Source organism: Streptomyces sp. A0592 (assembly GCF_004795115.1).
In the GTDB taxonomy this organism is placed as follows: Bacteria; Actinomycetota; Actinomycetes; order Streptomycetales; family Streptomycetaceae; genus Streptomyces; species Streptomyces erythrochromogenes.
Window position 1 is genome coordinate 56,106 of the sequence record NZ_SSBM01000020.1, and the last position, 54,480, is coordinate 110,585.

61 protein-coding genes and 5 pseudogenes (2 of these 66 running past the window's edge) are annotated in these 54,480 nt (G+C 70.7%); 23 read left to right on the forward strand and 43 right to left on the reverse strand.

The features are described from left to right. Positions 1-1,123, forward strand: the 3' portion of a protein-coding gene (locus tag E6U81_RS25525; RefSeq protein WP_136232430.1) for a hypothetical protein. 26 nt of this gene lie to the left of the window's left edge; only the last 1,123 of its 1,149 coding nucleotides appear in the window; its start codon lies beyond the left edge, outside the window; the stop codon is at positions 1,121-1,123. 64 nt (positions 1,124-1,187) lie between these two features. On the opposite strand, the gene E6U81_RS25530 is transcribed toward E6U81_RS25525, so the two are convergent. After that, entirely contained in the window at positions 1,188-2,657 is a 1,470-nt protein-coding gene (locus E6U81_RS25530) for an SAVED domain-containing protein (protein ID WP_136232431.1), read from the reverse strand. A gap of 319 nt (positions 2,658-2,976) precedes the next feature. Here E6U81_RS25530 and E6U81_RS25535 point away from each other — a divergent pair, with 319 nt between their 5' ends. Continuing rightward, on the forward strand, positions 2,977-4,143 hold the full coding sequence (locus E6U81_RS25535) for a hypothetical protein (protein ID WP_136232432.1): 1,167 nt from the start codon (positions 2,977-2,979) through the stop codon (positions 4,141-4,143). 861 nt (positions 4,144-5,004) lie between these two features. Here E6U81_RS25535 and E6U81_RS25540 read toward each other — a convergent pair. Together E6U81_RS25540 and E6U81_RS25545 are read right to left on the reverse strand one after the other, a co-directional pair. Continuing rightward, on the reverse strand, positions 5,005-6,174 hold the full coding sequence (locus E6U81_RS25540; RefSeq protein WP_136232433.1) for a ThiF family adenylyltransferase: 1,170 nt from the start codon (positions 6,172-6,174) through the stop codon (positions 5,005-5,007). Between the two features lie 107 nt (positions 6,175-6,281). Then, positions 6,282-6,566, reverse strand: coding sequence for a DUF3892 domain-containing protein (locus tag E6U81_RS25545; protein WP_136232434.1), 285 nt, complete (start codon positions 6,564-6,566; stop codon positions 6,282-6,284). A gap of 196 nt (positions 6,567-6,762) precedes the next feature. On the opposite strand from E6U81_RS25545, the gene E6U81_RS25550 reads away from it, so the two are divergent. Next, a complete protein-coding gene (locus tag E6U81_RS25550; RefSeq protein ID WP_136232435.1) occupies positions 6,763-7,140 on the forward strand; it encodes a helix-turn-helix transcriptional regulator in 378 nt (125 codons plus the stop codon). After that, a complete protein-coding gene (locus E6U81_RS25555; protein ID WP_136232436.1) occupies positions 7,141-7,722 on the forward strand; it encodes an ImmA/IrrE family metallo-endopeptidase in 582 nt (193 codons plus the stop codon). It begins immediately after the preceding gene. Positions 7,723-7,809: 87 nt separating this feature from the next. Here E6U81_RS25555 and E6U81_RS41770 read toward each other — a convergent pair whose 3' ends face one another. The 8 genes and pseudogenes from E6U81_RS41770 to E6U81_RS25590 form a co-directional block, all read right to left on the reverse strand. Beyond that, positions 7,810-7,941: a hypothetical protein gene (locus E6U81_RS41770; protein WP_276615826.1), complete on the reverse strand. Its 132-nt coding sequence runs from the start codon at positions 7,939-7,941 to the stop codon at positions 7,810-7,812. Between the two features lie 360 nt (positions 7,942-8,301). Beyond that, positions 8,302-8,737: pseudogene (gene nrdR / locus E6U81_RS25560) on the reverse strand (transcriptional regulator NrdR); the annotation flags it as partial. A gap of 81 nt (positions 8,738-8,818) precedes the next feature. After that, positions 8,819-9,373, reverse strand: a complete 555-nt coding sequence (locus tag E6U81_RS25565) for an XRE family transcriptional regulator (RefSeq protein ID WP_136232437.1) — start codon at positions 9,371-9,373, stop codon at positions 8,819-8,821. A gap of 96 nt (positions 9,374-9,469) precedes the next feature. Further along, positions 9,470-11,632 carry a helix-turn-helix transcriptional regulator gene (locus E6U81_RS25570; protein ID WP_136232438.1) on the reverse strand — a complete coding sequence of 721 codons (2,163 nt, stop codon included), beginning with the start codon at positions 11,630-11,632 and terminating at the stop codon, positions 9,470-9,472. Positions 11,633-11,658: 26 nt separating this feature from the next. Then, on the reverse strand, positions 11,659-12,063 hold the full coding sequence (locus E6U81_RS25575) for a hypothetical protein (RefSeq protein ID WP_240804021.1): 405 nt from the start codon (positions 12,061-12,063) through the stop codon (positions 11,659-11,661). A gap of 178 nt (positions 12,064-12,241) precedes the next feature. Continuing rightward, complete coding sequence (locus tag E6U81_RS25580; protein ID WP_136232439.1) at positions 12,242-12,721, reverse strand: hypothetical protein; 480 nt, start codon at positions 12,719-12,721, stop codon at positions 12,242-12,244. Between the two features lie 585 nt (positions 12,722-13,306). Next, entirely contained in the window at positions 13,307-14,230 is a 924-nt protein-coding gene (locus E6U81_RS25585; protein WP_136232440.1) for an ATP-binding protein, read from the reverse strand. A gap of 209 nt (positions 14,231-14,439) precedes the next feature. After that, positions 14,440-14,820: a hypothetical protein gene (locus E6U81_RS25590; protein ID WP_168714738.1), complete on the reverse strand. Its 381-nt coding sequence runs from the start codon at positions 14,818-14,820 to the stop codon at positions 14,440-14,442. 639 nt (positions 14,821-15,459) lie between these two features. Between E6U81_RS25590 and E6U81_RS25595 the strand changes: the two genes are divergently transcribed. The 3 genes from E6U81_RS25595 to E6U81_RS25605 all read left to right on the forward strand — a co-directional run bounded on the left by E6U81_RS25595 (position 15,460) and on the right by E6U81_RS25605 (position 17,905). Beyond that, positions 15,460-15,729, forward strand: a complete 270-nt coding sequence (locus tag E6U81_RS25595) for a hypothetical protein (RefSeq protein WP_136232442.1) — start codon at positions 15,460-15,462, stop codon at positions 15,727-15,729. Next, positions 15,726-16,673, forward strand: coding sequence for a helix-turn-helix domain-containing protein (locus tag E6U81_RS25600; RefSeq protein ID WP_136232443.1), 948 nt, complete (start codon positions 15,726-15,728; stop codon positions 16,671-16,673). The genes E6U81_RS25595 and E6U81_RS25600 overlap by 4 nt, the downstream gene beginning before the upstream one ends. Positions 16,674-17,326: 653 nt before the next feature. Next, positions 17,327-17,905, forward strand: coding sequence for a hypothetical protein (locus E6U81_RS25605; protein ID WP_136232444.1), 579 nt, complete (start codon positions 17,327-17,329; stop codon positions 17,903-17,905). 608 nt (positions 17,906-18,513) lie between these two features. Here E6U81_RS25605 and E6U81_RS25620 read toward each other — a convergent pair. The 3 genes from E6U81_RS25620 to E6U81_RS40010 all read right to left on the reverse strand — a co-directional run bounded on the left by E6U81_RS25620 (position 18,514) and on the right by E6U81_RS40010 (position 21,578). Then, positions 18,514-18,825, reverse strand: a complete 312-nt coding sequence (locus E6U81_RS25620; RefSeq protein ID WP_136232446.1) for a DUF6247 family protein — start codon at positions 18,823-18,825, stop codon at positions 18,514-18,516. A gap of 688 nt (positions 18,826-19,513) precedes the next feature. Next, complete coding sequence (locus E6U81_RS25625; RefSeq protein WP_136232447.1) at positions 19,514-20,308, reverse strand: hypothetical protein; 795 nt, start codon at positions 20,306-20,308, stop codon at positions 19,514-19,516. A 745-nt stretch (positions 20,309-21,053) separates the two neighbouring features. Further along, on the reverse strand, positions 21,054-21,578 hold the full coding sequence (locus E6U81_RS40010; RefSeq protein ID WP_168714732.1) for a hypothetical protein: 525 nt from the start codon (positions 21,576-21,578) through the stop codon (positions 21,054-21,056). Here E6U81_RS40010 and E6U81_RS25630 point away from each other — a divergent pair. Beyond that, positions 21,496-22,056, forward strand: a complete 561-nt coding sequence (locus E6U81_RS25630) for a hemerythrin domain-containing protein (protein WP_136232448.1) — start codon at positions 21,496-21,498, stop codon at positions 22,054-22,056. The genes E6U81_RS40010 and E6U81_RS25630 overlap by 83 nt on opposite strands. A gap of 196 nt (positions 22,057-22,252) precedes the next feature. After that, positions 22,253-22,756: a hypothetical protein gene (locus E6U81_RS25635; RefSeq protein WP_136232449.1), complete on the forward strand. Its 504-nt coding sequence runs from the start codon at positions 22,253-22,255 to the stop codon at positions 22,754-22,756. A gap of 79 nt (positions 22,757-22,835) precedes the next feature. Here E6U81_RS25635 and E6U81_RS41205 read toward each other — a convergent pair whose 3' ends face one another. Together E6U81_RS41205 and E6U81_RS41975 are read right to left on the reverse strand one after the other, a co-directional pair. Beyond that, positions 22,836-23,108: a hypothetical protein gene (locus E6U81_RS41205; RefSeq protein ID WP_240804026.1), complete on the reverse strand. Its 273-nt coding sequence runs from the start codon at positions 23,106-23,108 to the stop codon at positions 22,836-22,838. 381 nt (positions 23,109-23,489) lie between these two features. Continuing rightward, positions 23,490-23,750 (reverse strand): annotated as a pseudogene (locus tag E6U81_RS41975) (DUF4145 domain-containing protein); the annotation flags it as partial. Between E6U81_RS41975 and E6U81_RS25645 the strand changes: the two are divergent. Continuing rightward, positions 23,682-24,002: pseudogene (locus E6U81_RS25645) on the forward strand (integrase core domain-containing protein); the annotation flags it as partial. The pseudogenes E6U81_RS41975 and E6U81_RS25645 overlap by 69 nt on opposite strands. A 47-nt stretch (positions 24,003-24,049) precedes the next feature. Here the strand turns inward: E6U81_RS25645 and E6U81_RS25650 are convergent. The 8 genes from E6U81_RS25650 to E6U81_RS25680 all read right to left on the reverse strand — a co-directional run bounded on the left by E6U81_RS25650 (position 24,050) and on the right by E6U81_RS25680 (position 29,562). Next, on the reverse strand, positions 24,050-24,697 hold the full coding sequence (locus tag E6U81_RS25650; RefSeq protein ID WP_136232450.1) for a DUF1963 domain-containing protein: 648 nt from the start codon (positions 24,695-24,697) through the stop codon (positions 24,050-24,052). 9 nt (positions 24,698-24,706) lie between these two features. Further along, positions 24,707-24,913, reverse strand: coding sequence for a hypothetical protein (locus E6U81_RS25655; RefSeq protein ID WP_136232451.1), 207 nt, complete (start codon positions 24,911-24,913; stop codon positions 24,707-24,709). Positions 24,914-24,944: 31 nt separating this feature from the next. After that, positions 24,945-25,781, reverse strand: a complete 837-nt coding sequence (locus E6U81_RS25660) for a hypothetical protein (protein WP_136232452.1) — start codon at positions 25,779-25,781, stop codon at positions 24,945-24,947. Between the two features lie 90 nt (positions 25,782-25,871). Further along, positions 25,872-26,444, reverse strand: coding sequence for a hypothetical protein (locus tag E6U81_RS25665; protein WP_136232453.1), 573 nt, complete (start codon positions 26,442-26,444; stop codon positions 25,872-25,874). 468 nt (positions 26,445-26,912) lie between these two features. Further along, positions 26,913-27,353 (reverse strand): hypothetical protein, encoded by a 441-nt coding sequence (locus E6U81_RS25670; protein ID WP_136232454.1) that lies wholly within the window; start codon positions 27,351-27,353, stop codon positions 26,913-26,915. Between the two features lie 345 nt (positions 27,354-27,698). After that, the gene (locus E6U81_RS40015) at positions 27,699-27,839 is read right to left on the reverse strand and encodes a hypothetical protein (RefSeq protein ID WP_168714739.1); all 141 of its coding nucleotides are present in this window, start codon (positions 27,837-27,839) and stop codon (positions 27,699-27,701) included. Between the two features lie 47 nt (positions 27,840-27,886). Then, complete coding sequence (locus tag E6U81_RS25675; protein WP_136232455.1) at positions 27,887-28,939, reverse strand: CU044_5270 family protein; 1,053 nt, start codon at positions 28,937-28,939, stop codon at positions 27,887-27,889. Further along, positions 28,936-29,562: an RNA polymerase sigma factor gene (locus E6U81_RS25680; protein ID WP_136232456.1), complete on the reverse strand. Its 627-nt coding sequence runs from the start codon at positions 29,560-29,562 to the stop codon at positions 28,936-28,938. Before E6U81_RS25680 ends, E6U81_RS25675 begins: the two co-directional genes overlap by 4 nt. Before the next feature lie 56 nt (positions 29,563-29,618). Here E6U81_RS25680 and E6U81_RS25685 point away from each other — a divergent pair, with 56 nt between their 5' ends. The 3 genes from E6U81_RS25685 to E6U81_RS25695 all read left to right on the forward strand — a co-directional run bounded on the left by E6U81_RS25685 (position 29,619) and on the right by E6U81_RS25695 (position 32,838). Next, on the forward strand, positions 29,619-30,137 hold the full coding sequence (locus E6U81_RS25685) for a hypothetical protein (RefSeq protein ID WP_136232457.1): 519 nt from the start codon (positions 29,619-29,621) through the stop codon (positions 30,135-30,137). Positions 30,138-30,744: 607 nt separating this feature from the next. Then, positions 30,745-31,065 carry an STAS domain-containing protein gene (locus tag E6U81_RS25690; RefSeq protein ID WP_168714740.1) on the forward strand — a complete coding sequence of 107 codons (321 nt, stop codon included), beginning with the start codon at positions 30,745-30,747 and terminating at the stop codon, positions 31,063-31,065. A 1,452-nt stretch (positions 31,066-32,517) separates the two neighbouring features. Next, positions 32,518-32,838: an STAS domain-containing protein gene (locus E6U81_RS25695; protein ID WP_136232459.1), complete on the forward strand. Its 321-nt coding sequence runs from the start codon at positions 32,518-32,520 to the stop codon at positions 32,836-32,838. A gap of 3 nt (positions 32,839-32,841) precedes the next feature. Here the strand turns inward: E6U81_RS25695 and E6U81_RS25700 are convergent, their stop codons facing one another. The 3 genes from E6U81_RS25700 to E6U81_RS25715 form a co-directional block, all read right to left on the reverse strand. Beyond that, positions 32,842-33,261: an ATP-binding protein gene (locus tag E6U81_RS25700; RefSeq protein WP_136232460.1), complete on the reverse strand. Its 420-nt coding sequence runs from the start codon at positions 33,259-33,261 to the stop codon at positions 32,842-32,844. A gap of 631 nt (positions 33,262-33,892) precedes the next feature. Next, on the reverse strand, positions 33,893-34,219 hold the full coding sequence (locus tag E6U81_RS25705; RefSeq protein ID WP_136232461.1) for a hypothetical protein: 327 nt from the start codon (positions 34,217-34,219) through the stop codon (positions 33,893-33,895). Positions 34,220-34,999: 780 nt separating this feature from the next. Next, positions 35,000-35,323 carry a hypothetical protein gene (locus E6U81_RS25715; RefSeq protein ID WP_136232463.1) on the reverse strand — a complete coding sequence of 108 codons (324 nt, stop codon included), beginning with the start codon at positions 35,321-35,323 and terminating at the stop codon, positions 35,000-35,002. A 439-nt stretch (positions 35,324-35,762) separates the two neighbouring features. Here E6U81_RS25715 and E6U81_RS25720 point away from each other — a divergent pair, with 439 nt between their 5' ends. After that, positions 35,763-36,170, forward strand: coding sequence for an STAS domain-containing protein (locus E6U81_RS25720; protein ID WP_136232464.1), 408 nt, complete (start codon positions 35,763-35,765; stop codon positions 36,168-36,170). Between the two features lie 187 nt (positions 36,171-36,357). Here E6U81_RS25720 and E6U81_RS25725 read toward each other — a convergent pair whose 3' ends face one another. The 3 genes from E6U81_RS25725 to E6U81_RS25740 form a co-directional block, all read right to left on the reverse strand. After that, positions 36,358-36,759: a hypothetical protein gene (locus E6U81_RS25725; RefSeq protein WP_136232465.1), complete on the reverse strand. Its 402-nt coding sequence runs from the start codon at positions 36,757-36,759 to the stop codon at positions 36,358-36,360. A 178-nt stretch (positions 36,760-36,937) separates the two neighbouring features. Further along, positions 36,938-37,339, reverse strand: coding sequence for a hypothetical protein (locus E6U81_RS25730; RefSeq protein WP_136232466.1), 402 nt, complete (start codon positions 37,337-37,339; stop codon positions 36,938-36,940). An 804-nt stretch (positions 37,340-38,143) separates the two neighbouring features. Next, complete coding sequence (locus tag E6U81_RS25740; RefSeq protein WP_136232467.1) at positions 38,144-38,305, reverse strand: hydrophobic protein; 162 nt, start codon at positions 38,303-38,305, stop codon at positions 38,144-38,146. Positions 38,306-38,584: 279 nt separating this feature from the next. Here E6U81_RS25740 and E6U81_RS25745 point away from each other — a divergent pair, with 279 nt between their 5' ends. Then, positions 38,585-38,761 (forward strand): CsbD family protein, encoded by a 177-nt coding sequence (locus tag E6U81_RS25745; RefSeq protein ID WP_136232468.1) that lies wholly within the window; start codon positions 38,585-38,587, stop codon positions 38,759-38,761. A 424-nt stretch (positions 38,762-39,185) separates the two neighbouring features. Here the strand turns inward: E6U81_RS25745 and E6U81_RS25750 are convergent, their stop codons facing one another. After that, positions 39,186-39,389, reverse strand: a complete 204-nt coding sequence (locus tag E6U81_RS25750; RefSeq protein WP_136232469.1) for a hypothetical protein — start codon at positions 39,387-39,389, stop codon at positions 39,186-39,188. 380 nt (positions 39,390-39,769) lie between these two features. On the opposite strand from E6U81_RS25750, the gene E6U81_RS25755 reads away from it, so the two are divergent. Beyond that, positions 39,770-39,997 carry a hypothetical protein gene (locus tag E6U81_RS25755; protein WP_136232470.1) on the forward strand — a complete coding sequence of 76 codons (228 nt, stop codon included), beginning with the start codon at positions 39,770-39,772 and terminating at the stop codon, positions 39,995-39,997. A gap of 203 nt (positions 39,998-40,200) precedes the next feature. Here the strand turns inward: E6U81_RS25755 and E6U81_RS25760 are convergent, their stop codons facing one another. Then, positions 40,201-41,556 carry a DUF4157 domain-containing protein gene (locus E6U81_RS25760; RefSeq protein WP_346766172.1) on the reverse strand — a complete coding sequence of 452 codons (1,356 nt, stop codon included), beginning with the start codon at positions 41,554-41,556 and terminating at the stop codon, positions 40,201-40,203. Positions 41,557-41,702: 146 nt separating this feature from the next. Next, positions 41,703-41,939: a hypothetical protein gene (locus tag E6U81_RS25765; RefSeq protein ID WP_136232472.1), complete on the reverse strand. Its 237-nt coding sequence runs from the start codon at positions 41,937-41,939 to the stop codon at positions 41,703-41,705. A gap of 54 nt (positions 41,940-41,993) precedes the next feature. On the opposite strand from E6U81_RS25765, the gene E6U81_RS25770 reads away from it, so the two are divergent. Beyond that, positions 41,994-42,419: a hypothetical protein gene (locus E6U81_RS25770; RefSeq protein ID WP_136232473.1), complete on the forward strand. Its 426-nt coding sequence runs from the start codon at positions 41,994-41,996 to the stop codon at positions 42,417-42,419. Positions 42,420-42,873: 454 nt separating this feature from the next. Here the strand turns inward: E6U81_RS25770 and E6U81_RS25775 are convergent, their stop codons facing one another. From E6U81_RS25775 to E6U81_RS25800, 6 genes and pseudogenes are all read right to left on the reverse strand, one after another. Further along, positions 42,874-43,380 carry a hypothetical protein gene (locus E6U81_RS25775; RefSeq protein WP_136232474.1) on the reverse strand — a complete coding sequence of 169 codons (507 nt, stop codon included), beginning with the start codon at positions 43,378-43,380 and terminating at the stop codon, positions 42,874-42,876. Between the two features lie 127 nt (positions 43,381-43,507). After that, positions 43,508-44,287 (reverse strand): hypothetical protein, encoded by a 780-nt coding sequence (locus E6U81_RS25780; RefSeq protein ID WP_136232475.1) that lies wholly within the window; start codon positions 44,285-44,287, stop codon positions 43,508-43,510. A gap of 328 nt (positions 44,288-44,615) precedes the next feature. Further along, positions 44,616-44,915: pseudogene (locus E6U81_RS41215) on the reverse strand (cation transporter); the annotation flags it as partial. A 648-nt stretch (positions 44,916-45,563) separates the two neighbouring features. Continuing rightward, a complete protein-coding gene (locus E6U81_RS25790; protein ID WP_136232476.1) occupies positions 45,564-46,007 on the reverse strand; it encodes a DUF2267 domain-containing protein in 444 nt (147 codons plus the stop codon). A gap of 35 nt (positions 46,008-46,042) precedes the next feature. Further along, positions 46,043-46,438, reverse strand: a complete 396-nt coding sequence (locus E6U81_RS25795) for a DUF2267 domain-containing protein (protein ID WP_136232477.1) — start codon at positions 46,436-46,438, stop codon at positions 46,043-46,045. Between the two features lie 104 nt (positions 46,439-46,542). Next, positions 46,543-46,977 carry an Hsp20/alpha crystallin family protein gene (locus E6U81_RS25800; protein WP_136232478.1) on the reverse strand — a complete coding sequence of 145 codons (435 nt, stop codon included), beginning with the start codon at positions 46,975-46,977 and terminating at the stop codon, positions 46,543-46,545. 155 nt (positions 46,978-47,132) lie between these two features. On the opposite strand from E6U81_RS25800, the gene E6U81_RS25805 reads away from it, so the two are divergent. Together E6U81_RS25805 and E6U81_RS25810 are read left to right on the forward strand one after the other, a co-directional pair. After that, the gene (locus tag E6U81_RS25805; RefSeq protein ID WP_136232479.1) at positions 47,133-47,798 is read left to right on the forward strand and encodes an HSP18 transcriptional regulator; all 666 of its coding nucleotides are present in this window, start codon (positions 47,133-47,135) and stop codon (positions 47,796-47,798) included. A 56-nt stretch (positions 47,799-47,854) separates the two neighbouring features. Further along, positions 47,855-48,238: an STAS domain-containing protein gene (locus E6U81_RS25810; RefSeq protein ID WP_168714741.1), complete on the forward strand. Its 384-nt coding sequence runs from the start codon at positions 47,855-47,857 to the stop codon at positions 48,236-48,238. A 254-nt stretch (positions 48,239-48,492) separates the two neighbouring features. On the opposite strand, the gene E6U81_RS25815 is transcribed toward E6U81_RS25810, so the two are convergent. Further along, the gene (locus tag E6U81_RS25815) at positions 48,493-49,422 is read right to left on the reverse strand and encodes an AraC family transcriptional regulator (protein WP_136232481.1); all 930 of its coding nucleotides are present in this window, start codon (positions 49,420-49,422) and stop codon (positions 48,493-48,495) included. Between the two features lie 110 nt (positions 49,423-49,532). Here E6U81_RS25815 and E6U81_RS25820 point away from each other — a divergent pair, with 110 nt between their 5' ends. Continuing rightward, positions 49,533-50,225 (forward strand): NAD(P)H oxidoreductase, encoded by a 693-nt coding sequence (locus tag E6U81_RS25820; protein ID WP_240804022.1) that lies wholly within the window; start codon positions 49,533-49,535, stop codon positions 50,223-50,225. Positions 50,226-50,492: 267 nt separating this feature from the next. Here the strand turns inward: E6U81_RS25820 and E6U81_RS25825 are convergent, their stop codons facing one another. From E6U81_RS25825 to E6U81_RS25835, 3 genes are all read right to left on the reverse strand, one after another. Then, a complete protein-coding gene (locus E6U81_RS25825; protein WP_136232482.1) occupies positions 50,493-51,128 on the reverse strand; it encodes a VOC family protein in 636 nt (211 codons plus the stop codon). A 125-nt stretch (positions 51,129-51,253) separates the two neighbouring features. After that, positions 51,254-51,904, reverse strand: coding sequence for an NAD(P)-binding domain-containing protein (locus E6U81_RS25830; RefSeq protein ID WP_136232483.1), 651 nt, complete (start codon positions 51,902-51,904; stop codon positions 51,254-51,256). A 73-nt stretch (positions 51,905-51,977) separates the two neighbouring features. Beyond that, positions 51,978-52,790 carry an inositol monophosphatase family protein gene (locus E6U81_RS25835; protein ID WP_136232484.1) on the reverse strand — a complete coding sequence of 271 codons (813 nt, stop codon included), beginning with the start codon at positions 52,788-52,790 and terminating at the stop codon, positions 51,978-51,980. A gap of 116 nt (positions 52,791-52,906) precedes the next feature. Here E6U81_RS25835 and E6U81_RS25840 point away from each other — a divergent pair, with 116 nt between their 5' ends. From E6U81_RS25840 to E6U81_RS25850, 3 genes and pseudogenes are all read left to right on the forward strand, one after another. Beyond that, positions 52,907-53,836, forward strand: a complete 930-nt coding sequence (locus E6U81_RS25840; protein WP_136232485.1) for a LysR family transcriptional regulator — start codon at positions 52,907-52,909, stop codon at positions 53,834-53,836. A gap of 124 nt (positions 53,837-53,960) precedes the next feature. Then, complete coding sequence (locus E6U81_RS25845) at positions 53,961-54,350, forward strand: hypothetical protein (RefSeq protein ID WP_136232486.1); 390 nt, start codon at positions 53,961-53,963, stop codon at positions 54,348-54,350. Continuing rightward, positions 54,269-54,480 (forward strand): annotated as a pseudogene (locus E6U81_RS25850) (restriction endonuclease) (its annotated part continues 181 nt past the right edge of the window); the annotation flags it as partial. The gene E6U81_RS25845 and the pseudogene E6U81_RS25850, both read left to right, overlap by 82 nt.

The window sequence follows — 54,480 nt, forward strand, 5'->3', positions numbered from 1 at the left end:
GTTGAGACGGCTGGTGTTCTCGCGGGAGGGCGGCGGCACGCTGCTGATGGCGGCCTGTACGGCCGTCGCGCTCGGGGTCGTGCCGGACATCCTCGAGCAGTGGACGCGCCAACCATGGGTGTTCCTCGTGGTCTTCGTCGCGGCCCTGCTCCTGGTTCTGACGGGGTGGGTGCTGCAGCGCCCACGCGGGCTTGGCGTAGTGGTCAGTTTGTATCCGGCAGACCGGACGCAGGCGTCCCGCGTCCTGGCGCTGAAGAACGCGTCGCGCCGGACACACGGCGCGACACTGGTCGTCGACAGCGCGCTCCTGTGGCCCGGGGAAGTCTCGGTGCAGGGCCGCTCGGACGTTGTCGACTTCGTCGCCCGGCTCGTCGACGCGCAGATCGAGGAACTGCGGGCGTCAGGGAACACGGAGCCGGAGATCGCGCTCTACGTCCTCGCGCACCTCCAGGACGCCTTTCTTCTCGGGCGGCGCCTGGCCGACGACGTCCAGACGTCGCTGGTCGTGATGCATCTGTCCCAGGCGGCCGGGCGGTCGGTGGTTCCCGGGGTCGTGCTGGGCAGCGGACTGCGCGACCCGCTCGGCGCGCAGCAGCGCGCCCGGGTTGGCCGGCTGCTTCCGGTCTACCGCGCGGAGGAACCCGCGCTCGTGGCGATCCCCGAGGCGCCCGGGCAGCAGCGTCACCGGATCGCGGTGATCGTGCGGCTGGCGTCGGCTGCCTCCATGGTCGACGACGCCCGCCACGTGGCGGCGACCGGACAGGTCTCCTATGGGCCGGAACACCACACCGGTTACCGTCTGCCCGATACGGGTCCCGCTGGCGGGCAGGGCCCGTGCGGCGCCTACCTCGTCATCGACGCCGGCGACGCCTACCTGCCCGACGACCCGAGCCTCAACGCTGCGGTGACCACCTACATCTGGGAGCGCTGGCAGGCCGCACGGCGGCAGTGGGCGCAGCACCTGGGCGGCACGACCGCGGTGGAGGGATTGCTGTTCTTCCACGGCCCGCTGCCGGTCGTCCTCGCACTGGGCTGGCTGGCGGCCCGCGATCGCCTCACTCTGGTCCACCATGACCTGCGCCTCGTCCAGGGCGCACCGCCCTCTGCAACGGCAGGGCCCTGACGAGGTCTGCGGAAGAGCCGGACCACACGCTCCCGCTTCATCCCACGTCAGCGCCCGATCCTGCTCACGCGTTGACGACGAAGGCCTTCTCGTACACCTGCTCCGCGTTGACGTCCTCGTACACGATGGTGGGGCGCAGTCGGTTCCATCGATGGCCCAGCAGCAGGGCCAGCCCCTTCGGGCCGGCCTGGAACAGATGGATCTGGGGATGCGGGCGGCAGGCGCGGCGGACGCAGTCCCTGATGCCGACCGCCAGTGCGTTGGCCGCTGCCCCGTCCGGGACCGCGTTGTCCTTTGGCCCGCCGGGGGGACGCAGCACCAGCAGCCGGGATACGGGCAGTTGCTGCTCGCGCAGGAATTCCAGCACATCCCGTGTCGGATCGGTGGCGACCGCGACGGCCACCGCGAGGTCGGGGCCGAAATCGAGGTGATGCTCGTCGACGGCTGGCACCAAAGGGCTGCTGTACTCCTCGCCGGACGACCACAGTTGGGCCCGCTGGGCCACGGCAATGTCGACACCGGTCACCATCCGAAAGGCTGCGCCGACCATGAACGTAGGGGCCAGGCGGAGACTGCCGGTGAGAGCCACGGCGGTGGAGCCCGGCCCCATCCGGGACGGTGCCGCTTCGAGGTCCACCTGCAGCTGCTCCCAGGTCGCCGGGGCGAGCGGACGACGCTTGGTGTACTGCGAGGCGCTCTCGAAGCGGTCCACCCAGTCCACCGCGTAGTCGGCGTCCTGCGCCATCGGGTCGGGCTTCAAGGTAGCCACGGACAGCACCGCCCGTGATGACCCCGCAGCGAGCTGCATCGCCCTAATCGCCTCGCGGATGTCTGCCAGGGACAACCGACGCTGCCCGTCGGCGACCTGACGGGCGACCCAGTCCGCTCCGGCGTGCATGGACTCCTCGTCGAACCGCAACCCCGCGGCGAACATCATCATCTGCAGGTGCTCATGCAGATGCTGCACGTCACGTGCCAGGTCGAAACGCAGCACCTTCAGCAGCTCCAGCAGCCTGTCCTGGCTCAGACCGGCCCCCTCAGCCCAACGCATGCGCGCCTGACCCGTCTTGGAGCGTGGGCCCTGCCGGGCCGCCTTCGGCAGGAGAAGCTGGGTGCGGGAATCGCGAAGGGAGATCAAGGGATCTACCGCGTCAGGCGACCGGTTGCTGAGCAGCGCGAAGTCGACCGGGGTCCCGTCCTGGGTCAGCTGTTCCCAAGACCACGCCAGTTTCCGCAGGATCGACGGCCCGCCCTGGTCGCTGGACTTGAGCAGATACTCCTCGTTGACCGGCGTGCTGCTGTCCGCCGCGTACTTGACCTGTGTATAGGTGTGCGGAGGCTGTTTGCGGTACAAGACGACATCGTCGAGGTTGCCCACACCGTCGACCTCAACGCCGACCGCCACGACCGGATCGGCCGAGTGAAGGGCCGCGTCTCGTATTGCTGTTACGCAGCCCTGCCAGGCGATCAACCATTGGTAACGGTCACCCGCGATACGGACACCCGTCGAGCTCGGAGCAGGCAGGTCAGGCAACGGACTTGATCTCCTTCGGGATCGGCCACCGCGCAGCGGTCCACTACTCCCCCCAGTAGACCACCACACACGTCCGTCGCCGCTCCAGAGCCATCACGCCCCCAACCTCCCTGTGGGCAGGCGGTTGATCACGACGGAGCCCGAACCATGAGGCAGCAAACCGTCGACAGATTTGTCGCTCACCCGCCCTTCTTCACCTTCAGGAACGGAAGCCTCGACTCCGTCGGAAGCAGCGCGTTCGGTGTCAGTGGGGCTCTCTACGATGCCCTCCTGCCCACCCGGTGTGGGACGTAGTTTCGTTCGGCTCAAGAGAGGCAACGTGGCGAAGATCGACCCCATCGCACGCGCGGCGGCAATGTCTGCACGCGGGCTGATCCTCAAGGCCCCCTACCCCGGCGCGGACAAGCCCTGGCCAGCCATCTGCAAGACGTGCATGCAGCCCACAAAGTCCAGCTACACCAGCGTCATCACCAAGGGGCAAGGCCCCTGCTTCACCTGTGGGCAACGCAAGAGCTCCGCTGCAGCGGCCCGCAAGCGTGCTGTGCCGGCCGAAGTTGCGGAGGACAAGATCCGCGAGGCGAATGTCAAACCGCTGGAGACGTTCCCCGGCACTCAGGGGGCTTGGCGCGGCCTGTGTCTTACCTGCTTACGCGAGATCGACGTCTGGTACTGCAGCGTCGTCTACTCCGGCAACGGAGCCTGCTACTACTGCTCCGGAACCCGGCAGATACCTGACGCCGACGCGCGCGCGGAACTCCTCACTCTCGGGCTCGAGGCCCTCGTGCCCTATCCGGGCTCGAACGAGAAGTGGCGGAGCCGCTGCACTACGTGCAAGAAGATCGTCGACCCGACTCTGTGCAACGCCCGCAAGACGAAGTCCCCCTGCCGGTTCTGTGCTCAGCGCGCCACGGACCCCGAGGTGGCCGTTGAGACCATGAAGGAGGCGGGGTTAAGACCGCTCACCGCCTTCCCCGGAAACGTTAAAGCTGTCTGGAGGGCAGAGCACATCGACTGCGGGAAGCAGGTGGATGCCGTGCTCGACAAGGTCATCCAGCGCCGCAGGGCTTCTTGCATCCACTGCGTTCAGTACGGCTTCAAGCAGGCATTGCCTGCCTTTCTGTACCTGCTGGTGCACACCGCGCTGGGGGCCGCAAAGATCGGCATCTGCAATGACGGCAGCGGACGGATCCGAACTCACGAGCTCAACGGCTGGCGCCAGGTGCTCGTTACACCGTTGTCCGGCTACCAAGCCGTCCGGGCGGAGCAGCATGTCTTGAACCACTGGCTCGCGCTCGACCTCCCCCAGGGCGTTTCCCGCCTCGACATGCCACAGGGCGGCTGGACAGAAACTGTCGCGCTGCGCGACCGCTCCCTGCCCGAGCTCCGCGAGGCCTTCGACGCAGCGGTCGCCTCGGCCGTGAGGCCCCGCTGCTCTGGATCAGCCACGGATCCCAGCCCCAGCGAGGAGGACGGGTACCTGTTCTGACCGGCGCTCGGATGCACCGGCACGCCCGCCTCAGCCTTCACTCGTTGCCGAGGCGGGCCGCACACGCCAAACGGTTCGTGCGAAGCGCACGATGCAACAGGGCCGACCATAGACCGCTCGACGGCGTGCACGAGCGGCCCCGCCGGTGAGGGCGCAGTCGTGCACCGTGGCCTGCGCGGCGTACGTCGTCAGGCGTCGCCATGCCCTTTAGCGCTCTCCTCCGCAGCCGGCCACCAGGCCGCCCAGCGTCCGCACCTCGTCGTGGCCAGCCGTCAGCTCCCACTGCAGCTTCAGACACCTTCCCGCAGATCACGCCCCATTGCTAGTGCGCACAGCGGATGTTGATCGCGGCCGCCCCTCACGACTCCGCGATTAACACGTCCACATGTACTTGAGTCAGAGTCCGGAACTACTTGCTGCGTACCAGGTCAACCGGATGTCGAGCGGAGAAAATGCAGGTCATCTGCCTCTGAGAATCGTCCAGCTCTATTTGCAGCATCACAGGTCAAAGGCATGCGATCCGTGAGGATCACATCATCCCCTGCTGGACGTGACACCTGTTCTGACCGATCTCCTCGGCCGAGTACCGACGGCTCCAGTGGACGCGACCGTTCCGGATCCAGTAGTGCGCTCGACACGGGAGTGCCCAGTTTCCGATCGAGGGGGAAAGGGACACGCTTTCGCCGTCGTAGGTGAAGGCCCACTGAGCTGGGGACAGTGGTGTGACAACCTCATGACCGCATCCGCAGCAGCAGAGGTGGCCGCAGGTCCGGTAGAGGATCGAGACGTACAGGACCCCGGGGTCCATTCGCGGGGGAAAGGTGTCGGTGAAGACCGGGCGCAAGGTGTCTTGCGGCGGCGTCACAGGAGGTCCTCGTTGGCGATTTCGTTGGTGATCAGTGAGTACGTGGTGTGGCTTTCGTCGGTGGCGTCGGCGTAGATGCCGAGGGAGCGTTTCCAGCGGATGACGGCCAGGGTGGCGTTGAGCGCGTTGAGGTCTGCGGTCTGGATGTTGCTGGCGTATGCGTCGCGTTCGGGCGCCGCCTGGGGGATGCGGTGGCGGGCTGTGTCACGGCGGCCCGGAAGGCTGGTGGTGACGCGCAGGAGTCCGCTGAGGCGGCCGTCGATCTCTTCGATGCCCATACCGACGTCGATGAACGGCACGTCGTGGGCTTCGAGCCATCCCATGATCGCTGGCTTGCTCGCCGCGTCATCGGAGGCGAGGAATGCGAACGTCGCTCCTTCAAGGAGGCCGAGGTTGTCTTCGTCGAGATACTCCGTGCTGGCGGTCACGTGTCGGTGCATGTTCGTGTAGACCGAGGCGAGGTAGGCAGCCTTGGGCGGTCGTTGACGCAGGGTGTCGAGGGTGGGGGCGCCCGGTGCGCGGAAGGCGTTGTGGTTGTCGAAGGTGTCGCCGTCGATCAGGAGGATCGAGTCGACTTCGGTCTTGGCGACCTGGTCGAGGATGTAGCTTCCGCTGCCTCCGAGGCCGACGATCACAATGCGGTGGCCGCGGAACCGAGAGTTGATGGCCGTGATGCCGGCGCGGGATGTGGCGGTGTCCCGGTAGGCGAAGGGGCTCTCATCCTCGACCTCTTGCCATGCCGCGCCTGGGGTGGGGGTAACCGAAGGATCGAGTGCGCGTGCCTGGTCGACGAGGATTCGCACGTAGGCCGTGATCTTCATGTACTGGTCGGGGTAGCCGTCCGGGCCGGGCTTGCTGGAGAGCATGAAGTTCGCCTGCAGGTCCTCGGCGATCACCCGGTGCTCGGGGTTGGCGAGGGTAAGGGGGCTGCCGTGCTCGGTGCACGGGGTGGAGCCGCCGAACCAGATGCGGTGGTCGGTGTCGGAGACGATGCGGTCTCCGGTGACGGTGACGGGGTAGGTGAGGAATCCGTACTCGACGGCGCGGTTCTCGGTGACGTACGGAATGCGTTGGACGACGATATGGCCGGCGCGGACGACGACGTCGTAGCCGTCGTCGAGGAGGCGGGACAGGTCCGGGTCACGAGCGAGAGGTCCGGTAGACATGGGGTCCTCCTGGAGTGGGGAGTGCGTGTTCGGACCGGTGGTCGCCGGGGTGTCTGGCGCGCCGCCGTGTGGGCGGCGCGTTCGACGGCCGGTTGGACGGTGGCGGGTCAGCGCCGGGGAAGGGCGAGGAGGTTGTTGGTCCACACGCCGTCGGCGCGGGTGCGCAGGTACTTCTCGCCCCGGGCGGGCGTGACGACGACGACCTCCGTGCGGTGTCCTGCCGCGTCGCTGGTGTATGCCTTGCCGGACTTGTTCTCGATCCAGTCGACGATCTGCGCCCGAGTGCTGTTGCCGGTGTCGCCGGAGGTCTGGTTGGTCCACCACAGGTGGGTGATGTGCTCGTGCGTGGTGCCGCCGGCCGTCAGGCGCACCGCGGTGATCTGGATAGCCATGTTGCTGTTCCTTCTGTTCCTGCCGGCGGCGTTCCGACGGGTTCCCGCAGCCGGCGCTGGCGCTTGGCGTCTTCTCGGGCAGTGCCTCGCCCGCTCCCGAGAATGTCTCGAATGTGAGACACTTGTGGCGAGAGTAGATCACCAGTGTTGTGATAGTCAATCACTTGCATCGAAAGTGAAACGCACTGGAGGAGCCATGGCGAAGGAACAGATCGACGTCGAGGTCCTGTACGGGGCCCTCGACGCGCAGCGGGCCGCGCGGAATCTCTCATGGCGGCAGCTGGCCAAGGAGATCGAGGTGAGCCCGTCCTTGCTATCCCGCCTGGCGAACGGCCTGCGCCCCGATGTCGACGCTTTTCTCACCCTCGTCCGCTGGCTCGGAGTCCCGGCCGAACGGTTCATCGCGGCTGGCATCGAGCGGGACGAACCCGAGCAGCCTGAGCTGATGACCCAGATCGGCCCTCTGCTGCGAGCACGAAAAGACCTCGCCCCGGAGGATGTGGCGTACCTGGAAGCAGTGATCCAGGCGACGGTCCGTCGCGTAAAGGCACTGCCTCAAGACCGGGAGGCCTGAATGCGACGAGGCTTCAAAGCGGACGCCAAACGTCTCGCACTCGAGGTCCGCGGCGAACTCGGCCTCACCGCCTACCAAGCACTGGACCCCTACGCATTGGCTGACCTCTACGGCATCCGGGTCCTGTCCCTGCAAGAACTCGCCGAGGACTCTCCCACGCTCGCCGACGCACTCCACCACTTCACTACGGTCCGGCCCGACGTCTTCTCAGCCGCCGTCCTGCCTCACGGCAACGGGCGAATCATCGTGGAGAACTCGGGCCATGAAGCACCGCGGCGTACTTCCACGCTGGCCCACGAGATGTCCCACGTCCTCCTCGACCACGCCTTCACAACGCTGCTGCGCAGCAGCGTGGGAGAGCCGTGCAGGGAGAGCGACCGCGATCAGGAAGACGAAGCGGCAGAACTGTCAGGAGAGCTGCTGATCCCCTCGGAGACAGCAGTACGCCTCGCCTACCGCCACACGCCTGACGAAGTCGTGGCAAGCAAGTTCGGCACCAGTGTCGAATTCGCCAGATGGCGCATGAACGCCACCGGGGCACGCCGCCGAGCACAGCGAGCAGCCCACCCCACTGGGAGTTAGAACTGTTCGACTCATGGGGAGTCGAAGGGCCAGGGAGTGCCTCTGGCGGGACCAGGTCGAGCGTGGCTCGGACCTGAGCAGGGCACGTCAGCACCGGCGGCTGGTGAAAACCACGGTGAACACCGCCACCAGGATGGCTGCCACCGCGCCCACGGCACCGATCGGCGCGATCAGCAGAGGGTGGACAAGGCACAGGTAGCCGGTACCGGCCAGGATCACGAGGACTAGGAGAACCAGGAGCAGCAGTACAAGCGGATCGGTACGCGGCGCCGGCGGCTGATGCTGGGGTGACTGGCAATAGGAGACATGTCTGGGTTCCTTTCGCTGGATACTTCCTTCTGGGAGGTACGTCTGGCGGGAGGGCGCGATCAAGCTGGTCTCCCTATGTCTGGCGGGGTGAGCTGGTTGGAGTCGGCAGCGGCGGGAATCTGGAATCCCGGTTGCGTCCCAATTTCATGTTCGAAAGCCACTACCGTTATGCGGCCACGGAGAACACTTCGAGAGGGGCCGACGAGACCACCCCCGCAGACGCCGTGCCTTCACAGGCCCGGTGCCAGTTGCCCGGACGCACAGCTGAGGCCGCAGTTCCGCGATGGCGGTCTCGAAGTCTTCGAGGGTGTCGAACGCTTTGTAGACGGACGCGAACCGCAGGTACGCGACCAGGTCGAGCTCCTGCAACGGGCCGAGTATGGCCAGACCCACGTCGTGGGTGGTCAGCTCGGCGCTTCCGGTGGCGCGCACCGCCTCCTCGACCCGCTGGCCGAGCTTGGCGAGGGCGTCCTCGGTGACCGGCCGCCCCTGGCACGCCTTGCGCACGCCCGAGATGACCTTGGTACGACTGAAGGGTTCGGTCACCCCGCTGCGCTTGATCACCATCAGCGAGGCCGTCTCCACCGTCCTGAAACGACGGGAGCAGTCGGGGCACTGACGGCGCCGGCGGATCGACGCACCGTCGTCCGTGGTGCGACTGCCGACGACAGGGGGCTGTCGGGTGCCTGCAGAAGGGGCTGCTCAGCCGCAGGACAGGCGGAAGAGGGTGTTCAGCCCATCGGCTCTCTGCCCGTCGCCGGGCGTACGTCTTACCTGTGCTTCCGGTTCAGAAGGAGACGTCGAAGTAGTCGATGTCGGTGAACTCGACCCGGAGCTGGTCGGCCCGGGTTCCGCCGTCCTTGAAGTAGATCTCCTGCAGTCCCTCGGCGACGATCGCGCGCAGGTCGCGGTCGTCGGCGCCCTGGGTGCGGGCGTCGAACAGGCGTTGGGCGTAGGCGGGCGGGAGGTGGATGGTGAGGCGGCGGACGCGGCCGTCGTCGGTGGTGCCGACGGGGGCGGTGTAGCCGAAGCGGGCGCGGGTCTCGACGGTGATGCCGGTATTGGTGGCGGCCTCCTTGCGGCGGCGGCCGCGGACGACGGGCTGCCAGCGGGCGCGTACGGCCGCCTCGATGCGGTCGGCGACGGGCTTGGGCGGGGTCTTGCGGTCGCCCTTGCGGTAGCGCTCGACCGAGCGCTGGCTGACGCCGAGCTCGGCGGCGACCGCGCTGGTCGTCTTGAGCTTCTTCAGCAGGAAGTTGATCCGGCCCTTCAGAGTCTTGGGCGGGGCCTTGGTGAACGCCTCCTGGTCGGCGCGGACGATGGCGTCCTCGATCTCTCCCACAGCGGTTCAGCTCCTCAGGCAACGGGTCCGGGTAGTGCGGGGTGAGCGGCTGGTCCGGCGTGGCTCCGGCGCGTCGTCGCCGGAGGCCACGGTCGTCTACTCGCCGTCGTCGAGGACGGCGTCGCCGCCCTTGATGTGGCGGGCGGGGTTGAGGCCCTTCTCCATCAGGTCCACCGCCCAGGGCATGTCCTGCACGCCTTCGAGTTTGGCGAGGCCGGGGGTGGGGCCGAGGCGGAAGCCGCCCATCAGCGGCTTGCCCGACGCCGCGTACGGGAGGAAGTCCAGCGGGGAGGCTCCCGGGCTGGGATAGACGACGCAGTCGGAGAGGACCGCGAGGGGGAACAGGCCGGTCAGCTTCACCATGTTGGCGAGCTTGCGGTGCATGTTGACCCGCGCCTTGGAGATGACGGCGGCGCGGATGTCGGGGCGCCAGGTCGGGCGCTGCATCGCGGGCCACGGGTCGCCGTCGCGGTAGGTGCGGCCCTGGGGGCGTTCACGGAGCTTGCCGATCCCGCCCTTGACCGTGGCCTTGATCGCGGCGAGGACGGCGGCCATCGCGGGGTCGGCCTGCTTGTGGTGCTCCATCGCCGCCAGGAACTCGGCGTCAGTGAGATCGGCGGTGACGCCGAGGTCAGCGAGGGTGTCGACGTACGCGGTCTTGAGCCGGTCGTGCCACGGGTCGAGGTAGGCGCCGGTCTCCCGGCGCAGGTAGGCCTCGATCGGGTGAACGTCGTGGCCGAGTTCCTGGGCGTAGGCGAGGGTGTGGGTCTGGTACCACGCAGGGCCGGTCGGTCGGGTGCCGTCGGGGGTGAAGGGGGAGGGCAGGCGCGGGTCGAGGTCGATGTGGGAGAGGTCGGCGAGCCAGGAGCCGGGGATCTTCTTGTTGAACACCGGCCGGTGGAAGTGGTCCGGGGCCGACAGGCCCACCGTCAGCCGGGCGGCGGCCGCGAGGAACGCAGTGTTCAGGTCCAGGCCGACCGCGTACGGCAGCAGGCACTCCTCGTCGGAGAGGAGAGCGGGGTCGCGGACCCACTGGTAGGCCTCCTCGTTCAGGAAGCCGCCCGTCCAGCCGGAGTTCACGACAACGGGGTGTTCGGCGATCGCCTCCGGCGGCGCCGGGTCCAGCGGCTCGGTCCCGAGGCTGCCGGGGTTGTGGCCCGAGACCCAGGTGCCGTTCTCCTGCACGGCCCGGGTGGGCGGGCGCAGCGCGGTCATCAGCTCCAGGCCGGAGACGGCGGTGGAGCCGCGCGGGGTGATGACCCGCCGGGCGTAGACGCCGAGGACGCGGGCGATGTCGGCGGGGTGCATGTCGGCGACACCGGGCCAGGAGCGGGTGTCGAGGGCGTCCCAGGACAGGACCGCGAGCTGCACGCACTGCCGCGCACTCCCCTGCGCTTTGCGGTAGACGCGTGCCCACGGGCCAAAACCGCGCTGGGTGAGCTGCCACTTGGCCTTGGCGACCTGCTTCACGACCGGGTGGTCCTCCGCCAGGCGCAGTGAGCGCCGCTCCTCGCGGCCCTCCAGGCGTTCCGGGAGGCCCAGCTTCACGGCGGCGGAGGCGGTGAGCACGATGAGGGGGTCGGAGTCCTTGCCGCTGCGGTTCAGGCGTGCGGCCCCCAGACCGGAATCCTTCAGCGCCCACTCCACCAGCTCGACCACCGAGGTGGCCGGGCAGTCCAGCACGATGCCGTCCACCGCGTAGGCGTTGCCGTCGCCGTCGAGGACGGCGAGCGGGCCGTGCGGGAACCGGGGATCAGCCGCAGTGGTGGCGGGCTTGGCGGGCTTCTTCGCGGCGGGGCGCCGCAATGTCGCCGCCGGACGGACCGCGGGCTCGGCAACGGTCGGGCTGTTGGGCGGGACTGACGGAGCAGCCGGTGCGGGAGACGGGGTGGCGGGCTCTGGGGTATTCGGGATGTGCTTCTCGGGTGCCGGGAGGGGGCCTGTGGCCGCGACCGGGGGGCGGGGGGTGCCTGCCGGCGCCGTGGAGTGCTGGGCGGGGGCGGGGTAGCGCTGGGCCAGGCCCTCGAGGAGGCGACGGTAGGCCTGGAGGCGTTCGGGTTTCGGCTCGGCGCGTCCTTCTTCCCAGGCCTGGATGCTGGGGATGCGTACGCCGAGGGCCTGGGCCACGGCGGCCTGGGTGAGGCCGGCCGCTTCCCGCAGACGGATCCGTTCCGCAGGGGCGGGGAGGAGGTGGCCGGCCTCGACGGCGGCGAGGAGCGCGTCGACCGCGGCGAGGGGGTCGGAAGGCTGGCTGCTCATGGGAAAGGGGTGTCTCCTGCCTGGTCTTACCGGATGCCCTGGCGGATCTCTTCGAGGCGGGTCACCAGGCGCTGGTAGCGCTGGGATGCGGCCTGGGACGACTTCATCCCCTGATGGCCGGCGACCTCCCGCCACTCCATCCCCCGACGCCGGGCTTCGATGACGACCTGCACCTCCAGCCGGTCGAGCGCGGCACGCATGTCCTCGAACAAGCTCAGAGCGGCGGCAACATCCTCGTCCGAGGCCTTGGGGTGGCCGGTTTCGCCACTCCCGGTTGTGCTGGCCAGCAGTCGGTTCAGGAAGGCGACATCCTGCTGCAGGCCCTCCGTCAGCGCACAAGCGGTGGGCGGAAGCGACGCGGAAGCGTCCTCGGCCGATGGCTGGCCGGCGAGGGGCCGGCGGCGGGCGGTGGTCTCGGTGTCATCCGGCATGACACCACCCTACCCCCATGCGCAATGAAACAACGTCCTGTTGTTTCATTGCGCATGGCCGGTGAGTGGTTCGGTTGGCGGGCGGAGCGGGCTGTCTTCCCGTTGACGGTGCGGGCCGACGCCCCCAAGTGCCCCGTGGGCCGGGACCCCTTTCGGCGCACGAGGCAGTCGGGGGCCCTCAGCGGTCGGCGTCGGGCAGGCCGGGCTCCGGTGGGGCGGGCCTGGGCGGGTGCAGGCGAAGCATCTCGGTGTACCCGGTGATGGTGCGGTGGTCGCAGTGGCGCAGCAGGTGGGCCAGGCTTTCGCCGGGTTCGCCGTGGTGCACGAGGATCAGCTCGGCGTCGGTCGTGAGGTGCAGGTGGATCAGGTCCGCCCACAGGCCCTCACCGAGCCGGTGGGCGCGCAGCACGGTGATGCGGCATCGGGGTCGACGGGTCAGGGCGGTGTGGACGGTGCGGTGCTGTTTGTCCATGGGCTGCGAGCCGGCGCTGCGGGCGCGGGTCTCCCGGCCGAGGGTGTGGAGGATGTCCTGCCACAGGAAGCGGCTGCGCGGGGCGACGGTGGGGTGGACGACGAAGCGCCCGTTCGGCGGGTGGTGGGCGGCCAGGGCGGCGTGGGTGAAGCGCTTGTCGTCGTGCCGGTCCACGACCACGCTCACCGGTGGCCGGCCTCCTGTTGCCAGGCTGCCGCGGGGCGGGCAACGCCGCGAAACGGTCGGCCCGCACGCCAGCACGTCCACACCGACCTCGCCCAAGGCGTTGATCGGATCCATCAACCCCACCGCAGTACACCCCTCACATCGAGGCCTCGCCCGGGACGCCCGCCCTCGTGCCAGACTCAGCGGAAGCATGACGCGTGGCAAGCGACCCGTGAGAGTTCAGACGGTCGTGCCCCAGCGGCTGGAGGCCCACCGGAGTACGTCGCGGTTCACTCGCGGCGGCCTGTCCCGCCTCGGGTGGGTGCCGGGCTCCGACGGAGCCGCCGGAGGGTCGGTTACAGGCGGGCGGGCGGTGCTTGTCGTGGGTGGGGCGGGCCGGTACATGGAGCGCAGTTCGGTGGGTGCCCGTGGCAGTCTCGATGGCTCCAGACGCCACCCTTTGACGGCCGCTCTTCTTCTCACCGGCCCCTTGCCTGAACACGCTGGCCTGACAGCTGGTCTCTGACACCCAGCGGGGCCAGGCCCAAAACGGGGTACCGGCAGGTCCCCACGGGTGCAGAGCGACCCGGTGTTGCAACGGGTCACTCAGATACCTCCGAGCCGGCGGCATGCCGTCTCGACCAACGCGCTGCCGGAGTGCGCGAGGGGGTCGGTCAGGACTGCATCGATGACGTGGGCGGTGATCTGCGCGAAGGTCCGGAAGTTGCCTCGAGCGCAGCGTTCGTCGGCCCGGGCGATGTTCTGTGGCGGCACCTTGCGCCAGAGCGGGTGGAAGACGGGGAGAACGGCCTGGGCCTGGGCGGGGGTGAGCGGCGGGATGTGCCGACGGGTCAGGATGCGGGAGGCGAGCTCCGGTATCCGCTGGAGGGCTCGGGTGCTTCCCGTTCCGGCCAGGACGAGGGTGGTGGATGCGCCAGGGTCGGCTGCGAGGCGGCACAGGTATTCCAGGGCGGGCGGCGACAGGCGCTGAACGTCGTCGCACACCAGCACGTGCGGGCTGCGCAACGCGATCGCCAGAGCCTGATCGGTGGCGTTGAACCGATTGGCGGAGCGCACCTCGAGGGCGAGCGCTTCGGCGATCGCGTGGCGCAGCTGGGAGATTGTGGCGCCCACGGGTATCGGGACCCGGCACACGTTCGGGCCGGGCGGCAGGAGGGAGAGGGCGTACTGCAGGGCGACGGTCTTGCCGGCCCCCGGGGCTCCGTCGATGTTCATCACGCCGCCGGCGGCCACGACGTGCCGCAGGGCGGAGGCGGTCTGTTTCAGGGCTTCGGTGACCACCACGTCTGCTTCGGGGATCAGCGTGTCCGCGCCCGCTGCGGCACAGTCGGGGCCGGCTCGGAAGGGGTGGTCGCCCTCGCAGGGGCAACGGCGGGCCCGGTACAGGGGTGTGGACAGGTCGGCGGCAGGGCGGGGACCTGGCTTCCGGCCGCGGGTCAGATCGTGTTCGGCTGCCAGCAGGGCGTCCATACGGGCCCACGTCGTCTCGTCCCAGGCGGGGGCCTTCAACAACCATCCCGCGCGGGCGGGAGCGGTCCGGGGCGGGGGTTCATCCCGGGCCTGCCACAGCCAACGCGTCACCGTGCTCACCGGTACACGGGCAAGGCTGGCCGCGGCCTGGCGGTGCGGGCCCAGCCGAGAGATCGCACTCGGAGATGACGATCACAGAGGATCGCCGGCGGTCCCCGTGCCCCAGAACGTGCGCCGCGCCTCGGGCTCTAACTGCGCTTCCGGAGGAAACGTGTCCAGCGTGATGAATTTTCTTCGGGTGGGGTGGGCGAGTCCAGTTCGCGCTGGACTACCGGGTGTGGGGACCAGGTGATGTCGCGGACGCAGCCGCCAGGGATGCCCAGGGCCTCGACGAGCGCCGCGAGGGAGGCCTCGTCGTCGGTGTGCCGGCGGTCGAGCCACACGGTGACACCCGTGTCCTCCACGTCGGTGAACTGGCTCAGAACGAAAAAGCGCCCGCCCAGCCGGAACATGGCGACATCCACTTCCCCCAGGTCTTCCCAGCTCTGCTCCACGTTCAGCACCAGCCTGTCGGCGTACGCCTGCATGGGCGGTGGAAGTACACCGATCGGCCGGTGGGAGAGGGCCATCGAGTCCCATATCCCGTACTGCAACGCGGGATTCGGGTTTCCCCCTTGGTACTCGGGCGCAGGCCGCCAGTCAGGTTCCGGGGCGGGCACCGCAACCGGCTCCCATCTCTTCGGCTGCCGCGATCCGGCCGACTCGCCTCCTGCGGCTTCGCGCCCGCTCATCTCTGCCCTCCCCCTTGACGCACTCCTGGACCGACATCCTCCCAGGTGGTGGCAACCGCCCCTGTCCACGGAACCCGTTAGAGGCGGGCCTGTGACAGTGCGCTCGTGCGGATCAGCGCACTCACGCCGGTGCCACTCCAACACCAGCCCCACGGCGGCGCCGTGCTCCTCGCACCAGGAGATGGGGACCAGGCCACTGCAGTCGTGGCGAACACCGCACGCAGGCCCCCGCGGTGACCCGATCGCGAGCCCCGGACGGTGGCGGAGTGGCCACGGACCGCTCCCCGGGGCGGGACGGAACCTTCTCGTTTGTGCCATCTGGCCTGCATAAACGTGAACAACTAAGAATCCACGTCGGTCGCAGCGGGAACGGTTAGCGGCTCGCGTCCGCGGCCCTCGAACTGCCACGATCAGCGCATGCGCCGGGCCCGCCCCGGCGCCGTCCGAGCAACCCAACTCCCGCACGGAGGGACCCGTATGTCCACTTCCCCGCCTGTCCGTCCGCCCGCCCCCGCGCCGGGCGCGCCCGCCAGCGCCCTGGAGCCGATCGCCTCCGCGCGCCTCGGCGCGGCCGAGGCCGCCATCGTCATCGCCGCGATCACCGCGGTGACCGTCCTCACCGCCCTCGAACGCCCCGTCCCTACCGTCCTGGCCTTCCTCGCCGCGGCCACCATGCTCCTTCTCCTGCCTGGCCGCGCCCCACGCCTGCTCTCCGCGCTCGCCGAACTCTTCGGCGGCCGCCAGTGAACCGCACGCCTGACCGCGCCCCCCGTGCCCGTCTGGTCGCCGAGCCGGTCGAACTCGCCACCCTGCGCGGATGGCTGCGCGGGAAGAAGGCGGCCGCGGCGGTGGCGGCGAGAGCCGAGGGGAAGCGCGCCACATTCCAGTACCTCGCTGACCGGGCCTCCGCGGGCGGCAACCAGTACGCGGTCTCGGCCTGCACCCTGCGCCAGGCCCTCGACGGCCGCCTCCCCACCCTGCGCACCGCCCTGGCCTTCACCTACGGCGCCGGCGGCGACGAGAAGGACCTGAAGAATGCCGAGCGGCTGTGGGACGCGGCCCGTCGCGCCGTCAACGGGCCGGCCGTCCGCTGCGCGCCGCCCGTCCTCGGCCGGTTCACCACCCAAGCCGGACTCGTCCGCGCCATGAACCGCCTACGCGCAGCCGCCCCATATCCCAGTCTGCGCGCCCTCACCGAACAGGCGGGGCCCGGCCTCTCCCGCAGCACCATCCACCGCATCCTCACCGGCCGGCAGATGCCCACCACGGCGCAACTGACTGCGTTCGCCACCGCCTGCCACGCCAGTGAGGAGGCCACAGACACACTCCTGGCCGGACACCGGCGGATACTCGCCGGTCCGCAGCCGTACATCTTCTACCCGTGCGCGTACGCCGAGCTCGCCGAGGAACGGCGCCAGCGCGACGAGGCTGCCCGGCCCTGGCTCGCCGAGCCGGAACTCGACTGGTACCAGCAGCAGCTACGCGACGAGGAGGAAGCCGACTTCCAGCGCCAGATCGACGAAGCCGAAGCCCACCTCGACGAGCTCCAGACCGACACGTGGCGCGGCCTGGACGGTGGAGCCGTACGCGACGACCCGGACGCCGACCTCGCCAAACGTGCTCAGCCGGTCTACGACACATGGATCGGCCGAGGCACGACATCACGCCAGCCCGGCACAGGTCAGCCATGAACGCTGTTCAGGCCCAGAACCGCAAACCACGGGTCTCGGCAAGGGGTGGGGCTTGGGGCAGCCCGAGGACCGGTCCGCGCCCGAAGCATGCAGAACCAGGCCGCCCGCGAGCGGCGGATCTGGATCCCCGCCCCGCTCCACACCAGGCCAACCACGACAAGCAGCAGGCAGGTGCCGCGTGACCACCCACACCCCAAGGACCCCGCCCAACCCCCCGGCTCCGGGAGCACCGAACAGCACCCCGTCCGAGGGACCCCCCACCGGCACGAAGGTCATGGCGCTTCTGTTCTGCTTCGTCTGCGCTGCCCTCGCTGCAGTGATCGCCTTGTCCATCGCCCGTCACTACGGAGCAGACTCCCTCATCGCGATCGGCTGGGGCGCGGGCACGTTCGTCGGTGCCTTCTACCTGGTGCAGAACATCTTGGAGAAGTTCGGCCAGCTGTGAGGGCCCTTAGCGCCGTCCTTTCGGGCGGCCGCCCCGAGCCGGACACCCGGACAGGGTGTCGGGCTGGCCGGCCCCAAGGACGAACTCGTCGTCTGCCGCGCTGGCACCCTGACCGCCACGTAGGTCACGGAACGGCCAATACCGGCCCGTCGCCAGCACCGACCGTCGCATGATGCCCCCTCAGCCACACCGTGACCTTGGGGGGTCCATGCGCGTCCGCACCACCGCCGTCCTCGCCACCAGCCTCGCTGTGCTGCCGCTCACCGCCTGCAGCAGCCCCGACGGCAAGCCCGAGGCCAGCCCGGCCGTCGCCGCCCCATCCTCGGCGCCGCCCAGCGCCTCCCCCAGCCCCAGCCGGACTGCCCCGCTGACGTTCGGCCAGTCCCTGACCACCAACGCCGCGGAAGACGGCTCCGTCGCCACCGCCACGGTCATCGGCTACCAGCAGGGCGTCAAAGCGCAGCAGAGCGCCGACACGGAGAATGGCACCGACGGCTACGTCTGGGCCGCCTTGGAGCTGAAGGTGTGCAGCACCAAGGGCACCATCCACACCAGCCGGTTCCCCTGGATCCTCTCCTACCCCGACGGCGTCCGCATCGAGCCCAGCGGCACTACGTTCGGCGACTTCCCCAAACCCGAGTACCCCATCGAGGCCACGGTGAAGGAAGGCGACTGCGTCCGAGGGAAGACCGTCTACGCGGTCCCCTCCGCCCAGCACCCCACCAAGATCCTTTACACGACCAAGCTCCTCGCCGAGCCCGCCGAATGGGCCGTACCCACAGCCTGACGGAAAGGCCCGCCCGTGCCCGCCAGTCCACGAAGGGCCACGGAACCGACCGGGGCCAGCCAGCCGAGCCGCACCATCTGATCGAAGTCGCAACGGCGGACGCCCAGGCGCACCACGGCCTGGTCTGGGCCGAGGGGCACGTGCCGGTCCTGGAGGGTGGCCAGGTCGTCACGGCTCGGGCGGCACCGGAAATCGCGGCGCCGATGAGGGCAATAACGACCTTGGAAAAGCACTTCGCCATCAGGCCAGTGCGGCATCCCTCCGCAAGATCCGCCCGAAACGGGAGCCGAGATCGGTGCAGCGGATCCCACCGCCCGGGCGCCACATCGGCCGCACCCCGTCAGCGCTCAGCCGAGCCAGACGATGCCCAGGACGGACAGCCGCCGAGTCAGCCGGTTCACCACATAGACGACCGAGAGCTGGCCCACGGACGCGGCGCGGACGTCCTCGCCCTCCGGATCGCCGGCGTTCCACTGGGGCCAACCCCCACGGGGAGCCCACCGCGATGTCCAGGACGTCGCGGACCGTCTCCCGGGCCGGCTCGGGGAGCTCGGCAAAGGTCTTCGCGGCCTGCGGGGACAGGCGCACCGCCCACGGCTGTTCTCCGGTCACGGGCGGCCGCCCAGGATGTCGTCCAGGTCCACGAAGTCGGAGTCGTCCCGGCCGGAGTCCATGAAGGCATCAACGTCCGGGGCCGCAGCCACGCGCAGCTGCCAGGTGCGCACTACCTCGTGCAGCGGGGTGAGGCTGAAGGCATGGCGGGCGTCTTCCAGGGCCTTGGCCCAGTCCCGCTCGAACGCCGGCACCCACTGCTCGGCACGGCGGTCCGCCCGGAGCTGGGCCAGGAGTTCGGCCGGCGCACCGGGCGCGGGCGCGTACGGGGCCGCGGGGGCGGGGGTGTGGTCGGGCTGGGCGCTCATCGGCTCCTCCTCGGCGGGGTGCTCCCCGCCACGGTAGAACGCCGTGGCCCAGGCCGGGGAGGTTCAGACGGATACCGCAGCCCGGGCCCGCCTGCCGCCACGCGACGGGCGCGGCAGCAAGCGGAAGGGAACAGCACCTTCACGCCGGGGGCTTCGCGGCCTCCGTGCGCGTCCGCCCGATCACCGGGCCGTCGTGAGGTTCAGTGGCCGGGACAGGCCGGTGCAGCGGATCCCGCCGCCGGGGTGCCACTCCAACACCGGTCCCACCGCGGCGCCGTGCTCGGCACACCGGGAGACAGGAACCACCCCGCCGCAGTCGTGTCGCGCGCACACGCAGCCGTCCCCCGGGGCCGCGTACGGCACCCCGTGGCGGACCACCCGCCCGCCGGCCCCGGCCCGGCGGTGCCGCGCACGCGGGCCGGCCAGGCCAGCGTCAGGCGCAGGCCTCCGCCGCCCGACCTAAACCGCTCGATCACCCGGACCTCCCCCAGCACCGCCAACGGCGGCGTACCCGGAACAGTCAGCCGGCTCACCGAGGCGCCGCTGGTCCTGGCCGACGACGCCGGAGGGGAGGACGAGTTGTCCGGCTGGTCCACCGATGCAGACGCCGACGAGCTCGCCGCCCTGACGGCGGGGACGGGGTGCGGGTCATCGAGCCGGAACCGGAACGTACGGCGCCCTTCACCCGTCACGACCAGCGAGGCCGCCGGCATCGCCACCGGCACCCCGATCTTGTCGTGGGCCAGCAGCCACACGACCACCGCCGCCCGGTCGAACTGCGGGTGCACATCCGTACCGCCGGCCGGGTCGCCGGCACGACCGGGGTGAGGGCGGCGAGCGGGGAGCGGCGCCCCGCGGAGACCGCGCGCACCGCTCGCCAGTCGACCGCGGGGCGGGTGACGGGGAGCAGGGCGATGTCCTCGGCGGAGTAGAGCGGGACGGTGGTGATGCCGCCGTGGTGTTTGTAGTCGATGTCGACGGAGCCGACCGGGGTGACCCAGCCGAGGCGGACGACCTGGTCGAAGTCGACGCGGCGGACGCCGAGGCGGACCGCGGCCTGGTCCGGGCCCAGGGGAACGTGCCGGTCGAGAAGGACCGGCAGGTCCCGGCGGCGGGCGAGCGTGTTCACCTGGTCGGGGTGGACGTCGGGGAACGCGACCTCGCCACCGAGGTAGACCAGCAGACCGGCACGGACCAGATGTCCGACCGCGGAGGCGGTCACCCGCGGCCGGCACCGCAACGGCTCCCCCAAGGCCTCCGTCAGCCGGTCCGCCGCCCACCCCGCACCGGCCGGCCCGCGCAGTGCCGCGCGCACGGCCTCCGGGTCGGCGGCCTCCACCACCGCACGCGACCACCGACCCGGCCCGGCATCCGCCGGCGGGACCAGACCCGAACCCGTCGCCCACCGCCACGCCGCCACCGGCACCCGCAACCGGCCCGCCGCCTCGGACTCGCCGAACACCTCACGCACCTCACGCACCACGGAACACACCCCGATCCACACCACAACGACCCGACCACCGGACCGCGCCCGAAACATGCCGAAAGATTCTGTTTCCTGTCAATAGACATAATTTCAGGGCAAGTTGGAGGCACACCGCACAAGCCGCCTACGCGTACGCGAGGGCCGAATTCACCCCTGCGAGGGACTCCAGCGAGGCCGCGGACGCTCTGCCGGAGAGCCGGTACCGGGCATGCGAAAGGGCCGTCACCCAAGGGGTGGCGGCCCGGAAAGCCGATGTCGGACTACGGGTAGCCGAAAGCTGAGAGACCGAAGATCGCGTACGCGCCCACCTTGACCAGCCGACCCGGTGACCTGCGCGTTCCCGGACACCTCCCCGGTCTTCCCCGCGGCTCCCCGCCCGCTCCCTGTGCTTCGGGAACGCGGAGGACACGGGTCCACTGTCAGTGCCTCCGGCTAGCGTTCCCGACGTTGGGCCGGCCTGGCACCGCATCACGGTACGACGCGGCCATGGGGGGTGGCTCAGAAGAGTGCGCCGAGTCAAGCTCCGCGACCTCGTGCAGCTCCAACCCCACCCCCCTTCCCAACCGTCAGCCTTCCGATCCGTAGCTCTAGCCAGACTGGTCAGCAACCCGCCAACGCCCTGGGCAGCGGTAGCGCGCGCTATAGCACCGCTGCCGCATCGCAGGATGCCTGCCGAGCATGGAACGACACGAGTCGATGCGGCTGATGGCCGGCGACGACGCGACATCCAAGCCTGGTGCTGTTACCTGCTCTGTGCGGTCAGGAGCAGCATCAAGGCCTTGGAGCGGGTGGTCCCGAGCCCGACGGCCACCGTCTCGGCGGACACCCCGTCGTCCGCCAGAGCGCCCGCCGCCTCCCGCCCGACACGGGCGGCGATCCGCCCCAGCATCCCGACGGCGCGCAGCGCGGCCAGTGGTGTGTCCGCGGTCGTGGTGGTCAGCTGCTCGGTGAGCTGGACCAGGAGGGCGGCCAGGGGCTCGGGCAGTGGGGCCGCGGTGTCGCGGATGAGGGACAGGTGGGCTTTCCAGTCCGCGACCGTGCTGTCGCGGCTGCGCTGTGGCTTGGCGGGCCGGATCCCTCCGTGCGGGTGAGAGGTGTTGTACGGCCGGGCGGCCGGAGGCGTGGCGGGGAACCGATCGGATCGGGCCGGATCGGCCCACCCCGAACACGCAATGGAGGCAGATGTGGGACACGGCGGGAATGTGATCGACGAGCTGATGGCCGACCACCGGGAGGTGGAGGAGATGTTCAGCCGTGTGCAGGCCATGACCGGCGCCGGGCAGGAGCTCCGGGGTCTCATCGACGAGATCACCATCGAGCTGGTGCGGCACTCGGTCGCCGAGGAGCAGTACCTCTACCCGGCGGTGCGCGAGTTCGTCCCGGGCGGTGACCGGATGGCGGACAAGGAGATCGAGGATCACGGCCGCGTCGAGAAGATCCTCAAGCAGCTGGAGAAGATGGACACCGACGACGCGCAGATCAGCCCGCTCCTGCAGCAGCTCATGGACGAGGTCGCCTCACACGTCCAGGACGAGGAAAGCAACCTCTTCCCGATGCTGCAGCGAGCCTGCACCCCGCAGCAGCTGGATGATCTCGGTGACAAGATCCGCCGCGCTAAGACCATGGCGCCCACCCGCCCCCACCCCGCGGCGCCGAGCACCCCCACGGCCAGCAAGCTCCTCGCGCCGGGCGCCGGCCTGGTGGACCGGGCGCGCGACTTCGTAACGGGCCGCGGCAAGTCCTGACATCCGCACGGGGTGACGGGCGCGCACGCAGGTACGTGTGCGGGCCCGCCGCCCCGGGCGGACGGTGACGTGCGTCATGCCGCACCGTCGTTGCTTCCGGTTAGCCTGGTCGCCCACGAGCGGAGCGGCGCAGCTTCGCGCCGCAGCTCGCGGGCCCGGTACAGGCCAAGGCGAGCACCCCTTTGAGGAAGCCGCCGTGTCCGCCGATCTCGCACCCTTCATAGCCGCCGGCACCCGCTGGCTGCTGACCGCCTTCCCACCGGCCCCGGGTGCATTCAGCGGGGTGCTGGCCGAGGCCCAGGCCCGCCAGGCCGTCACCCTGGCCGCAACCCTGCGGTACCCGACACCGCTCGACGCACAGCTGCTGCACCTGCTCGGTCCCGGCGGAAGCACCCGCCTGGACTGGCTGACAGGCGCCGATCACGGCACGGACGCCGACGCCGAGTGGCGGACCTGGGTGGACGAAACCGTCGTCAGCTGGGCCGCCTGCCTCCTCGCCACCCCCAGCCTCGCCGTCGACGCCCACCGCCTCGTCGATCGCGCCCAGGCCGGCGAGCTCACCCGCCTCACACACCCCGGGGACCACGAGCACGAGGCCGCACCCCTGCTGCGCCATCCCGACCTGCTTGAGCCGGTCGCGGCCCTCCACCGGGCGCAGCTGATGGAGATGCTGGACAACGACAGCGCCGCTCTGGGTTAGGGCGGTGGCGGTGTGCGCGGCTGCCCGCGCGGTGCACGACACATAGCGCGACGCCCCCGCTGTCTGCTGCCGAGCGGTATCAGCCTCCGACGCGTCCGGCCTGTACCTGGCGGCCTTCGTCGGTAACGACCACGACGGGCACACCGTCGGGGATCTGTCCCTGGAGGTCGGCAAGGAGCGCCTCGACCGGGGGCAGGTCACCCGGCGTGCGGACCTGGTTGTAGAGGGTCAGTGACCGCGCACTGACGCTGACGACGGACGCGCCGGGCGAGGCGGCCAGCCACTCGTCGGCGCTGTTCGTGGCGCGCGTGGTCCACGGCTGTACGAGAACGGTGGCCGCCGTGTTCGCCACCAGCAGCACCGCCCACCGCACCGAACAGCAGGGCGAGCGCCAGGTAAGTCCTGCGCGCGGCGCCCGTTTCCTGCCGGCGGTCGGCAGTCGCGTAGCCCAGCCCGCCGAAGACCACCATGCCGGCGAACACCATGGCCAGGAGATTGGACACGAACAGGACGAAGGATCCCAGGGCCAGCCACCATGCGGTCTGCCCGAGGCAGACGCAGGTCCTCGTCTAGGGGACGGCTGCTTAGCGGCGGCGCGCCGAGCTGCTCGCTGCTGCGCCATGGCGGCTCGCTGTGCCGGCTGCACGTAGAGCACCAGAACGGCTTCGTCGATGAGGTCCGCGATGTCTGCGAGCTCCTCAGCCGAGTAGGCGAGCGCATCGTGCGCCGAGTCGTTCCCCACGAACCGGGCTTCGTGGAAGGCATACACGATCTCCTGAGGGACACCCATCCCGGACAAAGCCAAGATCTTCTGGGCAAGGTTGCTGCCCGTGGCTCCCTTCTCCTTCACGATCTGCTCGACGGTGGCGCGGTAGCCGATCCCAGCCAGATGGCCGTGGCAGCCCGTGACGGCTGGGTCCGCAGCGTCGTCTTTCACACCGACAGGGGCGCCCAGTACAGTGCGGCCGCCATCGCCGAGGTCTGCCGCCGCCACGGCATCCGTCGCAGCATGGGACAGGTCGGCTCGAGTTACGACAACGCTCTCGCCGAGTCGTTCTTCCAGGGCCTCAAGCGCGAGTTGCTCCACGGACGCCGCTGGACCTTGATGGCACAGACCCGGCTCGAGTCTTTCCTCTGGCTGTCGTACTACAACCGGCGCCGCCGCCACTCCGCACTCGGCCACCTCACACCGGCCGAGTTCGAACAGCAACTGATCACGTCACGTACTCTGTCACTCGCCGTATGAAACCCGGACTCCCGGGGATCAGCCTCAATCTCCGGCTGACCCCGTCCTCAGTCCGTGAGGAAGGCTCCCTCACGACAAGGGCGGCAGACGAAGACGTAGCCCAGCTGACCGCCGAGGTTCATCGCGGTCTCCCGGGATATCCCCTCCTCCAGGTGTGCCGCGAACTCCATGGTGCCGGTGCAGGAGGGACACACGGGCAGGCGGTCGTCCTCAAGGTAGGAGGGGCTGCCTCCGAGTGACCCAAGCACTTCGCGCTGCTCCCCGAATCGTTCTTCGGGTTCCCGCTTCCATCCCGAGCGGGCAAGGTCGTAGGCGTCGGGCTCGATCCCTTCCTCGTCGCAGGCATCTTCGGGGTCGATCGTCACGACGTGGGTGCGGATGGCCGAGGCGGCCGGCAGCAGCGTCAGTCCAGCCTCGGGTACGGCCACCGGCCGCAGTTCCTCCCGGGGAAACAGATAGACCCTGTTCGCGCTGGAGCTCGCGTCCCAGAACTCACACGCCCCGGGGTCGTTCTGGCACAGGAACACCGACAGGACACCGTCCTCGACGGGGAGATGGGCGAAGAACTGAAGCGGCCCCCCGCAACCGCACAGGGGCCAGGCGAAGCCAGCAGGAGCCAGCGGCACGCCCCCGGTTCGCAGGACGTCGGAATCGGCCGGTGCGGAGCCGTCGTAGATCATCAGCGCTGTCTGCATGGCGAGAGGCTACTGGCCGCCTGTGACAGGCCCGAGGGGACAAGGCCGCCGCAGGCCCTGGGCGGGCCCGCTGGCGGCGATGTTGAACAGGTAACGGCCGAGGAAGTTGATACGCGCGGTCTTCAGCGGGGACAGGCGGGCCGTGTCCTCCCCCAGGCGGCCGGAGCCGGCCTCGGGGTCGGGGACGCGACGGTGCCGGCCGTCACCGCTGCTCACTGGGGCTGGAGTGGAGAGGGAACGGCTACGGCTACAGCCCTGATCCGCCGGACAGGACCTGGGCGCCGCCGACGCGCGGGGTCCTCGACACCTTGATGAGCGCCGGCTGGGTGACGCCTGTCGCGCGGAGAGCGTCGATGAGGATCTCAGTGACCCAGGTGGCGCAGTCCATCGACCACTCTCGGGCGGTGCAGCGGAAGGACTGCCCGTACCGGAGGTGGCCCGTTTCCGTCTCCCCGGCCAGGGGCAGCGCCAGCCCGGACTCCGGGGTGGCGTCGTCGGACGGCTCAGGCTCGATGGTGAGTTGCCCGTACGAGCTCTCACGGGCGGCCGCGAGGATCTCGGGCATCCGACCTGGGAGGTCGGCGGTCTTCGTGCCGGCGACCGAGACGGTGAACCCGGCTGAGCCGACGGGATCGGCGAGGGCGAACCACTCGGCGGCCACGGCCAGGTCGGCGCGGGCGTCCTGTGCCTCGTACAAGGGGGCTACGGTGTGCAGGCCGGTGAGGCGGAAGCCGCCGACGCGGTGGAGGGCGTCGCCGAGGACTGTGGCCATCGGGAGCACGGGCAGGCGCTGCCCCGGCGGTGCGTCGGCGACATCGACCTGGAGCCAGGCGAGTTGGCGCACCCTCTCCTCCGCGCCCGTCCGACGGTCGCGCCCCTCCTGTCCCCAGTCGCCACCAGCGTCGTTGTGGCCCCAGCGCACGCCGTGCGGCCCTGCGGCGTGGAAGGAGCTCCAGCCGTAGGCGACCGTGCGCCTGACCGCGAGTGCGAAGACGTCCTGGGTCTCGGCGTCCACCCACGGGTGCAGGGCGAGTACGCCGTGGACCCCCATGACCATGGGCGCGGGAATGGAGGCTTCCGGCACGGCGCTCTCCTCGGGCTCGATGGGGCGGTGTCCTGCCCCCGATCGCAGGGGCAGAACACCGAGGTTGCGTCAGAACGACATGTCAGGGCGTCAGAACGCGCCGCACCACAGCTTCTGGGTCTTGGTGACGGCCTTCTCCGGCGAGTCGTTGACGCCGATGATGTCCACGTCGATCCGGCTGCGCCACTGCACCTGCATGACGCGGTTCGTGCAGACCTTGCGGGCGGCGGCGCGGTTGGCGCTGCCGGTACCGGAGTACACCGTCTTGCTGCCGGTGGCGACGGTCTTCCACTTGTTGTCGCGGTAGTCCAGTGCCTGGAGCTCGATGGTGACCTTGGCCTTGGTGCCGGGACCGCTGATCTTGACCCACCAACCGTGCCCGGACGCGGCGGCCGGGGCCGTGCTGGATATGTGGACGTTGTCGCCGTTGGTGTAGAAGACGCCGGCGCTCGGAGCGCCCTGCGGCTGCGAGACCGCGGCGGAGTCAGGGCCCTCTTCGCCGAAGGTGGCCCCCTCCTCGGAAAGGTCGGCGGGCGTGAGGGGCTCGGAGACGAAGCCCGCGTCCGCCAGCCCGTCGAGTTCGGCGGCGTGGACGGGCGCGGCGGTGGACAGGCCGAGAATGATCGCGGACGAGACCGCGGCAGCGGCTGCGAACGTGCGCATGGTGGTGGATCCCCCTGTGGGCAGAGCCGCCCGAGGCGAGCTCTCATGTACTGGTCGCCCGCCACCCTACAGACCGAAGGGACGGCGTACGCAGGTGATTTCCGCCCCGTGGATCACGGCGGGCCGGGGTCGGCGCTCATGGCGATGGCGCATCCTGAAGGAGTGCCGAGAGCAGTCCAACAGGGTGGCTGTTCGCATGTAGTTGCTTCTGGGGGCTGGGGCGGCCTGGGCGTCCGGCGAGCCAGGGCGGTCGTCCACGCGGCGGCCGCCTCCCGCAGCGGCGGGCGGCTGTGTGGCAAGCCGCCAGGGAGGCGGGGCGGTTTGCACAGAACCTGAAGCAGGTCGGGCGAGGGCGGTATCGCTGGTCGCACGGGGCCGGGGGAAGGGTGATGCGGCTGGCCTGTGCGGCCAGGGCAGTGTGGGCAGGCCTCTGGGGCTGCGGGGAGATGCGAGGCGGCGGCGGGCGGTTCACGGGGCGGAGCGTAAGTCGTCCTGGTCCTTGAGGACGGTGACCTGGTCGCCGTCGGCTGTGTACGAGACCACGCCGCTCCACCGACCGTCCCCGCCGCGCCGCCACTCGGTGAGCAGACCGGGCAGCCACCGGCCGTTCTCACGGACCAGGCAGGGCTTGGCGGTGCGGGACGGCCTGTAAGCGGGGAAGCAGGGGATGCAGGCGCCGCGGCCCTGTGCCATGGCATCGGCGAGTGCGGAACGGGTGGGCTGATGGACGTCCCGACCGAAGCGTGCGGCGCGGGTTTGGCCGTCGGCGAGAGCTTCGCAGGCCACCGTCCGGTGAAAGACGGAGCCGCCGCGGGTGGTCCAGACGTAGGCGGTAAGCCCGTGCGGCACCGGCTTGCAGTGCCCGCACTGGCCGACTATCAGTCCATGGTCGCAGCGCTGGTCGCTCATTCCTGCATCGTGCCCCGGCAGCTGCCGGAGATCAATGACTGCTCGTCAGCCCATCGTCCCTTGGCGAACGGGTGGGGCGGCCGCATGCGGAGGTCCGGATGCTTCTTGGGGGGCCGGCGACACCGCCCGGGCAGCCAACCGCAACCTCACCCGTGCCCTGAACCAACGTGGATGACGGTGCCCGGAGCCGGACTCTGACCCGGCACTTCCGCATTTACAGGGCCAGAGTCCGGAGGTCCAGGCCCCCACGTACCCGGTCGGACGCAGCTACAGCTGAGGCTTTGGATGCCGTTGGCCGCTGCTCCTCATGGCCGAAGGGGTATCGACCGTTTGTGAGGACCGGGGTCAGTGCGTCCGTACGCCGTCGATGGCGATCGACAGCAGAAGGCGTGCCTCGGCCTTGTCGTCGGTCGTCTGCGGGTGCATCCGGACGCCGACGTCCTGACGGTCTCCGGGCGCTGGATCGAAAGTCGGGGAGTCGGACACCTGCAGGATCGGGACAGCGGGACTGCCCCGCCCGGCCCCTATGGGGTTCAGTTCTCCGGTTCGTCGCCAGCGTGGTCGACGATGCCGGCCTTCAGGACGGCCGTGGCGAAGTCGTAGCCCTTTCCGTTCCCAGCGCCCGGGGATGGGTCGCCCGTGGGCGGGAGGCCGTCGGCGCCGATGGGCGGGAGCTCCGCCAGCAGCACCTGCCGCACGCCGAGGAACACGCCGGTCGTCCTGTCGAAGATCAGTGACACCCGCAGGTTGCCGTTCCTGCCGACCACCGCGACGCCGTGCCGCCCCGCCGCGTCGACCTCGTCGGCGACCACCCTCGTGCCGGGGATCCTCGCGGCCGTCTCCATGAGCGATCCCGCGACGGCCGGCGGCGCGGTCACGTTCATGAAGATCATCTGGATGTCCCCGAAGGCGAGCTGATGGCGCCGCTCGTCCGTGATCGGCATCCCCACCACCTGCTTGGACCGGTCGGCGGCGAGGAGCTGCTGCAGAAGCCGGTCGGGGTCGGTGGGCAGCGCGGCGACGAACTCGTAGGTCGGGGCGAGGAAGCCGGCCTGCGTGGGGGCGCCGCGGCCTGCCCCCAGCGTGGCAGGCCAGGTGACCCGGCCCTTCTCGTCGCCCGGTCCGGACATCGACGGATCCGCGATCAGGCCCTTGGACCTGCCGTCCACCGCCATCCACATCGTCCGTTCGTGCCTCGACTCGCGAGCCCCGTCCTGGACCATCCGCTGGTAGGTGAACTGGGTGTTCTTCGCGCCCGGGTCCGGGCGGCTCGCGGCGGCCTTGGCGGCCCGGCTCAGCAGACCGGCGGCATCCGTCGGCTCCGACACCGGCGTGGCCGACCCGGTCGGCGCGGCGGACGTCGACGCGGCGGGGGCAGCGGCCGGGGCGGCGCTGCCGTCGTTTCGGCCCGGGCCGACCAGCGTGACGGCAGCCACCGCGACCACGGCCAGTGGCGGCGCGACCCACCACACCAGCTTGCGTCGCGAACCCGTCACCTTCGTCGTCTGTCCGGCGGTCTCGCTCATCAAATGCTCCCTCAGCAGCCGGTGGCGGTCGGCAGTGAGCAGCTCGGGTGTGTCGTTCATCGGTTCTCCCCCTGCATCGACCGGGCGGCAACGAGGCCGCCATCCCGTACCTGTCCGGGACCGGTCGGGTCCCGACGATTCGTCAGTTCCTTTTCAGCGAGCGCACGCAGCCGGGTGCGGGCCCGGGAGAGGCGGGATCGGACGGTGCCGACCGGAACGCCGAGAGCCTCGGCTGCCGAGGCGTAGTCGAGCCCCACCCAGACGCAGAGCCGGAACACCTCCCGTTCGGAGCGGCGCAGGCTGGGCAGCGCGCGCCGTACCGCCGCCAGCTCGGCGCCCGCGTCGATCCGGGTCACCAACCCCTCTGCGAAGTCCTCCACCGGCTCACGCTCGGCAAGCCGCGCCATCGCGGCCTTGTGCCGTCGGGTGGCCCGTGCGGTGTTGTGCAGCACGTTGGTGGCGATCCCGAACAGCCAGGGCCGCAGGCTCTCGTCCCCCTCGTGGAGTTTCCCGCGCAGCCGCCAGGCCTCCAGATAGGTCAGCGACACCGCGTCCTCGGCCGCCGCCCAGTCGCCCAGGGTGCGCAGCGCGTAGGCGTAGACGGCCTGTGCGTGCGCGTCGAACAGCTCCCCCAGCGCACTGCGGTCCCCCGCGCACAGACGCGCCCGTTGTGTCAGTTCCATGCCCTTTCCTGTCCGCACCGCCCACCGGGTTCCTATGAGGCACGTCACATCTCCTGATGGGTGCCGCAGCACCGGCCTGCGGAGAAACCGGGCTGAGCTTTGAACTCACCACGACCGCACCCGTCATCGCACTGCGCGACCTCCACTTGCGGTGGGAGGTCTCCACCCAGGTCGGCAGCAACAGCGCGTACGTCACCGACGCGCCGATCAACGCGTTCCGGCGGGCGGATTCGGCGAAGTGGAAGCCCGGCACCGTCTGCGACTCCTCGGACAGCACCTGGATTCGGCGGCTACTCCGAAGACGGAAGCCGCAGCGTCTCCGGCCGGGGCTGCGTCACCAGCGCCAAGGCGGACGGCAACAAGGTCAGGATCACCTTGAAGGTCACCGGCACCTCCTACGCCAAGGCCCGGGGCTGGTTCAAGGAGACCAACTACAACTACCAGATCCGCTGCCAGCTCAGGAAGCGCACAGGCGGCGGCTGGGACCGTGCCTCAACGGCAACGGCCGCGTCACCGGCTGCTCCCTGAACCACACCGTCCCCGCCAAGGGCGTCAGCCTCTACGAGGCGGGGTGACCACGCACGGCGCCGCCGAGAGGGACTTCACGTGCACGAAGGACGACATCAGTTGGGGGCGCTGCGAGGAGCACCAGTTGGGTGACGTGCGCCAGAAGGGCACCCACCTCGGAAGGCCACCCGGTCCTCGCGCCGCGCCCTGACGAGACGACCTTGACGTCGGTCTCGTGGCCGTTGAGGGTCACCGGCAGGAAGTAGTGCCTGCCGAGCAGGCGTGCGTACGGTGGGGCACCCCGGGTTGAGTCTCTGCTGTTGCCGGACATGGGCCCCCGCCCTCCCCCAGGTGCCGGAAGCCTTGGCGTGGCCCTACGCCGTCGGCACCACACCAGTCTCGTCCGGTGCCAGCCGGATACCAGGGGCGACCACCACCCCTGGCGTCGTGTGGTGCGGGGGCTCCCGTGGATTCCACCTTGAACAGGGCGTTCATGCGTCACCCGATCACCTCTAGGCAGGCGCTCACGCCCCCGGTACGCAGCTGTACCCCGGGCCGTGCGGGCCAGGGGCGCAGCTACGGAACGGTAAAAGGGTCAGGCTCCGGGCCGTGTACCGGTGGGGCGGAGCGTCCCGTACGGTCGGGAGGGTCAGATCTTGCGTTCCGGGAGGCAGCGTGAAGACGCCCAAGGTGACCGTCAATGCCGAGGCGGACGGTGTGCGGGTGGTCGTCTGCTCCGGCGACTTCGACCTGGACACCACCGGACTGCTGCTGGAGGCCTGCGACATCGCACCGCTGCCGGCCGGTCTCCTCGTCATCGACGTCCGGCAGGTGACGTTCGGCGACTCCAGCTTCCTCAACGCCCTCATCCGCCTCCGCAACACCCGCCCCCTCGCCCTGCGAGGGCCGCTCCCGTCACAGCTGCGACGGATGATGGAGATGACCGGCGCGCTGCCCCTGTTCGACATCCACGACGCCTCCGAACAGGCTGGCTGAAGCACGTACCGGGGCGGGGCGGGCGGCATCTGTTGCGGCGGCCGGGGCAGATGCCCGGTATGGGGCCCTCACGGAGCACACCGCGCTTCCCGGCGCGGATGAGCTGCGGTCAGGCCCGGGAGCTGGCCCGGCGTGTGCTCGCCGACTGCGAGGCGCCCCCGGCCCTGGTGACCGACGTGCTGACGGTAGTGAGCGAACTCGTCTCCAACGCGATCCGGCACGCAGGCGGCGTCACCGGCTTCCACATCCACCGCCGGGCCGGCCTGATCGCCATCGAGGTATCCGACCAATCCCTCCGCATGCCACACCTACGGCCGCGATCACCCAACGGTCACGGTCACTTCGGCTGGCGCCTGGTCAGAACCCCGTCTTCATCCGCTTCCACCGCGGCGGCAAAACCATCACCGCACCCGTTCCCACGCCAGCCCCCTGACGGCCGGCGCAGAGATCGGCGGCCGGAGATTGGGGCGGCCCCGGGGGACTGCTGCCCCCAGAGCGCTCTGGGCCCCAGGCCTCACCCACGCACGCGATATCGGCGCGGGCTGAGCAGGACCCTAACCCGGGCAGCCGTCTATACCCGGATCCACGGAGCGGCCCTGACCACCCACGCGGATGTGGAGCACGCAGAGGCGGTCGGAATCGGGGCCCGCCCCAAGCGGACCCGTAGGGGAACGGATGGTTTCCCCGGAGCGGTGTGCGTCCCAGCGGTACAACGACCCCACCCGCCCCAGGTTCCGCTCCCCCATCTCCTCCCCAACGGGAGCCCTCAGGAGCCCACTGAGCTCCTTTCAGACCCTCGGGAAACGGGTCGTCCAGCTGCTGGAACGCCCGCAGGGTCTCCCGACCGCGGGGCCAGGGCGCAGCAGAGCCCGGCCGGGATGTCGTCCGGGCCCGGGGCGGGCTCTGCCTGCGTGGGGCACCCGTCATCGGCCCCACCAGCACCCTCCCACCCCGCCCCCAGGCCCGCACCGCAGGCACGACGGATGAGTTACATCCCGCCACCCGCCAGCGGTACAGCCGGGGCGTCAACCAGCGGCAGGGCCGAACGTGACCAACCCCGGGCCGGGGCCGTTGGCCCCACTGCCGCGCGGCCCCGTCCATCCGCAGCTGCGTGGCTCCCTCCCGACGGTGGACGCCCTGCCCGGAGCAACACCGTCGGGAGAACTCAGGTGCGCCCGCGTATACACCTACCGGCCCATCCTGAGAAAACGCAGAGTCGAGGAACTCCAACTCGGCGACAACCGCTGGCCCGCCCCGCCGCTCCCGGGGCGGGCTGAATGACGGCCGGGGGCTGCAGCCCGAATTTCACGCAGATGAGGGCGAGCGGCGCTCACTCGGGGTGGGCCGTCCGTTCGGGGGCGCAGGTGAGGGTGGGGTGTCACTTCGAGGCGGGAGCCCGTACGGTCGCCGTTGGAGATCAGTGGAGCCAGCTGCGGGGATGGAGGGACGCGTATGCAGATGCCGAAGGTAACGGTCCGCTCGGGCGCGGGCGCGGTAAGGGAGGTCGTCTGCTCCGGAGAGTTCGACGCGGACTCCGTGGGCCGCCTGGACGAGGTCTGCGCGCGTGAGGCCGGGGATGCTCGGGTCCTGGTCCTCGACGTCTCCCAGGTCGCGTTCGCCGACTCCTCCTTCCTCAACGTCCTGATCCGGGCGAACAACAGCGGCCCCCTGGTGCTCGCCGACCCACTGCCGCGCCAGCTGCGCCGCATGCTGGAGATGACCGGCGCCCTGCCCCTCTTCGACCTACGCGACGACGACGCTCCGACCGGCTGATGGTCAGGACGCAGAGGGCCGCCGGGGTTCGCTCACCCCGGTGAAGAACGTGGCGCTGACAGTCTTCGCGCCCTCATGGAAATAGACGTGCGCGCGGTCGGCGAGCTGCTTGACCAGCCGCCACCCGAAGCCTCCCGGCTGACCCGGCGCCCAGGGGCGGGTCAGCGGACCGCGGGGAGACCGGTCGGACACCTCCACCACGAGCGCCCCGAGATGAACGCGGATGTCGAAATGCGTGACGCCCCCGGCGTGGCGCCGGGCATTGGAAATCAGCTCGCTCACCACGGTCAGCACGTCCTCCCGCCGCTCCGGAAGAAGCGCAGGCTCCAGCTCGTCGAGAAACAGCCGAGCCGTCTCCCGCGCCTGCGCGCACGAGACATCACCGGTCACTGGGGCCGGAAACAGGCGGGATCGATCGTCCATGTCCTGCGCCTCCCCCACTCCCCCGCCGGCATACCCGGCCCACCGGGTGCACCCCCGCACGGTGCGACGCCACACGGCGGTACGCGGTTCGCGTCCGACCCCCCGGACACTCTCCCGGCGGCACCTTACTGGACGGCGGCGTTCGACGGCAGACCTGTGAAATGTCCAGTTCAGCGGACTGCAGAGGGTACGCGGCGGGCCGCGCGGCGAACGCACCTTGGGCCAGATCACGCACCCCCGCCGCCTGGACGAAGCCGGCCCGCTTTTTAGGCCGGTGAGCGGCCCCCGGCTGCACTCCGAAGGCCGGGCAAGGACGGGCCTAGCAGCCCGGGCTTGCACCCGGGCCACTAGGCGGCGGTCGGACGGTTCGGGGCCGCCCAGCACGCTGACGCCACGGGTTCCCGACTCGTTCCCGCGCATCGATACGTGAGTGAAGGAAGACATAGCGATCACGGGCCCGACCCTCCGCCACGGCGAGCGAGGCCGTCGCAGGATCCGCAGGCGGAACATCGAGACGCCGACCAGACCAGGGCAACGCCCGCACCCGCCAGGCCCAAAGATCAGTAAGGGGTGGCATGCCGGAGTCGGTGGCAAGGTAGCGAAGACGGTCTCCTGCCCCTACGAGCTGCCCTCAGGTGAGGTCGCAGGTGACGTTCCCAGAGCCGTCCCAATCCGGCGCCTCCGTGAGCGTGAAGGTTCCCTCCCCTGCCTCGACGACTCGCACCATGATCCCTCCGCGGTCCTCACCGGGAAACGCAATGGAGAAGTGGGGATCCATGTCCATGAGGAAGTCCCAGCCCTCGCGCTGGATTGTGTCAAGGGCGTTGGCATGCTGCCCGGTTGCCCGCCACTGGCCGACCGCGTCGACAGCGACGGTGATGTCGATGTCGTACATCTCAAGGCAAGTCGACTGGTTAGCCCACCATTCGAGGCGGCCCTGACCCACGAATCGATCCATGAGCACACTATGCAACTGTGCAGGCCGACCAGGCGAGCCTGCACGGCTGCTGGCCGTCGTGGGGCAGGCCCCGAAACGGAACCAAATGAGGCAGACCAGACAGGTCCTCGCCTCATCCGACAACGCCCCATATGCCTTCGCCGCCTCGCGACCTCATTCTGAAACGATCAGTAAGTGGGGTTGGATGCTGCCGGCCGGGGCGGTGACCCGGCGACGTGTGACGGCAGCCGGGAACCTGCCCGCGGCCGGCAGCGCCACGGCGCCGGGAGCGGCACCGGTTCGAAGGCGGCTCCCGCAGCGGCCATTGCACCCCCGCCCCTCGGCCGCGCCCTCCTCTGACGCGCTGATCGGGGCGTTAACCCCACCCGGACAGAGTGATCGGCGCTCCTGCGGAGGCGTCAACACCTGCGGGCTGGAATACGCCGGCTGCCGCCTACCGGCGTTCGGGGCAGCGCCGGGTACGCGTGCGACAGCTCTGCGGCTCGGGCTCCTGCGCCGGGCAAGCGCCTGCTGCCGGGAGCAGGCCGAGTATGTCCAGCAGCCGTGCCAGGTCCTCAGGACCGGTAGCACGTGCGGCCACCGCTCGGCGGGCCGCCGCCCCGTCTGCCGGGACGCCCAGCGTCAGCAGGGACGGATCATCACAGCCGAAGGGATCCCTCACCCGCCCGATCCCAGCACGGACACCGCCACAGCGCACCCGCACTACTCCAGATCACCGGGGCGACGACACGATCCCTGCTGCCGCCATCCGGCACGGCCTGGGCCGAAGCACGAGGGGCACTACGGCGCGGAGGTCTGCTCCGGATCGAGGACAAGGAGCCCCTGATCGTCGCGCGGGTCGACCACAAAGCCGGCCGACTGCAGGGCAGAGGTCGCCGCGAGCATGAAGGCGTGCCGCAGCACATCATGATCTGCAGGGTCGGCGATGTCGCGGGGTGCGACCTGCTCGGGCCGGGTGACCTGTACGGGCAGCCAGCCGATCAACACCCCGCGGGCGTGCCGGATCAGGTGCACACCTTCCTCACCGGGCGCGGACTCCTCGAAACCGGCCTCGGCCAGCACCGCCCGCACACGCAGCACAAGCTCGTCCTCGTGATCTTCCACGCGCTGGAGCCTAGAGGACCACCCACACGGGCAGGGCGCTCCGACATCGGGTACAGCTGTAGGAGCAGGGAAGACCCGAAGCCGGCGGCGCCTGCCGGCGCAGGGTGGGGTGCGCTGCTGCGGAGGTAGGCCGGCCGGACCACTACTGACCCCCAAGGCCGCCCCCGCGCCCCCGGCCCGGGGCCAGGGCCGCGGGTCCGGCGCCGCTCGACAAGACGCCCGGTCATCAGCCCGCCAGGCAGCACGGCAGGAACGGACCGAGCTGGTCAAGCACCACTGCGCCGTGGCCGGCCGGGCGCCGGCGAGACGGACGTCGGCGCACTCGCGGCGTCGCAACGACTCAAGGCCCTGCGAGCCGCCCAAGCGCCGGGGAGCTGCCGCGCCAGGATGGAAGGTCCCACAGGTACAGGCGTGTGGGGCTGGGAGCAAGGAGACCGCATTGATCACTGTCGACGTCCAGCACCGCGGCGGCACCGTCCTGCTCAGCGCCACCGGCGAACTCGACCAGCACGCGGGGGAACCCCTCCACGCGGCGGTGGACGGTATTCCGGTGGGGGTGCGGGACCTGCTGATGGATTTGCACCGCGTCCCGGTCATGGACCGCGACGGCCTGCTGCACCTCCTCGACACCCACCGGCGGGCGGAACGGCGGGGCCTGCGCGTCCTCGTCATCGGTTGGCAGCCACAACCCCAGCAGTGCATGGCCGACATCGCCGGTATCCCCGGAGCCCGCACTGCCACCGGGGAACGCTACGCCGTAACAGGATTCCGACGACTCATCGAGCAACGCGCCCACAACGCCCGGAACAGCGCAGACTTCACCGCTGGCTGGCTACCCCGAGCCTGAGCCGGCCGCGTCCCCGCGCTCGCGCAGCCAGGGCGGTGATCATCTTCATCGTGAATCGCAGGGTCCGTCGCCGTGAACCGAGGGACCCTGTCCCTCGGCTTCCCCCGGCGAACGACGTCCTTCACGAGGCCATCGACAGGGTCCCCCGGGGGGTGGTGCTGCTCGGAGACCCTGCCGCCTGTGGCTTTCAGAGCAGGGTGGGGCTGTTTTCGATGTCGAGGCGGCGGCTGTTGTCGATGCGCTGGCTGGTGTCGATACGGGTGCTGGTGTCGAGGTCGGAGCTCGAGCCGCAGCGGTTGCGGTCAGCCGTCTGAGCGGCGTTGCCGCCTGCGGCGTCTCCTCCTTCACCGGTGATGACGCCGGAGGCGTTGTTGCCTCCGTTGGTTCCGGCGAGGACCCCGACCAGCTGCCTGACCAGAGAGTTCCCGCCGGAGGCATCGACGGCGGAGACGCTCGTGGGGTTGTTGCACCGGATGACGACGGGGGCGCCATCGGAGGGGGACGCGGCGACTGCGGCGCCGGTGCCGAATGCGGCGGCGCTGCCGAGAGTAAGCACGAGAACCGAGAGGGTACGGACGATCGCCTTCACGGATGTTCCTTTCTTCTGGTGGACGCTGCGTTCGACGCCAGGGAACCAACCATCCGACGTGGGTTTCGGGCCGGAAGTCCGGTTCACCCGGCTACCTCAGTCGGATGCGCGACCGCTGCCCGGTTCCGGCCCTGGGACAGGGCTGGGGGTGGTGGGCAGCGGCCGCGTCCGGAGCGGTTCAGAGCAGGCTGGGGCTGTTCTTGAACGAGAGGCGGCGACTGTTGTCGACGCGCTGGCTGTTGTCGACACGCGTGCTCGCATCGACGTCCGTGCTCTCCCCGCAGCGGTTGTGGCTCGCCGACTGCGCGGCGTCGCCGCCGAGGGCAGTACCGCCAGGGCCCGTGTCGACCGCGGAGGCATTGTTGCCGTCGTTGGTACCGCCGAGGACTTCGACCAGCTGGCTGACGAGTGAGTCTCCGCCCGACGCGTCGACGAGGGAGACGTTCGTCGGGTTGTTGCACTGGATGACGATGGGCGCGCCGTCCGAGGGGGACGCGGCGACTGCGGCGCCGGTGCCGAATGCGGCGGCGCTGCCGAGGGTGAGCACGAGAACCGAGAGGGTACGGACGATCGCCTTCACGGGCTTCCTTCCTTTCCGGTGGACGCCGCGTTCGACGCCAAAGAACCAACCCCCGACTTTTGTCTCGGTTCCGGGTCGTACATCCGGTTCACCCGGCTGCGTCATACCGAAAGCCGAGCGGAGCAACGCCCTGCACCAGCGCGCCGGCACCCGCGAACGCAATCGACCGCCACCACGGAACATGGCCCGACGTCATCCTGGTCGAACGCCGCAGCCCCCCATCACCTGACGGCACACCTCAAGCCCCGGGGCCCGCCAGCACCCAGACCGCACGACACCCGCAGCCCATCCGTCAGGACCGCTCGACCTCCGCCATCAGCAGGCGCAGGGTCGGCGAGTGCTTCTCCGGCGGCAAGGCGTCCAGCGCGGGGGTGGCTGGTCTCCGCGCACGGCTGGCGTGTGGGCCTTGCCGAAGATTGCGTTGAGGAGGCCGAGGGAGGGCCGGTTGTCGCTGAGGGGCCATGGCCTGGACGGCGAACACGTCCGCGACCGCGAGGGCCGCGCCCTGGTAGCCGAGGGCGACCGCGGCAGCTACAGACCCAGACCCGGGTGGCGACGTCGCCGGGGCTGCGTCCGGAATCGGCGAGCTGGGGCGGCCGGCGTGATGGGAGGCGAGCTGGTCCCCTGCTGCAGCACAGCGGCCGCCCCGGCACAGGCGGGATACCCCGAACCGCTCACCTCACCCGGTTTCCGCCCCGCCGCGCCCGTCGGCGGTGTGCAGCCGCCGTTCGGGCGCGGACGTGCCGGTGGGCCCACCCCCGTGACGGGGTGGGCCCACCGGCCGTGCACTGCTGGGGCTGCCTGCTACCAGCGGTACCAGCGGCCGCTGCTGTTCTTCGGGCGGGCCACGAAGCCGATCAGCCACAGCACCAGGACCGCGAGCGCGATCCACCAGAGGATCTTCACAGCGAAACCGGCACCGAAAAGGATCAGGACGAGCAGGAGAACAAGAAGCAGGGGAACCATAGTTATCAACCTCCGAAGCACCGAGTGCCCGACCGACCGACACTCATGCACATGATCCTTATGTGTTTCTTATCCGCGCAGGCGGGCAGACGCGTGCGCCCGGCTCCTCCCTCACGGCCCTGCCACGTCGACCCCGCGAACCTCAGGGGCGCCGGCGGGCGGCCTGCCGGTGCCCTGCGGGTGGGATCCGACATCGGCGGACCGATGCGGGGTTTGGGCCTCGGGATCGTGAGCAGGCGAGTCGTCACGACCAACCCGGTACTACACGAGGAGGTCCCCATGTCGGGCACCGAGAAGACCAAGGCACAGGCCGAGCAGGCCAAGGGCAAGGCCAAGGAGGCCATGGGCCGCATGGCCGGCAACGAGCGGATGACCGCCGACGGGCACGCCGACCAGGCCAAGGGCAACGCCCGCCAGGCCAAGGAAGACGTCAAGGACACCTTCCGCCGCCACTGAACCGCCCCCTGCCGCGGCCCTGACCCGCGGCACCCCTGGGCCCCGGCCAACGCCCCCTGGCCGGGGCCCAGCCACGCACCGGGCCGGACACCCGAGCACCAGCCGATCGGACTCTGCGCGGCCGCAGGGTCTGGCGGCGGGTGGTTGGTGAACGCTGCCTCGTGCGAACGGCACCCCACCCGATTTCGATAAACCGGTTTCGGCAAACTGGGTTCGCGAAGTGAGTTCTCGCTAGAGTGGGACTCTGTGGCATCCCAGCGTTGCAACCTGATGATGCGTCTGTGCATTGTCAGTGGTCGACGGCAGAGTGGAGTCACAAGTACGGCGGCCTCTGCCCGGCCGGCAAGCAGGGACAGAGACCGCCGCGGGATGTACCCGCACCTCGCGCCTCCTGGTGTTGGCCCACCAGGGGGCGCGTCGCGTTCTACAGGTGGCTGACCAGCCTCTCGTACAGCCACACCAGGCACCAGTGGAACCAGTGCGCGGTCTCGTCGGCGACGCCGGCCATGAAGGCCTGGACGACACCGGCGAGCAGTACCTCGCGAACGGTGGTGCGGCTCTCACCCCGGACAGGCGGTCGGCCTTCGTCCTCGAAACCGGTGGACGTCGGCTTGTCGCTCTCCGGCATGGGAGCCTCCGATCAGGACCGCCGCGCTGCAACTAGGGAGTCGGGGCGACGGTCCGTCAAAACCCGACCGCCCAGAAGCTGCACAGTGCTCTGGCGGGGTCGAACCAGAGTATCGGCACCTGCCGACACTCTGTGCGGCACGCGGTCAAGTCGCCAGTGCAAGCAGTTGGCCACCAGCCCCGCTCTGCGCCATAGCGACTGCCTCCTCGAAACGGCAGCGCGGCCCGGTCGAATTCGACTTGATCCTGATTGGCCTCGTGCGGCCCCCTTGGACGCGTGAGGGGCGGACGGCAGGGCAGGCGGAAGGTTGTGTACAGCAGTACAGCACGTCGGCCCTCGTCGCATCCGTGCTGAAGCCGCCTCACGCAAGGAGAGCCCTCATGCCCAGCGCCCCGCCAAAGCCTGAACTTCCGGATCGTGTGCCGGAGAAGCACAACGCCCTCACCCCTGACCTACCGCCGCTCGGCCCGGTCGCACCTGACATCCCGAACGCTGCGGCCGATCGCCCCCGGCCCGGCAGCCACAAGAAGGACACGCGCGAGGACATCGGCGAAGAGCGGCCTCCCGCCGGCCCGGGCAACACCGAGCCTCAGGAGCCGACGGACTGAGCACACTGGTGGGCCTCGGCGGTCGAGCGCGACGCACCGCACCGTCGGGGGGGGTTGTTTCACAAGGCGGCCGGGCCTGAACGGTGCCCGCTATGCCCCTGTACGACCCTGGGGCCCGATGGCGAGGAAAAGAGGCAAAGGCACCCACGCCGAGGTGGTGTGAGTCCCTCGCCCAGGGACTCGAGCACCTTGTGAAACAGCCTTCAGGCGACGTTCGGGTTGGCCGGCTGTTCTGAGCCCGCCGTTACCCGACGGCCCTTGCCGCGCTTGACGAGGACCACTGTCTTCATGGTGACCGCCGGGTAGTTCGGGGTGTAGTACGCGCCCGTCCAGTAGTCGTGGAAGGAGGCCACCGTGCCGATCGTGTACGTCATCGGGTTCGCGGCCGTCTGGCCGCTTCCGGCGAAGGCCTCCATCGTCACCGTGTCCTGGCCGTCCATGCCCACCACCGCTGCGGCGTGGTACTGCGACATGATCTGCTCCCCGGGGTCCATGGCGAGCATCAGGTAGGACTGTCCGACCACCGGGCTGGCGTCACGGTCCGTCGCCCCCTGGAAGTCGCCTGCGCGGTCGCGGTTCTGCTCGTCCGACATGCCGAAGGCCTTGAGCCCGGCGCTCGTACGGACGTTGCTGTTCGCGCCGTCGGCCAGCTCTCCGACGGCGTTGTGCATGATCTCCTCCGCCGTGTGGAGGCAGTCGTCCAGGATACTGCGCGCCAGCTCGTGTTCCTGGTACAGCACCGTGCCGCCGAAGAGGGCCTGCTGCGCCGTGCCCGTCGCGCGCAGGGCCGGGGAGTAGGACCCCGCGGGCGCGTTGACGCGGATCCAGATCGACGTGGCGTCGTCGCTCGGGACGGCGAAGACGCCGTTCGCCGAGACCGTCATGGGCTGCTGGTTCGGGCCGGCCTGTGCCGCCCAGCGCTGGACCGACTCGTGGGCCGCCCCCTGGCCGGCCCGGCCCGCCCCCTGTGCGTGCTGCTCGGTCCTCGGCGCCGCCCCGCTCATGGCGCGGCGCGCGTTGCTCTCCGCCTCCCGCTCGAAGCGGTCGGCGGGGTCGGAGACCCGCAGGCCCGCTCCGTTGTCCGTACCCGCCACGGGACCCCGGCGCTGCTGGATCACGTGGGTGAGTTCGTGGGCGAGCGTGAGCTTGTCGGCGCCGCCCTCCCCGATCACCACGTGATTCCCAGTGGTGTACGCCCGAGCGCCCACCTCGGCCGCCGATGCCTTCGCCGCGCTGTCGTCGTGGATGCGGACGTCGGAGAAGTCGGCGCCCAGCCGGCTCTCCATGTCCGCGCGCGTGCTGCCGTCCAGCGGCCTGCCGCCGGCCCGCACCACGTCGTGGACGGCCGAGCGCTGGATCGGCGCCTCCTCCGCCTCGTGGCCGCACCCCGCACCGTGCCGGTGCTGCTGCTTCAGACGCTGGACGACCACCGCGTTTCCCACCGTCGCCTGCAGCCCGAGGAGCCCGGAGGCCTGTGCGGGTGGCGCGGTGACCGGCCTGCGGACCGTCGACCGGGCATCCTCGGTGGCGTTCGACCTGGCCTTCGCGTGGTTCTGCACTGGCGCTTCCTTCGTCGGAGAATCGGAGCCGTACGTGATGCCTGTGTCCTGCATACGTCTCGCGTACGTCCTTGTCCTGCTTACGCCGGGCGACCCCGCGGACGCCAGGTACCCGAGGGCAGACTCGACCGGCCGTGAGGGCAGTCTCAGTTCCTCCTGGAGAACTCGACCTCCGCCGGCGCCACATGACGGCCCGGGACGAGCCCGGCCGCCTCACGGATCACCAGCCGACCGACACCACGTCGCTGTACCCCGTCTGGATCGTCTGCGGGCCCGGGTTGTCGGCGAGGGTGAGCCCCTTCGTCCGTACGGTGCCGTTCGCCGGCCGTCACCACCAGGTCGAGATCGCGGGTGTCCTTCTTGAACTGCTTGTCGGTGGTCACGGTTGCTCCCGAGTCCCAAGGACGGCCGCGATCCCAAAACCACAGGATGAACCCATGCCCCGATCCCGCAAGAAGCGCTCGGCCGCAGCCCTCACCGCTTGCCTCGGCGCCCTCGCCTACACCGTCAGCAAGGTGGACCTGGCGAGGGAGGGCGAACTGGGCATGCCGGGCTTCCCCGCGCCGACTGATGCCTACGCCGCCGTTGCCGATGTCGAGACCGCCCAACTGGCCGACGCGGCCCTCGGCCTGCTGATGGCGTTCCCGGTAAGAACTCTGTCGGAAGCTGTAGCCGGCGCGGCCCCTACCGACGCGCCCGACGGCAGGTGTCAACTCCGCTCAATCGCCACGGAGGCTTGCCACGGCGGTGCAGGTCTGCCGTCGGGGTCCAGGCCATGCGGCCACAGCTTGGCAAAGATTGCTGGCCTGTCGTCCCGGCCGAACCGGGAGTCGGGAAGGCCGTGGTCGGCGGCCTGCCGGTAGAGGAACAGGGCGTGCCAGAGAAGCCGGTAACCGACTGCACGGTGACGCGTTGCCAGACGGGGCGAATGCGCCAGGACGCGACGGTCCGGTGGCCTCAGGAGCGCGGTGTGTGCGTGTCGTCCGCGGCCCGCAGCCGGGCCGAGCCACGCTCGCCGGGATCAGCGACCACGCCAAGGAGGGACGCGTCCCATCATCGCCGTAGCGATACCCCGGCCGTGCTGCCCGTGCAGCGTGCCGGGTTGCAGCAGCACGCACCGCCGGAACCGGTGGGTGCTGGCCCCTACCCCACCGGAGGGGTGGGAATCTTCGACTTCCCGCGCCTGGCTAGGTCCTTGGCCGGACCCCAGGGGGCTTCCGCGGAGGCGGGAGGCAGGCCCTGGCGCCAACGCTGCGCTCCGGAACCGGGCGTGGCCCGCCCGGTCGCAGCGGGGCGGGACACAAACTCCTGGACTTTTCATCCTTGCAGCAGTCGTCGCCGCCTGGCCTCTTCGTCTGGGTCCGGTGCAGCCGAGGATCCGGCAGGCATGGGAGCCGTCGGCTCAGGAACGAGGCGGAGGGAGATCAGGTAGGTCTCACCGGATTCAAGGACGGAAGCGTCCGGGGCTTCTCGGCGCCCGCGTGCCTTGACCTCCAGCTCGTACCATCCCGGGCCGGAGGCGGACAGGACCGGGAGTTCCAACTGCGGTCCATCGACGACCGACTCGATACGCAGGCTGCCCGTGGGCGACCAGACCAGCGCTGTGGCCTGCTCTTCCCATTCCCCCGCCGAGTCCTCCGAGGTGCCTGTCCGGACCTCCACGCGCACGTTCCCGGTATTGATGCCAGTTCGCACCAGGGCCCCTGCGGACATGGTGGCGATCAAATCACCGGACCAGTCCGCGCTTTCGATGGGTACTTCGCCGTGGTCGAAGATCCCGTAGGCACCCTCGTTGACGAAGACTGGGGCCCGGTGTGTCGCCATCACCGCTCCTCGTGTTGTACGACTCAGTCACAGGACCCCGACGCGGTGTGCGGGGCCGCTTCTTCGCGATGGCCTTAACGGCTGGGTGATCTCGCCCAGGTGGACCGGGAACAGCTTGATGCCGGCGTCACGCTGCATCCTGAGGTTCGGACTGCTTGGTCAGGCGCAGACCGGGGAGTTGGATGACCGGGGCCGCCCGGGTTCCGCCGGCGATGTACGCAAGAATCGCCGAGCCGTCGGGGAGGCATGCGGCCGTGTCCTCGCGGTTGAGCCAGATAGGGACCGGCTCCGAGGTCTGCGGGTGGTCGAAGGCCCATTCGCCCCGCTCGGTGCAGGTTCCGATCCGCAGGGTGTACCGACCTCCCTGCTCCACACCGTGCGGCTGGGTCAGGGAAAGGGACGCGGAGCCCTGCGGGGCGGACCAGACTCCCGGATAGGCCGTGTACGGTCCGGGGTAGGAAGCTGCCGCCGCCACGAGAGCGAGGACGGCCGCGGCGGCCGCGGCCCGCGCGGCGCCGGGCGAACCCTGCCCCCCGTCCCGGACGGCTACGAGCGTGGCAGTGCAGGAGACGATCATCACGACGGCGCAGCAGACGAGCCACGGGCCCGTCCCCGCAGCGGCCAGCACGATCAGGAACGCCGGCACGAGAACCACCGAAGCCCCGGCCCACCAGGCCGCCACGGTGTTACGCGGCCGCCGCCGCAGCTGCACCGCAGCCACGAGCGGCAGACACGCCAGGACCGTACCGAGCAGCGCCACGCACACCGGCGTGAGCATCCCGCCGAACTCCGGCACCAGCACAGTGGTGTCGGCCCAGACGAACGTCCCGACCAGACCCGCGGCCATCGCCACGAACGCCGGCCACAACACGACGTCGAGCCGGCGGCCCGGCGTCTCCTCCCCCACCAGCCCCCCAAAATTTGAGCATGTTCAATTCCGTGGGGGATGCTAGCGGTCCCAGCCGCCCGGCGGCAACACCGCACGACCGGCATCCCAGGAGCGCGGACCGCAGTCCGGCGCCCACCGTTGCCCCCCAGAAGTGTTGGACCGGCGAACGCCTACCAGCCCCCGGGGTCTGCCTTCCGTCTGCCGGACCCAGCGACCGCGGCCGGGCCCCGCCCCGGTACGCCGTTCCGCTGTTGCAGCGCCTCATCGGCCCTCATGCCGGGCGGTGCGGTCAACAACAATCGCAGCCAGGGCGGCAGCCGCGCGCCCGCCTGCGGTCCGGCGACCGTCACGGCCGCGACTGCGGGCGCGCAGCAGCGCCCTTGCCCTGCCAGGCGTCGCGGCCTTCCTTGAGGACGATGGCCGCGATGACGAGGGCGCGAGCGGGTCGGCCCAGGACCAGCCGAGCGTGATGTTGGGGACCAGCCCGATGAGGAGGCGGCGGAGAGGTAGGTGCACGACAGGGTCTGCTTGGAGTCCGCCGCCGCGCTGGCGGATCCGAGTTCGCGCCCGGCGCGGCGGAGAGGAACGGCATGACCGCCAGGGACAGTGCGGTGATGACGACGCCAGGGGTGGAGCGGTCGGCCTCCGGTGCCTGCCAGGCCGCGAACCGCAGGGCATGGCAATCTGGCAATCTCCGGGCGGGCCGCGGCTCGCCTTCGGCTTCCACTCGAACACGTCGGGTGCCCGCCACGCGAGCGTCTTCCACAAGAGCGAGTTCGTATAGGCGGTACCCGGAAGGGATCGCGCGGATCCAGGGCCGTTCGAGGTGGCTGCGAACGCCCGATGCGGCGCCGCGAGGCTGTGTCGCGGCCCCTGCGCAAACTCCGGCGGGCCGGGGGCGCTTCCGCGATCGGCGGTCGCGATCCACGGGGAGGGCGGACAGCGATCCGCATTCTGCCGGCCGAGGACATGCACACGATCCGAGGGTGCCCCGGCCGCGCTGCGGGGCCTGGAACCTGACGTGGAGGTCGTGGGCGAGGTGGCCCGCGGGGACGCCGTCCTACCCGCCGCTCTCGCCCACCACCCCACCGTCGCGCTACTCGACCCCGACATGCCCGGCGCCGGGCTCACCGGCGGATCCCCAACGCTCCCGATTCCCCGGTGCAGATTGGCCGCATGCGCCGCGCACTGTCATCGGTCGGTCCCGGGCAGGATCGTGGGCACAGACGCACGATGTCGATGGGAATCCTGCGCCGGAGTCCCCGTCGCGGGAGGGCTGCCGGCCGGGGCGGGGTCAGGCGGCGGGCTGGGGCTGGCGTAGCTGTGCCTGCCCGAAGAGGAGGGCGTAGCCGTCCGGGAGTTGGCGGAGGATGCGGGCGAGGAGGTCGGGGCCGGCGAGGCGGGTGACGACGGCGAGGACGGCGCCGGTGTCCCAGCGGGCGACGGCCGGGGTGGTGTTGGTTCGGGTGGCGAGGTCTTTGACGAAGCCCCACCCGGTGAGTTGTTCGGTGTCGGGGATCTGGGCGGTCAGGACGAGTGCGGCTTCGACGGGCAGGGCCTGGGCGAGGTCGACGCGTTCGTCTCCGACGAGCTGCCGGCCGAGGGCGGCCAGGACGGTGCGGACGGCTTCCTCGGCGCGTTCACGGGTGGGGTGGGCGCCTTCGTAGCGCACGCGTTCCAGCATCTGGTCGAACGTCATGGCGGGCTGGGCCGGGTTCGCTCGCGGCTGGTCGTACATGGTCGGGTTGCCTTTCTCGTCGCTCGCGGCGGGCGTCAGGTGGGCTGGGGGTGGCCGAAGAGGAGGCCGTAGCCGGGCGGGAGCTGGAGCAGCGTTTCGCGGATGAGGACGTCTCCGGCCGCCGCGGCCACGGTGGACAGGACCGCGCCGATGTCCCACAGGGCCGTCTTCTCGGTGGCGCCCTCGATCCAGGCTGCGGTCGCGCGGACGAAGCGCTCGGGAGAGAGCGGCTCTGCGGCCTGCAAGGGGTTGAGGAGGATCAGGGCGTAGGTCTCGGGGAGGCGGGCGGCGAGCTCGGCCCGCACGGTGCCGACGAGGTGGGCGCCCAGCAGGGCCAGGACGACGCGGGCTGCGCGCTCGGCCTCCTCCCGGGTCCGGTACTCGCCGCGTTCCTGGACATGGTCCAGAAACGCTTCCCGGCGCATCGACATCTCACGTCACCTCCACGGGAGGGGGGCATGGGGCGAGGGGTGCGGAGGACGGGGTGCCGGAGGGGGTTCGGGTTCCCCGTCCTCCGCCGACGGTGCCGGCCCGGTCAGCCGGAGATCTGCTTGCGGCCGGACTCGCCGCCGACGGTGATCTTCCGCGGCTTGGCGCGCTCGGCGATCGGAATCCGCAGGGTCAGGACACCCGCGTCGTAGTCGGCCTCGATGCGCTCGGTGTCGAGGGTGTCGGCCAGCATGACCTGGCGGGAGAAGACACCCAGCGGCCGCTCGGAGAGTTCCATCTGCACGCCGTCGGACTTCCCCGCGGGCCGGCGCTCGGCCTTCACCGTGAGCATGTTCCGCTCGACGTCGATGTCGATCGCGTCGGTGCTGACCCCGGGGAGGTCGAAGGCGATGACGTACGTGTCGCCCTCGCGGTAGGCGTCCATCGGCATCACGGACGGCTTCGACCAGGTCCCGGACGTCCCGGACAGCTGCTGGACGATGCGGTCCATCTCACGGAACGGGTCGGTGCGCATCAACATCGCGAAACACCTCCAGTTGGTTCAGGCAGGAACTGCCAATGCGCTTCAACGTGCCACCGTTGTAGCATGTCATCGAAACGATGACAAGTGAGAGCGTCACTGGAAGAATGACGGTGTCGCATGGCAACGAAACGACGACATTCCGGAGAGTGGTCATGAGCGAGCCCCCGTTTCCCGAGCCGGTCGATTTCACGGCTGCCGCCGCCGCCCTGGAGATCATCAGCAAGGCCGTGGCGGACACCCGGCAGTCCACCGCGGGCAGCCCGCAGGACGGGGCTGCATCCGTACCGGCCGCGGGCCCCCACCCGGCCTTGGCCGCTCTGCTGATGCTGCGCGAGGTCCGGGAGCAGCTCGCCGGCTGGGAGAGCGTGCTGATCGAGACCGCCCGCGGCCAGGGCGCCAGTTGGGCCGATCTCGCCGGGCCGCTCGGGGTCGCCAGCCGCCAAGCCGCTGAACGCCGCTACCTTCGGCTGCGCCCCGGTGCCGCGGGAAGCACGGGCGAGCAGCGCGTACAGGCGACCCGCGACTCGCGGGCCGCCGACCGCACCGTCACCGCCTGGGCCCGCGACAACGCGGCCGACCTGCGGCGCCTCGCAGGACAGGTCACCTCACTCACCGGCCTTCCCGCCGACGCCGCGGGAGCCGTCGGCGAGCTCAACCTGGCGCTCGCCGACAACGACGCCGCCCGCCTGGTCGGCCCTCTGGCCGGCACCCGGCCCCATCTGGGCGACGACGAGACCGACCTCGCCGACCGCATCGACGCCATGACCCGCCACACCGACCGGCTCCGCCAGGACAGCAACGACCAACGCAGTACCTGAGCCCCCGCCCACGAACCGACCGTCCATGCAGGGCCGCACACCGAGGAGGTACCACCGTGACCGAGCGGAACGATCAGAGCAACGGCACGGAGCCGGTCGTGGAGATCGTCGGACGCGTGGCCGCCGTCCGGCCCACCGGCGAGATCGACATCACCAGCGCGCCCTTCCTCCGCCGCGCCCTCGCTGAAGCCCTGGCACTCCTCAGCGCCTCGCGGGTCGACCGCATCGTCACCGACTGCAGTCGGGTCACCTTCTGCGACTCCTCGGGGCTCAACGCACTCATCGCCGCACGGCTGGAAGCGGCCCAGGCCAACGCCTCGATCCACCTGGCGAACCCGGCTCCCCAACTCCAGCGCCTGCTGCGGATGACCGGTGCGGAGTCCCTCTTCCCACGAGAGGACGACCTCCCTGCCTGCGGCCGGCCCCCGGCAGGCGGGTAGGGCGTCCAGGATCCGGAACGGAGCCCCTCGGAAGCAATTCCTGGAGCCGCCGGGCCGGTCCTGCCCACGCTTCGGCCGGCGTTGGCTGCGTCGATCCCGGTTCGGGGCGGGCCGGGACCTCCTTCAGGCCGGCTCGGCCCGCTCCACGGGGCCGAGCACTGCACCGTCTCGGCGGCCGCGCTCCGGTACGAGGGCCCGGTGTCGTGCTCCGGGACGGAGCGTGGGGTCCGTGGTTTGCGGCCGTGTGCCGCGGCCTACGCCACCGTGGTGCGGAACGTGCTGGGGCTGAGGCCCTTGTGGCGTTTGAAGGCGGCGCTGAAGCCGAAGGCGTCGGCGTAGCCGACGGTCTTGGCGATCTGGGCGATGCCGAGGTCGGTGTCGGCCAGGAGTGCCTCGGCGTCGTCCATGCGGCACTCGGTGAGGTAGGCGAGGGGCGGGCGGCCCATCAGCTCGGTGAAGCGCCGGGCGAACAGGGCTCGGGAGACGCCGGCTTGAGCGGCCAGCGACGCGACCGTCCAGCTCTCGGCGGGCCGTCCGTGGAAGGCGTGCAGGGCGGGGGCGAGGACCGGGTCGGCGAGGCCGCGGTACCAGCCGGGGGCGTCGGCGCCCGCCCGGTCGAACCAGGTGCGCAGCGTGCAGACCAGGGCCCAGTCGAGGAGCCGGTCCATCAGGGCCTGCGAACCGGCGGAGAGCCGGGCGGCGTCGGCGGCGGCGTTCTCCAGCCAGGCGCAGACCTCGGCGTCCTCGGCGATGACCAGGACGGGCGGCAGGGCGCGCAGGAGCCGTTCGTGGCGGTGTCCCGAGGCGCGGTAGGCGCCCACGATCAGCGCGGTGGCTCCCTGCGGGCCGGTGCCCCAGTGGATGCCGTCGAGTTCCCGGCCGGTGCAGGCGGCGTCCGCGGTGAAGCAGTTGATCTCGTACGCGGTGTGGGGGTGTTGGACCGTGGCGGGCTCGTCCGCGAGGCGGAACGGTGCGGGGCCCCGGACGACGGCCGTGTCGCCCGCGCCGATCGCCCACTGGGTGCCGTCGGGCAGCAGCAGCGTGCCGCTCCCGCGCAGCACGCTGACCATGGTGAGCGGAGCGGCGTCGGCGAAGGTGATGCTCCAGGGCGCCGTCAGGACGGCGTGGCTGACGACCGAGCCCTCGGCCCGGATGCCGCTCAGCAGTGAACTCAGAGGATCCACAGCGCAATCGTAGACGATCTCCTATGTCCTGGAGAGTTTCTCCCATGGATCATCTACGGCGCCGCGGTTGTACTGGACTCACTGCACAGATCGAGCCCTCGGGAGACACCGTGCCGCAGCACAGCAGTGAGACCAGGACAGAGACCAGGACAGCCCTCGTGGTCGTCGCGCACCACCGCAGCGATTCCCTCACCGCCCACACCGCCCGCCGGGCGGCGGCCCGGCTGGAGGCGGCCGGATACCGCATCGACCTGCTCGACCTGCACGCCGAGGGGTTCGACCCGCGGATGAACGGGGAGGACCAGCCGGACTGGGGCAACCGGGAGAAGGCGTACTCGGACGAGGCGCACGCCCACATGCGGCGGATCCTCGACGCCGATGTCGTCGTCGCCGTCTTCCCGGTGTACTGGCAGAGCGTGCCCGCCGTCCTCAAGGGGTGGATCGACCGCGTCTGGAACTACGGGTTCGCCTACGGGCGCAGCAAGCCGCGCCTGGCGGGCAAGCGCATGCTGTGGCTGGCCCTGGCGGGCGCCGCCGCAGACGATCCCCTCGCGGAGTCGATGCAGTCCGTCCTGGAGGCCAACCTGAGCGACGGCATCGCCTACTACTGCGGCTTCTCCCGCTCCACCGTAGGCCTGCTCCTGGACGCGGAGGAGCGGCCGCAGCGCATCGACGCCGACGGCAATCTGCTGGTCGGTGCAGCGGTCGCCGGCGCCGAGCGGGAGGCGCAGTACACCGATTTCGACCGCCGGGCACGGAAGTTCGTGGAGGAGTTCCTCGCGGACGAACCCGTCGCGGCCTGACGGCCCCCGGATCCGCCCTCAGGGCCCCGGCCCGCAGGGCCGTCGCGCGGCGGGCCGGTAGCAGTACCTCGATCGGGGCTCTGGTTCCGGTGTGTCTGCGTGGCCTTGGGTGGCGCGGCCCCCGCCGGGCGCCGTGGCTGCTCAACCTCACCAGGGCCCGGTGAAACACCGGGCCGGACACCACTGCGGGCTGCCCGGACCGTGTTGTCTGCGGCGCCCTTCGGCCGGAAGGCCCCGGGCGGCTGCTCCTGGGGGGGCGGGCGCCGGTCAGATGGTGACCGGGCCGTTGGCGGTGGCGAACTCGACCGAGACCAGGCCCGGTTCCTCGTCCTCGACCCAGGTGACGTCGATCTGGTCGAGGGGGTGGTCGGCCGGTTCGCCGAGGAATTCGGCGATGGAGGCGGCGTCGCCGGCGATGGAGACCCCGTGGATGGTGGTGGGGGTGCGGGGGTCGGCGCTCGGGCGCTCCTCGGTGGGGACCAACCACTGGAGGAAGTAGGGCAGTTGCGGGTCCTCCAGCAGTTCCAGCAGGCCGATCTGCTTCCACCTCAGGTCGAACCCGTCGGGGCGGACGCGGTGGCCCTCGGCCGAGGTGCGGCCGAGGCGGGCCTCGACCGGGGCGATGTCGTCGACGGAGACCACCCAACCGAGCCAGCCGCCGCCCTCGGCGGCGCGGCGCGCGACGGCCTGGCCGAAGGGCGCCCGGTCGGCGGCGGGGTGGTCGAGTGTGGTGACGACCTCGACGAAGGTGCCGCCGCTCAGCGGGAGAATGAAATTGCGGGTGCCGAACCGCGGGTGCACGCCCCCGTCGACGAACCCGGCGCCGAGGGCCGATCCGATCCACTGGACGGTCGAGACGAAGCTGTCGCGGGCCACCGCATAGGACACGTGATCAAGTCGCACCACGGCATCATCACCCGGCGACCCGCACAAATCCCGACGCCACGCCCGCCGTCCCGGCCGCATCCGCCGTGAGCGGGAAGGACAGGCCCGACTTGGTTGCCGTTCTCGCGGCCGGCCTCCTTGTGTCAGCGGGCGAGGGAGACGGCGAAGGGCTTGAAGCCGTGCCGGCGCAGGATGTGGGGCACGATCAGGATCATGGCCTCGGTGGCGCGGGCCGTGCTGATGTCGCCGAGGTCCTCGACCTGTTCGGGCTGCCAGCCGAGGTCGCCGAGCAGGCCGGCGACGGTCTTCTTGGCGTCCTCGTCGTCGCCCGAGAGATAGGCCGTCGGAGGGGTGGCCAGGGTTTCGGGGGCGGCCATGACCGTGAACAGCATGGTGTTGAGGGTCTTGACCACACGGGTGTCGGGGAGCGCGGCCTGGAGCTTCTCGGCGAGGCTGCTGCCGGGATGGCACAGGTCGCCGGGCAGGCCGTCGGCGGCGTCGCGGGTGGCGTTGGAGACGTCGATGAGGATCTTGCCGGCGAGTTCGGCGCGCAGGTCGGTGAGGCGGTCCAGTGAGCTGTCGCCGGGCGTCGCGTTGATCACGATGTTCGTGGTGCGGGCAGTGGTGCGGTGGTCGGCGAAGGCGATCCGCGGCGCCGGCGCGGGCCCGGTGGTGCGGGCGGCGGCGCCTTGCGGGTTGCGGTGGCCGAGGGTGACGTGGTGTCCGGCTGCGGAGAGCCTGCCGGCGAGGTTGGTTCCTACGCGGCCGGTGCCCAGGATGCCGATGTCGGTCATGCGGTGTGCTCCTTGCGGTGTCGGGGTGGGGAGGAGGAGTGGGGTGGGGTGGGGTGGGTGCAGGACCGTCGGGTCAGGCGAGGGGGGCGAGGACCTTGAGGGCGGACGTGTGGATGCCGGGGGCGGCGGCCAGGAAGTCGCGGCCGGCGGTGCTCCAGGGTTCGCCCGCCAGGTCGGTGACGGTGCCTCCGGCCTCGGAGACCAGCAGGGCGCCGGCGACCAGGCCGGAGCGGACGTCGGAGAACTGCCAGAAGGCGTCCATGCGGCCGGCGGCGACGTGGATGAGCTGCATCGTGGCGGGCACGGACACGCGTACGACCAGGCCGCCCATGAGCATGGCGGTGACGGAGTCGCCGATCCGCCGGAGGCTGCGCTCGTCCTCGTCGGGCCTGGCCTGGCCGGTGCCGGTGAGGGCGGCGCCCAGGTCGGTCTTGGCGGACACCTTCAGGGGCCGGTCGTTGAGGCGGGCGCCGCCGCCTGCGACTGCGGTGTAGGTGTCGCCGGTCAGCGGCAGGTGGACGACGGTGAGGACCGGCCGGTTGTCGCTGACCAGGGTGGCGGTGACGGCCCAGTCCTCCATGCCGTGGACGTGGTTGATGTTGCCCTCGGCGGGGTCGACGACCCACCACTCCCCCGGCGGGAGCGCGCCGCCGGCCAGCTCGTCCTCGGCCCACTGCGACCCGGGCCGGGCCCGCAGCAGGGGTTCGCGCAGCACGTCCAGCACGGCGTCGTCGTTGGCGTGGATCTCGTCGACGACCTCGTCCAGGCTCACGCCCCGGGCGTGCGGGGTGTAGCGGTCGCGCAGTGCGGCCCCGGCGGTCTTCACCGCGGCGGTCACTGCGGTCAGGAGGGTGGCGTCGGTGGTGAAGGGCGTGGCTGTGCTCATGGTGGGCTCCCTGGGGATTCGGTGGGGCGGGGTGGTCGCTCCTCCCCCGCTCTTCGAAGGTAGGCCGCCCAATCGTTAACAACAAGTGCATGCTTGTCAGTTGTAGAGTTACTGTCATGCAACTGGATCTGAACCTGCTGACGGCCCTGGACGCCCTGCTGGAAGAGGGCAGTGTCGCCGGCGCTGCAGCCCGGCTCCACGTCACCCCACCGGCGATGAGCCGCTCCCTGGGCCGCATCCGCAAGGCCACCGGCGACCAGATCCTGGTCCGCACCGGCCGCACCATGGTCCCTACCACCCGCGCGCTGGCCATGCGCGCCCAGGTCCACGCCCTCGTGGAGCAGGCCCACCAACTCCTGTCCGCGCAGCAGGAACTCGACCTGGCAGCCCTGGAGCGGGTCTTCACCGTGCGCTGGCACGACGCCCTGACCGCGGCCTGCGGCACGGCCCTGATCACCGCCGTCCACCGCCGGGCCCCCGGCGTCCAGCTGCGGCTGCCCGCCGAACCCGGGACGGACGACGCCGAGTTGCGCCGGGGCGAGGTCGACCTCGAATCGAGTGCCGGCGCTCCGACGCTGCCCGACATCCGCCACCGCCTCGTCGGCAGGGACCGGCTGGTCGTCGCCGTCCGCCCGGGCCACCCGCTCGCCGACGGCCCGTCGACTCCCGAGCGCTATGCGGCCGCAGGACACCTCACCGTCTCGCGGCGCGGAAGCCTGCGCGACCCGGTCGACGACGCCCTGGCCGCGCACGGCCTCGAACGCCGCGTCGTCGCCGCCGGCCCCACCACCGCCTTCGCCCTGCAACTCGCGCTCGGCACCGATCTGGTCGTCACCCTTCCCGACGCGGTCACCCGCACGGCCCGGGAGCGGCTCGGCCTGGTCACCCTGCAGCCGCCGATCCCGCTGCCCGACGTCCCCCTGTACCTGCTGTGGCACCGGCGATACGACGACGACCGCGCCCACGCCTGGCTGCGCGAAACCGCCGCCGAAACCGTCCAGGCGCTGTTCGCGCCCCCGCCCGGCCCGGCGGCCGACCGCCCGTAACGCCGGTTCCCGGCCGAGGACTTGCGCCATCCCGTGGTCGCCCGTCGGCTCAACCCGGGGCGGACGCCGAACACCCCTCCTGCACGCGAAGGTTGACCACGTCGGATCTCGCCGGGGGGCACGGATGACCACGCATGCCAGGGACACAGCAGCAGCAGCGACGGCGGAGGCAGAGGCAGAGGCGCGGGTCGGCGCACCGGCCGGCCGCAGGCCCGTTCCCCACTGGGCGGTCCGGGCGGCCCATGCCGTCCCGCTGTGCGTCCTGCCGTCCGGGTTGTGGCGTGTCGCGCTGGTGCTGGGCCCGGCCGGCCACAACGAGGACCACCGGTGGGCGGCGTGGGAACGCCCGTACGCGATCGGGCTGTCCGTGGTCTGCGAAGGGCTCGCGCTGCTCGCCCTCGGGCTGGTGCGGCCGTGGGGCGAAGCCGTCCCGCGGTGCGTGACCTCATGCACCGGGACGGGTGCGCGGACGCGCAGCGGGTCGGTGGCCGCGGTGACAACGGTGCGGATGTGAAGGCGACCGATCCCTTCGGGCGGCGTTGGGTGATCCAGTGCAAGCACCGCAGGGCCGGGTGGTCGGGGAAGCCGGTCGGCACTCCCGAGCTGCATGTGCTCAACGGCACCGGCCGGCAGGTCCATCACGG

What these genes read in the sequence shown, in the direction of transcription:
- E6U81_RS25540 (WP_136232433.1), bottom strand. Translation starts at nt 6,174, where the DNA reads ATGTCTACCGGACCTCTCGCTCGTGACCCGGACCTGTCCCGCCTCCTC.
- E6U81_RS25545 (WP_136232434.1), bottom strand. Translation starts at nt 6,566, where the DNA reads ATGGCTATCCAGATCACCGCGGTGCGCCTGACGGCCGGCGGCACCACG.
- E6U81_RS25550 (WP_136232435.1), top strand. Translation starts at nt 6,763, where the DNA reads ATGGCGAAGGAACAGATCGACGTCGAGGTCCTGTACGGGGCCCTCGAC.
- E6U81_RS25555 (WP_136232436.1), top strand. Translation starts at nt 7,141, where the DNA reads ATGCGACGAGGCTTCAAAGCGGACGCCAAACGTCTCGCACTCGAGGTC.
- E6U81_RS25570 (WP_136232438.1), bottom strand. Translation starts at nt 11,632, where the DNA reads ATGAGCAGCCAGCCTTCCGACCCCCTCGCCGCGGTCGACGCGCTCCTC.
- E6U81_RS25575 (WP_240804021.1), bottom strand. Translation starts at nt 12,063, where the DNA reads ATGCCGGATGACACCGAGACCACCGCCCGCCGCCGGCCCCTCGCCGGC.
- E6U81_RS25590 (WP_168714738.1), bottom strand. Translation starts at nt 14,820, where the DNA reads ATGGCCCTCTCCCACCGGCCGATCGGTGTACTTCCACCGCCCATGCAG.
- E6U81_RS25595 (WP_136232442.1), top strand. Translation starts at nt 15,460, where the DNA reads ATGTCCACTTCCCCGCCTGTCCGTCCGCCCGCCCCCGCGCCGGGCGCG.
- E6U81_RS25605 (WP_136232444.1), top strand. Translation starts at nt 17,327, where the DNA reads ATGCGCGTCCGCACCACCGCCGTCCTCGCCACCAGCCTCGCTGTGCTG.
- E6U81_RS25620 (WP_136232446.1), bottom strand. Translation starts at nt 18,825, where the DNA reads ATGAGCGCCCAGCCCGACCACACCCCCGCCCCCGCGGCCCCGTACGCG.
- E6U81_RS40010 (WP_168714732.1), bottom strand. Translation starts at nt 21,578, where the DNA reads ATGGCCTGCACACGGCTGAACATCTCCTCCACCTCCCGGTGGTCGGCC.
- E6U81_RS25650 (WP_136232450.1), bottom strand. Translation starts at nt 24,697, where the DNA reads ATGCAGACAGCGCTGATGATCTACGACGGCTCCGCACCGGCCGATTCC.
- E6U81_RS25665 (WP_136232453.1), bottom strand. Translation starts at nt 26,444, where the DNA reads ATGCGCACGTTCGCAGCCGCTGCCGCGGTCTCGTCCGCGATCATTCTC.
- E6U81_RS25670 (WP_136232454.1), bottom strand. Translation starts at nt 27,353, where the DNA reads ATGAGCGACCAGCGCTGCGACCATGGACTGATAGTCGGCCAGTGCGGG.
- E6U81_RS25675 (WP_136232455.1), bottom strand. Translation starts at nt 28,939, where the DNA reads ATGAACGACACACCCGAGCTGCTCACTGCCGACCGCCACCGGCTGCTG.
- E6U81_RS25680 (WP_136232456.1), bottom strand. Translation starts at nt 29,562, where the DNA reads ATGGAACTGACACAACGGGCGCGTCTGTGCGCGGGGGACCGCAGTGCG.
- E6U81_RS25685 (WP_136232457.1), top strand. Translation starts at nt 29,619, where the DNA reads ATGGGTGCCGCAGCACCGGCCTGCGGAGAAACCGGGCTGAGCTTTGAA.
- E6U81_RS25695 (WP_136232459.1), top strand. Translation starts at nt 32,518, where the DNA reads ATGCAGATGCCGAAGGTAACGGTCCGCTCGGGCGCGGGCGCGGTAAGG.
- E6U81_RS25700 (WP_136232460.1), bottom strand. Translation starts at nt 33,261, where the DNA reads ATGGACGATCGATCCCGCCTGTTTCCGGCCCCAGTGACCGGTGATGTC.
- E6U81_RS25705 (WP_136232461.1), bottom strand. Translation starts at nt 34,219, where the DNA reads ATGGATCGATTCGTGGGTCAGGGCCGCCTCGAATGGTGGGCTAACCAG.
- E6U81_RS25740 (WP_136232467.1), bottom strand. Translation starts at nt 38,305, where the DNA reads ATGGTTCCCCTGCTTCTTGTTCTCCTGCTCGTCCTGATCCTTTTCGGT.
- E6U81_RS25745 (WP_136232468.1), top strand. Translation starts at nt 38,585, where the DNA reads ATGTCGGGCACCGAGAAGACCAAGGCACAGGCCGAGCAGGCCAAGGGC.
- E6U81_RS25750 (WP_136232469.1), bottom strand. Translation starts at nt 39,389, where the DNA reads ATGCCGGAGAGCGACAAGCCGACGTCCACCGGTTTCGAGGACGAAGGC.
- E6U81_RS25755 (WP_136232470.1), top strand. Translation starts at nt 39,770, where the DNA reads ATGCCCAGCGCCCCGCCAAAGCCTGAACTTCCGGATCGTGTGCCGGAG.
- E6U81_RS25770 (WP_136232473.1), top strand. Translation starts at nt 41,994, where the DNA reads ATGCCCCGATCCCGCAAGAAGCGCTCGGCCGCAGCCCTCACCGCTTGC.
- E6U81_RS25775 (WP_136232474.1), bottom strand. Translation starts at nt 43,380, where the DNA reads ATGGCGACACACCGGGCCCCAGTCTTCGTCAACGAGGGTGCCTACGGG.
- E6U81_RS25790 (WP_136232476.1), bottom strand. Translation starts at nt 46,007, where the DNA reads ATGTACGACCAGCCGCGAGCGAACCCGGCCCAGCCCGCCATGACGTTC.
- E6U81_RS25795 (WP_136232477.1), bottom strand. Translation starts at nt 46,438, where the DNA reads ATGTCGATGCGCCGGGAAGCGTTTCTGGACCATGTCCAGGAACGCGGC.
- E6U81_RS25800 (WP_136232478.1), bottom strand. Translation starts at nt 46,977, where the DNA reads ATGTTGATGCGCACCGACCCGTTCCGTGAGATGGACCGCATCGTCCAG.
- E6U81_RS25805 (WP_136232479.1), top strand. Translation starts at nt 47,133, where the DNA reads ATGAGCGAGCCCCCGTTTCCCGAGCCGGTCGATTTCACGGCTGCCGCC.
- E6U81_RS25830 (WP_136232483.1), bottom strand. Translation starts at nt 51,904, where the DNA reads ATGACCGACATCGGCATCCTGGGCACCGGCCGCGTAGGAACCAACCTC.
- E6U81_RS25835 (WP_136232484.1), bottom strand. Translation starts at nt 52,790, where the DNA reads ATGAGCACAGCCACGCCCTTCACCACCGACGCCACCCTCCTGACCGCA.
- E6U81_RS25840 (WP_136232485.1), top strand. Translation starts at nt 52,907, where the DNA reads ATGCAACTGGATCTGAACCTGCTGACGGCCCTGGACGCCCTGCTGGAA.
- E6U81_RS25845 (WP_136232486.1), top strand. Translation starts at nt 53,961, where the DNA reads ATGACCACGCATGCCAGGGACACAGCAGCAGCAGCGACGGCGGAGGCA.